General features: G+C 56.4%; 35 protein-coding genes and 2 pseudogenes. 14 read left to right on the top strand and 23 right to left on the bottom strand.

Translation table 11 applies throughout. The features are described from left to right. The 4 genes and pseudogenes from G7Y52_RS09125 to G7Y52_RS09140 form a co-directional block, all read left to right on the top strand. Positions 1-128: pseudogene (locus G7Y52_RS09125) on the top strand (IS481 family transposase); the annotation flags it as partial. Between the two features lie 35 nt (positions 129-163). Further along, positions 164-883, top strand: a pseudogene (locus G7Y52_RS09130) (integrase core domain-containing protein); the annotation flags it as partial. 99 nt (positions 884-982) lie between these two features. Continuing rightward, entirely contained in the window at positions 983-1,438 is a 456-nt protein-coding gene (locus G7Y52_RS09135; RefSeq protein ID WP_165070729.1) for a DUF3800 domain-containing protein, read from the top strand. After that, positions 1,407-2,153, top strand: coding sequence for a DUF3800 domain-containing protein (locus G7Y52_RS09140; RefSeq protein ID WP_165070732.1), 747 nt, complete (start codon positions 1,407-1,409; stop codon positions 2,151-2,153). Before G7Y52_RS09135 ends, G7Y52_RS09140 begins: the two co-directional genes overlap by 32 nt. Here the strand turns inward: G7Y52_RS09140 and G7Y52_RS09145 are convergent. The 18 genes from G7Y52_RS09145 to G7Y52_RS09230 form a co-directional block, all read right to left on the bottom strand. Continuing rightward, complete coding sequence (locus tag G7Y52_RS09145) at positions 2,135-2,623, bottom strand: hypothetical protein (RefSeq protein ID WP_206215250.1); 489 nt, start codon at positions 2,621-2,623, stop codon at positions 2,135-2,137. The genes G7Y52_RS09140 and G7Y52_RS09145 overlap by 19 nt on opposite strands. A 401-nt stretch (positions 2,624-3,024) precedes the next feature. Continuing rightward, on the bottom strand, positions 3,025-3,480 hold the full coding sequence (locus G7Y52_RS09150; RefSeq protein WP_241159684.1) for a helix-turn-helix transcriptional regulator: 456 nt from the start codon (positions 3,478-3,480) through the stop codon (positions 3,025-3,027). Positions 3,481-3,525: 45 nt separating this feature from the next. Continuing rightward, positions 3,526-3,717, bottom strand: coding sequence for a hypothetical protein (locus G7Y52_RS15305; RefSeq protein WP_241159685.1), 192 nt, complete (start codon positions 3,715-3,717; stop codon positions 3,526-3,528). A 427-nt stretch (positions 3,718-4,144) separates the two neighbouring features. Beyond that, the gene (locus G7Y52_RS09160; protein ID WP_165070747.1) at positions 4,145-5,572 is read right to left on the bottom strand and encodes a mannose-1-phosphate guanylyltransferase/mannose-6-phosphate isomerase; all 1,428 of its coding nucleotides are present in this window, start codon (positions 5,570-5,572) and stop codon (positions 4,145-4,147) included. 30 nt (positions 5,573-5,602) lie between these two features. Beyond that, positions 5,603-7,018, bottom strand: coding sequence for a sulfotransferase (locus G7Y52_RS09165; protein WP_206215251.1), 1,416 nt, complete (start codon positions 7,016-7,018; stop codon positions 5,603-5,605). Next, positions 7,015-8,106: a hypothetical protein gene (locus G7Y52_RS09170; RefSeq protein WP_165070749.1), complete on the bottom strand. Its 1,092-nt coding sequence runs from the start codon at positions 8,104-8,106 to the stop codon at positions 7,015-7,017. The genes G7Y52_RS09165 and G7Y52_RS09170 overlap by 4 nt, the downstream gene beginning before the upstream one ends. Positions 8,107-8,109: 3 nt before the next feature. Then, the gene (locus G7Y52_RS09175; RefSeq protein ID WP_165070750.1) at positions 8,110-9,441 is read right to left on the bottom strand and encodes a glycosyltransferase family 1 protein; all 1,332 of its coding nucleotides are present in this window, start codon (positions 9,439-9,441) and stop codon (positions 8,110-8,112) included. 20 nt (positions 9,442-9,461) lie between these two features. Further along, entirely contained in the window at positions 9,462-11,276 is a 1,815-nt protein-coding gene (locus G7Y52_RS09180; RefSeq protein WP_165070751.1) for an ABC transporter ATP-binding protein, read from the bottom strand. Next, on the bottom strand, positions 11,269-12,393 hold the full coding sequence (locus tag G7Y52_RS09185; RefSeq protein WP_165070752.1) for a glycosyltransferase: 1,125 nt from the start codon (positions 12,391-12,393) through the stop codon (positions 11,269-11,271). Before G7Y52_RS09185 ends, G7Y52_RS09180 begins: the two co-directional genes overlap by 8 nt. 329 nt (positions 12,394-12,722) lie before the next feature. Next, on the bottom strand, positions 12,723-13,745 hold the full coding sequence (locus G7Y52_RS09190) for a site-specific integrase (protein WP_165070753.1): 1,023 nt from the start codon (positions 13,743-13,745) through the stop codon (positions 12,723-12,725). A gap of 1,349 nt (positions 13,746-15,094) precedes the next feature. Beyond that, the gene (locus G7Y52_RS09195; RefSeq protein WP_165070754.1) at positions 15,095-15,385 is read right to left on the bottom strand and encodes a hypothetical protein; all 291 of its coding nucleotides are present in this window, start codon (positions 15,383-15,385) and stop codon (positions 15,095-15,097) included. Between the two features lie 214 nt (positions 15,386-15,599). After that, positions 15,600-16,601 (bottom strand): ketol-acid reductoisomerase, encoded by a 1,002-nt coding sequence (ilvC, locus tag G7Y52_RS09200; RefSeq protein ID WP_165070755.1) that lies wholly within the window; start codon positions 16,599-16,601, stop codon positions 15,600-15,602. Positions 16,602-16,684: 83 nt separating this feature from the next. Then, on the bottom strand, positions 16,685-17,176 hold the full coding sequence (ilvN, locus tag G7Y52_RS09205) for an acetolactate synthase small subunit (protein WP_165070758.1): 492 nt from the start codon (positions 17,174-17,176) through the stop codon (positions 16,685-16,687). 182 nt (positions 17,177-17,358) lie between these two features. Next, a complete protein-coding gene (ilvB, locus tag G7Y52_RS09210; RefSeq protein WP_165070771.1) occupies positions 17,359-19,050 on the bottom strand; it encodes a biosynthetic-type acetolactate synthase large subunit in 1,692 nt (563 codons plus the stop codon). A gap of 18 nt (positions 19,051-19,068) precedes the next feature. After that, the gene (locus tag G7Y52_RS09215) at positions 19,069-19,299 is read right to left on the bottom strand and encodes a DUF465 domain-containing protein (protein ID WP_165070774.1); all 231 of its coding nucleotides are present in this window, start codon (positions 19,297-19,299) and stop codon (positions 19,069-19,071) included. 590 nt (positions 19,300-19,889) lie between these two features. Further along, positions 19,890-20,192, bottom strand: a complete 303-nt coding sequence (locus G7Y52_RS09220) for a YggT family protein (protein ID WP_165070776.1) — start codon at positions 20,190-20,192, stop codon at positions 19,890-19,892. Between the two features lie 475 nt (positions 20,193-20,667). After that, positions 20,668-21,351, bottom strand: coding sequence for an HAD family hydrolase (locus G7Y52_RS09225; RefSeq protein ID WP_165070779.1), 684 nt, complete (start codon positions 21,349-21,351; stop codon positions 20,668-20,670). Then, positions 21,348-22,211: a hypothetical protein gene (locus tag G7Y52_RS09230; protein WP_165070781.1), complete on the bottom strand. Its 864-nt coding sequence runs from the start codon at positions 22,209-22,211 to the stop codon at positions 21,348-21,350. The genes G7Y52_RS09225 and G7Y52_RS09230 overlap by 4 nt, the downstream gene beginning before the upstream one ends. Before the next feature lie 286 nt (positions 22,212-22,497). On the opposite strand from G7Y52_RS09230, the gene pdxS reads away from it, so the two are divergent. Beyond that, complete coding sequence (gene pdxS / locus G7Y52_RS09235) at positions 22,498-23,379, top strand: pyridoxal 5'-phosphate synthase lyase subunit PdxS (RefSeq protein WP_165070784.1); 882 nt, start codon at positions 22,498-22,500, stop codon at positions 23,377-23,379. Between the two features lies 1 nt (position 23,380). Then, a complete protein-coding gene (gene pdxT, locus G7Y52_RS09240; protein WP_165070787.1) occupies positions 23,381-23,959 on the top strand; it encodes a pyridoxal 5'-phosphate synthase glutaminase subunit PdxT in 579 nt (192 codons plus the stop codon). Between the two features lie 178 nt (positions 23,960-24,137). Here pdxT and G7Y52_RS09245 read toward each other — a convergent pair whose 3' ends face one another. Continuing rightward, on the bottom strand, positions 24,138-25,787 hold the full coding sequence (locus G7Y52_RS09245; protein WP_241159686.1) for a bacteriohemerythrin: 1,650 nt from the start codon (positions 25,785-25,787) through the stop codon (positions 24,138-24,140). A 131-nt stretch (positions 25,788-25,918) separates the two neighbouring features. Here G7Y52_RS09245 and yedF point away from each other — a divergent pair, with 131 nt between their 5' ends. Next, entirely contained in the window at positions 25,919-26,524 is a 606-nt protein-coding gene (gene yedF / locus G7Y52_RS09250; protein WP_165070792.1) for a sulfurtransferase-like selenium metabolism protein YedF, read from the top strand. Between the two features lie 245 nt (positions 26,525-26,769). Here the strand turns inward: yedF and G7Y52_RS09255 are convergent, their stop codons facing one another. Continuing rightward, on the bottom strand, positions 26,770-27,969 hold the full coding sequence (locus tag G7Y52_RS09255) for an iron-containing alcohol dehydrogenase (RefSeq protein ID WP_165070795.1): 1,200 nt from the start codon (positions 27,967-27,969) through the stop codon (positions 26,770-26,772). 149 nt (positions 27,970-28,118) lie between these two features. On the opposite strand from G7Y52_RS09255, the gene G7Y52_RS09260 reads away from it, so the two are divergent. Continuing rightward, on the top strand, positions 28,119-28,358 hold the full coding sequence (locus tag G7Y52_RS09260) for a hypothetical protein (RefSeq protein WP_165070797.1): 240 nt from the start codon (positions 28,119-28,121) through the stop codon (positions 28,356-28,358). Here the strand turns inward: G7Y52_RS09260 and G7Y52_RS09265 are convergent. The 3 genes from G7Y52_RS09265 to hydG form a co-directional block, all read right to left on the bottom strand. After that, complete coding sequence (locus tag G7Y52_RS09265) at positions 28,342-28,482, bottom strand: hypothetical protein (protein WP_165070799.1); 141 nt, start codon at positions 28,480-28,482, stop codon at positions 28,342-28,344. The two genes, G7Y52_RS09260 and G7Y52_RS09265, sit on opposite strands and share 17 nt — an antisense overlap. Positions 28,483-28,494: 12 nt before the next feature. Continuing rightward, positions 28,495-31,500: a hypothetical protein gene (locus G7Y52_RS09270; RefSeq protein WP_165070801.1), complete on the bottom strand. Its 3,006-nt coding sequence runs from the start codon at positions 31,498-31,500 to the stop codon at positions 28,495-28,497. Positions 31,501-31,980: 480 nt separating this feature from the next. After that, positions 31,981-33,372, bottom strand: coding sequence for a [FeFe] hydrogenase H-cluster radical SAM maturase HydG (hydG, locus tag G7Y52_RS09275; protein ID WP_165070804.1), 1,392 nt, complete (start codon positions 33,370-33,372; stop codon positions 31,981-31,983). Positions 33,373-34,254: 882 nt separating this feature from the next. Between hydG and G7Y52_RS09280 the strand changes: the two genes are divergently transcribed. From G7Y52_RS09280 to G7Y52_RS15510, 6 genes are all read left to right on the top strand, one after another. Next, a complete protein-coding gene (locus tag G7Y52_RS09280) occupies positions 34,255-35,358 on the top strand; it encodes a BMP family ABC transporter substrate-binding protein (RefSeq protein WP_165070806.1) in 1,104 nt (367 codons plus the stop codon). 34 nt (positions 35,359-35,392) lie between these two features. Continuing rightward, complete coding sequence (locus G7Y52_RS09285; RefSeq protein WP_165070808.1) at positions 35,393-35,584, top strand: hypothetical protein; 192 nt, start codon at positions 35,393-35,395, stop codon at positions 35,582-35,584. A gap of 405 nt (positions 35,585-35,989) precedes the next feature. After that, complete coding sequence (locus tag G7Y52_RS09290) at positions 35,990-37,366, top strand: aminotransferase class III-fold pyridoxal phosphate-dependent enzyme (protein WP_165070810.1); 1,377 nt, start codon at positions 35,990-35,992, stop codon at positions 37,364-37,366. Positions 37,367-37,660: 294 nt separating this feature from the next. Then, positions 37,661-38,830 (top strand): NAD(P) transhydrogenase subunit alpha, encoded by a 1,170-nt coding sequence (locus G7Y52_RS09295; RefSeq protein WP_165070813.1) that lies wholly within the window; start codon positions 37,661-37,663, stop codon positions 38,828-38,830. A 92-nt stretch (positions 38,831-38,922) separates the two neighbouring features. Next, positions 38,923-39,204 (top strand): NAD(P) transhydrogenase subunit alpha, encoded by a 282-nt coding sequence (locus G7Y52_RS09300; RefSeq protein ID WP_165070815.1) that lies wholly within the window; start codon positions 38,923-38,925, stop codon positions 39,202-39,204. A gap of 58 nt (positions 39,205-39,262) precedes the next feature. Continuing rightward, the coding region (locus G7Y52_RS15510) for an NAD(P)(+) transhydrogenase (Re/Si-specific) subunit beta (protein ID WP_206215252.1) at positions 39,263-41,067 on the top strand (1,805 nt) is incomplete at its 3' end.

Consider the following 41,067-nt stretch of genomic DNA (forward strand, 5'->3'; position numbering starts at 1 on the left):
ATGCCTGGCTGAATGAGTACAACACGGAGCGAAGCCACCAGGGCAAGATGTGTTGCGGACGGACGCCCATGCAAACCCTGCTTGACGGCAAGGCCATCTGGAAGGAAAAGGTCGGGCAGCTCAACTAACCAGACAACGGACCCATCAAAACGGAGACTACTGTCAGATCAAGTCTGAACTACTACAGTTGAGGCGACTCCGCGAGATTTCTCTCTCCATTGCGTCCATTCACAAGGTTCTTTGTCGCCATCAGGCAAAGCCTTTGGTGAGCTATCATCGAAAAAAAGACTTTACACGTTACCAACGATCGATTCCCGGTGAGCGAGTACAAGTGGATACCTGCAAAATCGCTCCTGGCCTGTAGCAATACACCGCCGTGGACGACTGTACTCGTTATCGGGTGTTACGGGTATATGCCCGCCGAACTGCGAGCAATACGTTGGATTTCCTTGATTGCGTCCTTGAAGAAATGCCCTTTCCTATTCAACGAATGCAAACGGATCGAGGCCGTGAATTTTTTGCCGTCATCGTCCAGGAACGCTTAAAGCAATATGGAATCAAGTTTCGTCCGACGAACAAACCAGCCTCTCCGCACTTGAACGGGAAGGTTGAACGTTCACAAAAGACAGATAGAATCGAATTCTACAGTACTATCAACATTTCGCCATCCGACATTGATATGCTTCTTGCGGAGTGGCAACATTACTATAATTGGGAGCGTCCTCACAGTGCACACAAAGCAAAAACACCTATGGAGCGGTACTGTGAATTGATGGAGCGGACACCACTGTCTGAAGAAGTTGCAGGCAACTACCACCCTGAACGAGAGCACATCCAAGAACAAAATTACAGCCTGGAACTTCGGCTCAGAAAATTGAAATGATGTCTATGAATCACACATATAAAATGTCTGATATTGCTAATTTTCCTAATTCAACAAATTTTACTTCTTGCCAGTTTCATTTTGTTTGATGAGGTCAGCATGAGTATTTACTGTGATGAATCTGGATTCACTGGAAATAATATGTTAAATGAAGATCAGCCACATTTTTCCTATGTTGGTATCAATATTTCGGAAGAATATGCTGCTGAAAAAATTATAAATTTCACCAAAAAACATAATATACGCCAAGAAGAAATAAAAGGACAATCTTTACTATCTAAAAGTAATAGATATAAAGAGGCTATTGGTGAATTATTTATAGAACTTATTGAAAAAACAAAAATTACTGTATCATTAAAAAAATATTCCCTTGCATGTAGTTTCTTTGAATATATATTTGAACCATTGATTGCAAAGAAAAATTCTTTATTTTATGAATCAGGATTTCATCAGTATATTGCTAATACTATATACTTGAATTCATATGGAAATAATAAAACAGCAAATGATATGCTTTTAGAATTTGAAAAATTTATGCGCAATAAAAAAAAATAATCTGCTATCTTTGTTTGATAAAAAATCTCATTTATCATATGATATAAGTCATATTATAGAATTTGCATCAATACATAGAGACAAAATAATAGATGAATTCCAAGGGCTTGGAGCTTCTCAAAAGTGGATTCTAGATAATAGCATGACCCTATTGTATCATGTGCTCTGTGAATGGACTGTTGATATAGGTGAACTAACTGTTGTTTGTGATGAATCTAAACCATTGAAGGCCATTACTGATACTTTTGAAAATTTTGTGAATCGAAAAGATCAATTCTGGCGTGAAATGAATGGGAAAAAGTACCCTTCGATACCACACTTATCTAAAAATATATCATTTGAAAATTCAAAAAATAATCCAGGATTACAACTTGCTGACATTATGGCATCAACAACAACCTATATTTTAAACCATAGAAACACTTGTTCATATGCAAAAAATTGGATTGATTTATTACTACCACATATAAGCCTAGCGATTGTTCCTGATTTGGAATATTTTTCGATTTCGAATGCTGATCTATGGAGAAATGTTCTTATTTTAGAAGAACTTATTAGACGCTCAAGAGCGAATAAAGATTTACTATATGGAATTGAAAAAGAATTTCTATTGGCACAGATAAGCGCAAAAGGTATGGCTTTAGAGCTTGCCTCAAAGGATAACGAACAAAAATCTAGTATTCAACCGGCCGATATTCATTCCCCCGCAAGATAGGCTTGTATTTTCCCGATAATGTAGGCTTCAAGCCGCGAACTGAACGCCCGGTACACCGGGGCCACCAGCGGCCGCGGTTCCTGTTTCAGTTCCCGCGTGTCTTTCGCCAGGGGTACCCCGGCCGCCCAAAACGCCCGGCGCATGGCCGGGGTCACGGGTTGCGTGCCGGTAAACTCAAATGCGCCCCTGCTTCCGCGTTTGCCCGTCTGAACAGCCGCCAAATGCGCCGCGGCGGACGGGGTAACGGCTCCCACATCCACCCGAGCCTTGTTCACCATTTGATAGCGTATGGCGTTCCACAGGCGGCCGCCCATCGGGTTTGGTCCACGCGTGATGCCGCGCCCCTGCCATCGGTTGAAAGCGTTCGGAATGGACTGCCCGCGCAGGCGGCCGCTTCGCGTGTAGGACGTGCCCCGGCGCTTGCCCCGGAAAAAAGAAAAACTCCCGGCCGCTATCACTATTCCTGCCATGAGGAGTTGAAGAAGCATCTGCATGCCTTTCTTATGGCGTATAACTTTGCGGGAAGACTGAAAACACTGAAAGGGAAATCTCCCTATGAATTTGTGAGAGCGATATGGGCTGCTGAGCCCGAAAGATTTCATGTGAATCAAAACCACTTCACTGTGGGACTAAACACCAGCCGGACAGCAATGGGCCATAATCAGCGGCCACAGCGGCAACAGATTTTTCCCCCAGCCGCCGTACCATTTTTTCTCGACCTCTTGCCGTAAGTTTGGCATTCTTATGGCTGTTCACCCTTCTTCCCTTCCCGTTTGCTGTTGTTTTGTCACTTCCAGCTTACCGGATTGAAGGAGGGTGAACAACCTATTGAAACATTACAACTAGAGCATGGTACAGGGAAAGCTGGAGACTACGGCTGCCGCTGCCGCTCTCGCGGGCGGGCAATTTCTTCCAGCAGCAGGCACATCTTTTTCCACAAGTTTCTGTTTTCAGCGTAAAGATCCCGCCGTTCCTCCTCAAGGGCTGTCAGGCGTTTTTTCAGCTCCGCGCACTGCGGGCAGGAGCACTCCCGGCTCTCGCGCGGCGCGGCGGCCGCGATTTGTTCCGCCTGAGGGGCAGTGGTCAGGCACGGAGCGGGCTTGTGCGCCGCTTCGCGGGAGGCGGATTCCGCGCCGGTCAGCAGCCAGTCAGGCGAAGCGCCGGTGAGGGCGCAGATTTTGAGAATCACGTCGGATTTGGGCAGATTTTCGTCCCGCTCATAAAAGCCCAGAGCGCCCTTGCTGATCTCAAGCCTGGCGGCGAATTTTTCCTGTGATTCCTTGCCGCGAGCCATTTTGATGCGTGAGCCGAGAGTGGTCATGGTCATAATGTCGTGCCTGCGCAAAAAGGGCGAGTGGTAACGCTACCCGCTTCAGGCTTGCGGGCAGTCCGTGCCGAAGCGGGCGGCATGTTCCCTGAGCGTGCGATCCAGGGCCAGCGCGGCCTTGCGCGCCTGCCGCCAGGCATTGACCTCTTCCAGCAGGATCTTGTTGACCACGTTCTGGACGGCGGCCTCCTCGGCGGCCATCTGGCGGCTGAGGGTCAGCGCGCCGTCGCGCAACACGGCCTCGCGTTCCTTGGCCGGGGCTTTGGATCAGGCTTTTTGCAGATCGGCAAAGCCCTGTTACAGACGCTGGCGGGCCTGAGCCAGATGGGCGCGCCCGGCCTCGGCGGCGCTGGATCAGGTCATGATCTGCTCCAGATCCACGGTGGCGATCCGGGGGGCTGCGACCGCGGCGGACGCGGGCTTGTCGCCCTCCAGGCTGCCGCTCAGGAGGCAGGCGGCAAGCAGGCCGTAAGGGCAAGGAGGAATGTACTACGGCACATGGGGCTGATTTCCTGTTGTTATGCGTGTCGGATCAGTGAGATGATAGTGCTTTTACAACGCTCTGAGACGCTTTTTCTTCTCGCGGGCGCCAGCTAACGCTGTCGCCAGAGCGTTTTGCTCATGAGTTTGCAGCGATCCTCCGGAAATATTTGCTTCGTAATCCTCAATGAGTACGTCCATAGATGTCATCAAAGCGAACAATGTCATCTTCTCCAAGATAGGAACCAGATTGAATTTCTATAAGGACGAGGGGAATCACCCCAGGGTTTTTCAGGCGATGCATCGTGCCCAACGGAATATAGGTTGATTGGTTTTCTGTAATCATCTGGATGGATTTTCCATTGGTCACTTCAGCGGTTCCGCTGACAACGACCCAATGCTCCGCCCGGTGATGATGCATCTGGAGTGAGAGTTCCGCCCCTGGATTGACGACAATGCGTTTGACCTGAAAACGGCTGGCTATCGCCAGGGTTTCATAACTTCCCCACGGTCGATAAACCAAGGGATGATGCTTTGATTCAGAACGATGCGACTTATTGAGATGTCCAACGATTTCTTTTACATCCTGAACCCGTGAACGATGAACCACAAGGAGTGCATCCTGCGTCTCTATGACGGCGATATTGCTGAGTCCGACAGCTGTCACAAGGCGGTGCGTTCCGTGCAGATAGCAATCTGCGGAATCCTTGCAGATTACGTCGCCGATACAGACATTACGGTTTTCGTCTTTAGAGCCAACCTGATAGAGAGCTTCCCAAGAGCCAAGATCACTCCATTCCGTGGAAAGCGGCACAACAGCCGCAAGCTTTGTTTTTTCCATCACGGCATAATCAATGGATTCCGATGGCGAGGTAAGGAAATCCTTCGCACCAAGGCGAATGAATTTACCATTCTTTTCATTGTTCCGCCAAGCGGCTTCACAGGAGTCATATAATTCAGGCGCGAATTTTTTCAGTTCATTCAAATAGGTAGATGCCCTGAAAAGGAAGATGCCGCTATTCCAGGAAAAGCCTCCCTCTGCCAGCATATCCCTGGCGCTTTGCGCATCCGGTTTTTCTACAAAGCGGATTACACGGTAACCGTTTCCAACGGCTTCGCCTTGCTGGATATAGCCAAAGCCAGTTTCCGGGCCTGTAGGCGTAATGCCGAAGGTGACAATCAACCCCCGCTCGGCCAATTCCCCTGCCTTTAACACACCGTCCGCAAAAGCTTCTTTATCCTGCAGTAAATGATCCGACGGCAATACTAAAAGGATGGGATCCCCATTGCCGATTTCTCGCCCTCTTTCTCTGGCAAAAAAAGAAGCTGCCGCAATAGCGGGGGCTGTATTGCGCGGTTCAGGCTCCAGAATAATTCTGCCAGACATCTCGCATTCCAACAGTGCTGCGCTCACATAAAAGCGGTGGCTTTCAGTACAGAGGATCACTGATTCGGCATTATCACTCAAATAATTTATTCGCTCTAGCGTATTCCTGAAGAGAGTATGCCCGTCTCCCAGATCAACAAACTGTTTGGGATAAAGAGCGCGGGACAAAGGCCATAAGCGGGTACCGCTGCCACCGCATAGAATAACCGGGAAGAAGCTATGCATGAAAGATCATCCTCTTTATATCCAAATAGGCTAAAAATATTTTAACGTAAATTTATTAATGAAAACTAAAAATTTTCGGATAATTTTAGTAAAAAATTTTTGCTTATTAGATATCGTTGATATTTTAACCCCCTTGAAAATGACCGTCAAATCAATATTTGATTTTTCTCCATATGCTCTGAATTCAAATTTTGTATTTTTATCTACAGTTTCATCTACTCTTAAAATGAAGTGAGCGCCATTGAGCAGGAAAACAGGCAAAGTTTTTTTGAAATAGCAATTACCAGACGTATCGACACAATCCAATGTCCATTGCACATATGTAGGAACGTCAGCTATTTCAAAACTAAAACTCGCATCATACGATCCAGGGGGAATAGATATGTATGGCCCATGAAAAATATTATGACTTATTCTGTTCGTCTGGATAATGATATTTCCATCAGCATAAGTATGATCTGTACTGAATAAAGCTGCTGGAATATCCAATTTACCATTTTTAGTTGTTTTAAAATAATTTATATATCGATGAATGAGAGCGATCTCTTTATGGGTGAGAAGTTTTTGCATATCGTCCTGAATAGACCCAGTAGCGCGTGCATCAATAATTTTTCCCTGAAATGTTGCGCAGCACATATTTTTTGTAAAAGGTATAGAAAGCCAATTACAAATAGCCCGCATTGTTTTTTCAGTTTCAAGAATGAGTTCTTCAAATTTAACAATCAATATTTTATCAGGATGTGAAGCACAGAGTTTTTGTATGTTTGCTGTTCTTGAAACTAGTTCAAAGAAAAAATTTTTATCGCCTTCTAAAAATTCCTTCCTGCATTCTGTAGCAAAAGAACTCTTAAGCAGTTTTGCACGACGCAAAATAGCTGATCCTAGCGCGTCAGATATATCTCTGTCAATATAGATAATCCTGCCTTTAGGAAATGACACCAATAATTTTTCATAATCACAGAAGTCGTTATAAGGCATAGTCAATGCATAACGAGGTTTATTATTTGATTTTGTCTCAATAGCACTGTGCAAAGCATCAAATATTGCAGAAAATATATTTTCTTTGTTATAATTTTCCATATTCCAAATTGTTTTCGCAAGATTTTCATCCATACTATAAAAATCAAATGATATTGGTAATCTTATTTGTTCATTGTTTGATAAATGAAAAATATAAAATTGCTGTAAGGATACCGACTCAAGTCTACTCCATTCGGTGGATGTCAGCAGATCGCGAAAGTATTTTAACTGAAGATTATTCCCATAAATCCCTTCCGCCACACCTTTGGGAACACGCTCTTCTAAAGGCACAAAATTAGAGAGTGCGGCTGCAACATTGTCATGCCAAAGCGGGGTGCTGAAACAAAAAGGGTTGCCTTCCAGAAGGGCCAAGAGAACTGCCTTGCCTGCAGTCGGCGCTGCGCATACAGTGAGAGGACTTATCATATGGCCTTCTTTTTAATGATAACGCCAAAGCATGTGGCAGGAAATCCGTCTATTAATAATTTGATATGTGGAACACTGTAAGGCGGATATTTTATATTAATCCCCTCAATTTCCTGATGAAAATAAGGTGGATTATCGATATACAGATCAAATATCTTATTTCCATACGAAAAATCAGCGCCAATAACTTCTCCTCCAAGCTTCCCAATCTCCTCCACAAGATATTCAATATGCTCTTTCTTAAATAATACTGAACCACAATTATCAATGGTTTGAGGCGTATCCAGGAAATTGAATTCTGTTGTGTGAACCGAAATACCTCCAGGCTTAAGAAGGTTGAGCGAATTCTTGAGAAAATCCAATCCAGCCTGTATTGAGCCGATGTGCTCAATAACGCATACTGACCAACAAAAATCATAGAGCCCAAAAAGTTCCGGAGGAATCTGAGTAAGATCTACATAGCGCAATTCCAATTTTGATTTAAAGGTAGTAATATCAACAAGATGCTCATAAAATAAATCAGAGAGGGATTCTGTGTATTGTCCGCCTTTTACCCAATCGCCATTATTATCTTCACCGGGCTTATCGCCCGCGGTAATCTCGCAGCCTCTCTTAATTAAATAACTGGGAAGCGGCTCTCGCCCGCAGCCCAGACCAAGCCCTTTTTTTCCTTCTTGCAACATTCCATGCTCAAAGAGGACCTGTAACACATAGGATTGCTCCCAATTCTTTCTGTGAAAGTTGAAATCTTTTCCTAATTCCCTAATCCAGTACCGGGACCAATCCGATTCAATATCCTCTTGCGTTGAAACCTTACTATTTAAATGGTAAATTCCAGGTGATTCTGGAATTGGACGTTTGGCAATTTCTTTTTTCAATTCTTCTGCAATATAGTGAGCTAATGCTTTATTATTAAGGCTAAGGTATCTAATCATTATCTTATCAGCAGATCCCGTAGGTTGCTGGTTTTTATTAAGGAGCTGAGAGCGCGCAAAAAACGAATTTACAGCCGCATGTATAGAAGAGCTTACAGCCGCGTCTATACGAGATGAAAGAAAATTTTTCAGACGAGTTTTTAACTTCAGCATATTTTACTCCTTTCCTGCAACTTCTGTATAAATCTTGCTTAATTTTTTGGCATAGCGGTCAAGAGAAAACATTTTTGCCCGTATGCGTCCTTTTTCCTCCAATGCCAGACGGTATTCCTCATTTCCGCATACGGCATCAATCCCATTTGCTATTTCATCAACGCTATAAGGATCTACATAATGAACAGCGTCACCGCCGATTTCAGGCAATGAGCTTATATTACTTGTAATTACCGGACAGCCCAATTGCATCGATTCAATCACAGGCAAGCCGCATCCTTCATAAAGGGATGGAAAAACACATGCCGCGGCTCCTGATATAAGCATTGTAAGATGCTCAAACGGTAAAAAAGGAATGCGTAAAATTTTTTCTTTCCCGGATGGGGTTTTCCGTACCTGCTTCACAAGTTGGCTTACATCATCAAAGAGCCAGCCATTTTTCCCTACAATCACGAGAGGGTAGTCACTCTTGGACTTTAAGGCCGCCGATATAATGCGATGTACATTTTTTTTGGGTTCAATAGCGCCATAAAAAATGATATATTTTTTATAAGACATGCCATATACATTTCTAATAAAACTTTGAATATCTTTGATTTCTTTATTAATATATTTTTCATCAATACAAGATGATTGATATGCAACTGAAATTTTTTCTTCATCTTTCACATCAAAATATTCTATTATATCTTTTTTGCTCGATTCCGAGACTGTTATAATTTTATCAGATTTTTTTATTGTATACTTTGTAAGTTCATAGAATTTTTTTATATCTACAGTAGTTGAATATGGTATTTTTAATGGAATAATATCATGAATAGTGGTAATATTTTTTGCATATTTAAAATAACATGGAACTTGAAACGGCTTATGGTATATATCAATATAATTTTTAGTTTTTCTTATACTTAAAAATTTTTTACATATACTAAATAGTATTTCTGATTTTATATGCATATTGCTTTGATTATAAATTCCATTAACATATTCTATACGATCATCAAAAAGTTTTTTATCACTTTCATTTAGTAAGAAAAAAATATTTTCTCCAATGAAATCTATATCATTTATTATATTTAATAAGTTATTTATTTTTCTGCTTATACGAAAAGCTGTGCGAGATTTTTCTTTGTTCTCACCACATTCCAGAGATAATTTTTTGAAAACAATCGCTTTGGCTAGGAGTTCATTATGAACTTGAGGGAGAGGGACCCCAAACTGAAGAAAGACATTGTGATTCAAAAAATTAAGCGCACGGCACAATTCTCTGGTATATCGCGATATCCCAGTGCCACTTTTAGAATATAAATTATATGCGTCAACAAGTACTTGCATTTTTATTCCATTCTATATATTTATTTTTCTGTGCTGTTTGATGTTATATATTCTTCAAGAATATTCTTCACAGTATTATATCCTCGATATTCTCCGTTTTCCAACCACAACACCGTATCGCACACCTCCAGCGTACTCAGCCGATGCGCTGCAATAACGCAGATACGCTTTCCCTTATTGGCCAGCACGGTTTCCTGCACCGCAGCTTCGCTGGCCTGATCCAGGGCGCTGGTGGCTTCATCGAAAATCAGCAGGGCGGGGTTGGCATAGAGCGCCCGCGCTATGGAGACGCGCTGCATCTGCCCGCCGGAAAGGCCGGAGCCGCCCGCGCTGATGGGGCGGTCAATACCCGCGCAGTCCGGCCCCAGAAAGTCGATGGCCGCTTCACGGCAGGCCCGGCGAACCCGCTCGCTGTCCGGCGGCGCGCCCCAGTCGCTGAAGGCCACGTTCTGAGCCACGGTTCCCGCCAGCAAATAAGGGCTTTGCGGCACATAGCCCACCTGTTTGCGGTAGGCGGCCAGCTCCCCGGCGGACATGGGCCTGCCGTCCACCAGCAGGCGTCCTTCCGTGGGTTCCAGCAGCCCGCTCAAAATGTTGATGAACGTGCTCTTGCCCGCGCCCGAGCGCCCCACCAGCCCCAGGGTGGCTCCCAGGGGGATGTGGCAGCTGATATCCGTAAGGGCGTCGCGCTCCGCGCCGGGATAGCGGTAGGAGACATGCTCAAAGACAATTTCCTTGCGGATGCGGAAGTTTTCCGCCGGGGCAGGGACGGTTTCCGGCGTGGCGGCGCAGAGCTGTTCAAAATAGTCCAGACAGGGCAGGGCTGTGGACTGCAATCCCCGGATGCTCACGATGGAGCCCACCACCCGGTTCAACGAGGGCAACACGCGCCAGGCTGTCAGCGTCAGCAGGGCCACGGTGGCGGTAATGGCCGGCAGGGTGGCGTCCTGAATATGGATCAGCAGAAAAATCGCCAGCCAGATCAGCAGAAAGCCGGAGCTTTCCAGCACCCAACTGGGCACGCTGGGGCTGAGCCCCAGAAAGGAACGCGGCCTCATGCCCGCGCGCACGTTACGCGCAATGGTCGCCAGAAAGGCCGGTTGCTGCTGATAAATAATCAGCTCGCGCACCCCGCCGATGGCGGTCATGCTGGCGGCGTTTTCCTCCCGCTGGGCTTCGGCGGCTCTGGCCGCCGCGCGATCGATGCGCCTGCGCAGCAGGCTGTATGTGCCCCAGGAGGCCGCCAGCATAAAAGCCACGGCGCTAAGCGTGACACCCGGCGCATAGAGGGTCAGCCCCGCGAACAGCAGGGTGACGGTAATCAGATTGCTATAAGCCGTCAGAATGTTCAGAAGCACCTGCCCGAGATTGAAGCGCCACTGCATGCAGGTCAGAGCCTGACTGCTTTGGGCGGAAAGATGCCAGCTGTAGGGCATGTACAGAAAGCGTTCCATGATGCTCATACCCACATGAGCCGCGACCTGCTCGCCCAGCATGGCCGAGCGCCAGGCCACCAGGGCGGAGAAAACGTTTTTGCCCGCAATCAGACCGATGGGCAGCAGGCTGGCCCATAAAATCAGGCGGCGGTAATCCGCGAAAACAGGTTCCGCCGCCGGCACAAGCTGGAGAAATGCCTGGGCATACGGCGAGGCCGCGAACTGCGCGGGCGCGTTCAGGACGGTGAAAAATCCCGTCAGGGCCATGATGCTGGCCAGTTCAGTCATGCCCAGAAGAGTCATGATGGCGAACACTCCCCAGATGCGGCGTTGCAGCGCAAAAGGCAGCACAGCGTAAATGCGCTTCAGGTTGGCGAACAGCAGCCGGAGCTTATGCATGGCCCCCGCCGCACAGGTCGCGCCGCAGGCTCCGTAATATTTCCGCCGCCGCATCCACATCCGCCTCGGCCCAGCGGGCCTTGAGCCCCTTGTACACGCCGGAGGCCATGTTGACCGGCACAAGCGTGTAGGGAACGGGATGGGCCAGCGCGCCACGCATGAAATCCATATTGCCCGACCAGCCGGTGGCCACGACGTGCAGGCCGTGGAGCATGGCCTCCCGGATGGTCAGCCCGTAGCCTTCGGAACGGTGCAGGGAAAGATAGACGTCATGGCGCAGATACAGGTCTTCCAGCGCCTCCGCCGTCAGGGGGGCGGTGAGCAGGCCAACGCCGGGCACGCGTGCGCACGCTTGCCGGAATGTCTCAAAGGCCCGGCTGTCAGCTTGGGGAGCATTGATCTTGAAAGTCAGTTCAGCCTCGCCCGGCGCAAAGGCCCGTTCAAAAGAACGCAGGGCCGCGAGAGGATTTTTGCGTTCAAAGGAGGAAGCCGCGTCAAACACGAACAGACAGCGCAGCACGCCATCCTCGGCATAAGCTGTCTTGCGGCGCGCCGGTTGCGGCACGTTATGGGGAACGACGCTGATCTTTTTGTTTGTATGGCCTTGCAGGGCCCTCTGCACAAAAGTGCTGGGCGTTTGCACCTCGTCCACATATTGCAGGGCCTGCCGCCAGATGTCGGGCATGGTTTCCAGCTCCCAGGCCCAGTAGCCGATCAGGCGCTTGCCGCGCAGAAAGTCTTTGCCCAGCTTGCAGAGCGCCAACTGAAACTGCGGCGGATTGGCGTGAATGACCACCGTGCCGTGACCGCGCCTGTTCAGGATTTGCGCCGGGTCCAGCGGTTCTTCGGGGGGGATGAAGTCCCGTCGCTGGAGCATGGCGGCGGTGATGTCCACCATCAGCACATGCGCTCCCAGGCACTGGTGACGTTGCGCGTAAAGACGGGCGGACTGCGCCAGGCCACTGCTGCTGCGGAAAGCTCCGCAGACGAACAGGGGGGAGGCGTCGGCAGCCGTCACGCGTTTCTGCGCGCGCAACAGGCACAAGCCGGCGAGCAACAGGTAACGCAGGCTTTGCGGCGAGGCTTTCCAGCAGCGTTTGAGAAGATTTTTGCCCACCTTTTCCCCGTTCCTGTGACGTCTTGAGGTTCTCACCGCCCGTTGACAGAAACACTGTCGATTTTTTGCGGCGTAAAAAAAGGAAGAAAAAAGATAGGCAGGCGAATTTATGAGGATTTTTTCAAAGTAAATATCTTTGGCAAAAGTTTCCTCAAGGGAGGGTATTGCAAATTAGAGGTGTTAGAGGTATTGCTATCTCAAGATTCATCGACAGTGTTTCTGTCAATGAGCGTTTGATTTGTGACCGAAGAAAAGTGCTCCCGCCCGGGAACGACCAGCTTCCTCCAACGTCTTGTGTTTTTTGTTTTTTTGTCTTTTATCTCCAGCCATTATCGTGTTGCAGGGCTTGCCCGACACCCCTCGTAAGCGCCATACGGGCGCGGAATGAAATTTCCGCCCTTGTGCTCTCCGGTATTTTTCCTGCCGGATCGGGCAAGAAAAACACTCACTGTCTCAGCGACGGCCAGCAGCGACGCCTGCCCCAGATGGGCGTAACGCATGGTGGTCCGGGGATCGCTGTGTCCTAGAAGTCTTTGCACTTCATAGAGGGAGTGCCCCGCATTGACCAAAAACGAGGCAAAGGTGTGCCGCAAATCGTGGATGCGCACATCCGCAAGCCCCAGGCTGCGCCGCAGCCTGTTCCAGAAAAGATAGAGGTCACTGAGGGGCTTTCCCGGAGCATGGCCGGGGAACAGCCACGGGTTGCCAGACTGGCGCGGAATGGCGCGAATGACCGCCATGGCCTCGTCGGACAGCGGAATATGGCGCGGCTTGCCGGACTTGGACAGCGGCACGATGAGAAGCCGCAAATCCAGGCGGGCGTGCTCCCAGCGGGCCTTGAGGATTTCGCTCTTGCGCGCGCCGGTCAGCAAAAGCAGGCGGATGGCGAAGGCTTCCGGCCGGTCGCTTTTTTCCAGCGCCCGCATGAGGCGCTGCGCCTCCTCCCGCGAGAGATAGCGTTCCCGCAACGTGTGGATTTTGAAGCAAGACACGCCCGCGCACGGGGATTGTCCGGCGGGCAGAAGGCCACGCATTACGGCCAGAGAGCAGATCGTTTTGAAGACCGCCAGAATACGGTTGCAGGTGGCCGGGGCCAGACCTCTGGTGGACAGCCCGTGCAGCCAGTCTTCCACTTCGTGGCGTTGGATGTCGGCAAGTCGCCTGTCGCCGAATGCCGGGGAAAGATGCTGCCGCGCAATGCGCTCATCCACGCGCCAGCTCCGCTTGCGGATCGTGACGTGCGGCAGATAGACATTTGCGACAAAGGCATCAAGGGTGATAGGCGCATCACGTCGCCCTGCCTGGGCGGGCGGTTGCTGTGCCGAGGGGTCTGACGAGCGATGACGGGCCATGCGGTGTCCTCCTTGCGTTTGCCGTCTTGATCCAACAACTTTTTCTGTTGGGCAAGGCGGGTTCCGCACAGCGTATCATGGCTTTTTCAAGCGACTCCTTATTTGAAGATGAGGCTATGGCCAGGGCAATCCGCATACGTCCAACCGGAGAGCACAGCTATTTTTTGCTTGACATGATCTGGCAGAGGTGAATTTTTATCGGCTCTTTATACTGTCGATAGGCGCGTGGGTCATGGCGGGAGCGCCGCGTAGCACCTAGGGCGGGCTGTGTCTGCCTTGGATAATCCGGGCATAGGGCATAGGGCATACAAGATGGCGACTGGGCGTGTCACCGCTCTCCCTGCCTTTGGGCTTTTCGGGGATCGAAGGGGCAGCGCCCCTTGCCAGCCGTGAGGCTATACGCGGAGCGTATAGACGAAACGTAAGCTGGCCCTCGGAGACAATGCCGGACGAATGAACAGGCATCCGTGCGAAAAAGGAGACGCATGATGCGGATATCGGGATCGTTGCAGGTGCGTATCTGGCGGGAAACCGGATCGCATCCGGCGCGTCGCTGATAGGTATGGCGGCGGCATGAGGCAAGCATCCAGCTCGCGGGAAAGCGGTACGCGGCGAAAGTCTGGGCACCATGCGGCAGCCGTTCAATCTGTATTTGGCTCACAGAATGGTCGGCAGGGTGAGCGTGACAGCGGGGGCATCCGAATGCCAGGCTGGCGGTGACAGTGCCTGTATGGAGAGAACGCTACGGAGTATGAGTCGGGACGGGATTGTGTGTATCGCGCCCACTGCGTGTCGGTATGGAGACAATCCATGAGAAACGAGAAGCGCTTTGGGGTGTCACTGTCTTTGCGTCTCTGGGTTGCGAGCCTCCTGTGTGCATGGTGAGAAAGTGCAATCTTCGTGAAATATGTGAGATTGCCATTTCCCACATGGATGGATTACTCGTCGCACAGAGAGCGACGCCAGCATGTCCAGCGTGCCCGAATGCGTGTCCTGGCTTGAACTTCGGAGACCAGGCAAGGCGCTCTGCAAAAAATGAATCAGGCGCTGGAAGTCGATCCAGAAGGTATGGCAAATGTATGGGAAATGAAAATGCCGGGAGGCGCGCCCGGCATGGGAAGGTTGGCTGATGAAGGGCGATAGAGTCCTCTGAAAGCCAGAAAGAATGTTGGTAGTATAGTTGGTAGGAAAATATTTAAAATATTTTTCTACCAACTATTCCATAGTGTTATAGAAATAACGCAGCTTCTCTTTGAAAATGCTCTGCTGACGCGAAAGCGGCAGCCGCCGCAACGCGGCGTACATTCAGGCGAAAACCGCGTTTTTCGCCTGAATGCCACCTTTGACTTTCATAAAAAGTCAAAGGTAATCTGCTCTAGAGCGGCTTGCTGCTGAAAACGGCAACCCGCTCTAATACCTGGAAAAAACGTGGCTTCTATGGCTGGAATGGGCGGCACAAGCGTTTCGTCCGATGTCTTGTTTATGACATCGGAAAAATAGGAATAGAGCGGACGCATCCCTGGCGGCAGGCCATGCCCCGGCACAAAATTGAAGCAAGCTGAAGCCCGCGGCGGGAGCAGACTTCCACCGCGGGCTTCAGCTTGTGTGCGCTGGCTCTTGCCGCTGCCAAAGCAGGGCATGGCTTACCTCTGAAACTGTTCCCTGGCGCGGTTTACGCTCTCAAGGGCACTGGAGCATTTTGCTTTTGAAATTATTCAATTGCAAAAACGGCGCTGCCATCATTTCCCCGCAAGCGGGACAAGCGCCTGAAAAGCGTGGTTTTCAGGCTCATTCGGCTCGGGCGTCCGCTCCCGCGGACGCCCGAGCGGTTGCCGTTTTCAACAGCAAACCGCTCTAGTCTTTCTTGTCCTTTTTCAGCCAGGACATCATGCCCCGCAGATTTTTGCCCACTTTTTCAATCTGGTGTTCGGACTCATTGCGGCGCGTGGTCAGGAACATGGGGTAGCGGGCCTTGGCCTCCAGGATGAAATCGCGGGCGAATTTGCCGCTCTGGATGTCCTTGAGCACGCCCTTCATTTCCTTTTTCACGGCTTCATTGATCAGGCGCGGGCCGGAAACATAATCGCCGTATTCGGCCGTATTGCTGATCGAGTAGCGCATGCGCGAAAGGCCGCCCTCGTACATCAGATCCACGATCAGCTTCATTTCGTGCATGCATTCGAAATAGGCCATTTCAGGCTGATAGCCGGCTTCCACCAATGTCTCGAAACCGGCCTTGATCAAGGCTGAAACGCCGCCGCAAAGCACTGCCTGCTCGCCGAAAAGATCGGTTTCCGTCTCTTCCCGGAAGGTCGTCTCAATGACCCCGGAGCGCGTGCCGCCAATGCCCTTGGCATAGGCCAGAGCCGTTTTGAGCGCCTCGCCGGTGGCGTCCTGCTCAATGGCCACCAGGCAGGGCACGCCGCCGCCCTCGGTGAAGGTGCGGCGCACCAGATGCCCCGGCCCCTTGGGAGCGATCAAAAACACGTCCACATCCTTGGGCGGCAGGATCTGGCTGAAGTGAATGTTGAAGCCGTGCGCGAAAAGCAAGGCCTTGCCCTTGCTCAGATTGGGCTTGATATCGCTTTCATAGACCTGGGCCTGCACCTCGTCGGGCAGAAGAATCATGATCAGATCCGCCTGCCTGGCCGCCTCCGCCGCGGAAACAGGCGTGAAGCCGTGTTCCTTGGCCAGCTCATAATTGGCGCCGCCGGGACGCTGGCCGATAATCACCTTGACGCCCGAGTCACGCAGATTCTGGGCATGCGCATGGCCCTGGCTGCCGTAGCCGATGACAGCCACGGTCTTGTTTTTCAAAACATTGAGATCGGCATCCTGATCGTAATAGACTTTCATCTGAGCATCCTCTGTAATCACTCACGGTTAGACAAAAACTACACTCCTCTGCGCCCGTGCGCAGGGGAAAAATCAGGGCAAACTCATTCCGTCGACTTCTTGGAACGACGCATGGCCACAGAGCCTGTACGGGCCACTTCCTTGATGCCGAAGCGCTGCAAAAGACTGAGAATCGCCTCCAGCTTGCCGTGATCGCCCGTGGCCTCAATGGTCATCTCATTGGGGCTGACATCCACGACCTTGCAGCGGAAAATCTCCACCGTGCGCAGAATTTCGCCGCGCATGAGGCCTTCGGCCTGCACTTTCACAAACATCATTTCCCGTTCCACGGCGGCTGTTTCGGCGTAATCCATCACCTTGATCACCGAGACGATCTTGTGCAGCTGCTTCATGATCTGCTCCAAGATCAAGCTGTCCCCATAGGTGGTGATGGTCATGTGCGAGACGCCGTCCTCCAGGGCGGGCGCCACATTGAGCGAGTCGATATTAAAGCCGCGCCCGCTGAACAGACCCGCCACGCGGGAGAGCACGCCGGGCTCGTTTTCCACCAGAACGGAAAGCACATGTCGTTGCATAGCATCCCTCAATAGCATTTTCGCATCGGCTCGTCTGCCGATTCGGAGGCCGCGCTCAAGCCGCGCCGGGACTGCGATCCCGTCTTGCCTTCACGCGCGGGCGACCGCTTGCGCGCGTGCCGGCGCAGGCGTCTGCAAGACCTTAGCAAAACGCTCTGGCCTTTCCGCGCGCCAAAACCTGCCTATACCAGCAGCATTTCATCCAGGGCCGCTCCGGCGGGCACAATGGGATAGACGTTTTCCTCGCGCTCCACAAGCACGTCGATAAAGGCCGGATTGGGCGTGGACAAAGCCTTCTGCAGCACAGGCAGAAGATCTTCGGGCTTGGCAATGCGGTAGCCTTCGGCGCCGTAGGCCTCGGCCAACTTCACAAAATCCGGCTGGGCTTCCATATTGGTGGAGCTGTAGTTGCGGTTGTAAAAAAGCTCCTGCCACTGGCGAACCATGCCCAGATGGCGGTTGTTGAGTATGACCACCTTGACGGGCAGGTTGTTGGCCACTGCCGTGGCCAGTTCCTGGATGTTCATCTGCAGGGAGCCGTCGCCGGCCAGGGCGATCACGGTCTTGTCCGGAAAGGCGAACTGCGCGCCGATGGCCGCCGGAAAGCCATAGCCCATGGTGCCCAGACCGCCGCTGGTCAGGAGCGTGCGGGGCCTGGTAAAGGCAAAGAACTGAGCGGCCCACATCTGGTGCTGCCCCACTTCGGTGGCGACGATGGCATCGCCCCCGGTGAGCTCGAACAGCGCTTCCACCACCTGTTGCGGCTTGATGTTGCCGTTTTTCTGATAGCACAACGGCTTGCTTTCCTTCCATTCGCGCACCGCGGCGAGCCAGTCCGCGTGCTCGGCGGCCCAATCCTTGTCCGCCAGCCTGGCCTGGCAGATCTCCATAATCCCGGAAAGGGCCAGCCGGCAATCGCCCACAACCGGCACTTCCACCTCCACATTTTTGCGGATGGAGGTAGGGTCGATGTCGATATGCACAATGCGCGCCCTGGAGGCAAAGGCCGTAAGTTTGCCGGTGACCCGGTCGTCAAAGCGCGCGCCCGCGCAAACCAGCAGATCCGCATTGTTGATGGCCAGATTGGCGGCATACGTGCCGTGCATGCCGACCATGCCGAGCCAGAGCGGGTCCGTGGCAGGATATGCCCCCAGCCCCATGAGCGTGCAGGCCACCGGAATTTGCAGCTTGCGCGCGATCTCGGCCAGGGCCTCGGCTGCATTGGACATGATCACCCCGCCGCCTGCCAGCAGCACCGGGCGTTTTGCCTTGGCCAGCTCCTCCACCGTGCGGCGCAACTGGTTCAGATTGGGCTTGTAGGTGGGATTGTAGCTGCGCATATAAATGTCTTCGGGCCAGACAAACTCGGCTTTGGCCTGGATCACATCCTTGGGCAAATCCACAAGCACCGGGCCAGGGCGGCCCGAGCGGGCCAGATAAAAAGCCTGGCGGATGGTCAGGGCCAGCTTGCGCACGTCCTTGACCAAAAAGTTATGCTTGGTGCATGGCCGGGTGATGCCTACAATATCCACTTCCTGAAAAGCGTCGTTGCCGATCAGTTTGGTGGGCACCTGGCCCGTGATCACCACCAGCGGAATGGAATCGGAGTTAGCCGTGGCTATGCCCGTGACCGTATTGGTGGCGCCGGGCCCGGAGGTCACCAGGCAGGCCCCCACCTTGCCGGAGGCGCGGGCATAGCCGTCGGCCGCATGCACAGCCGCTTGCTCATGACGGACCAGCACATGGCGGATATCCGGATGCCGCGGTAATTCGTCGTAAATATCAAGAACCGCGCCGCCCGGATAGCCGAACAGCACGTCCACGCCCTCTTTTTTCAGGGACTCAAGGAGAATCTGTGCGCCTGTGCATTCCATGAATAGCTCCTCAGCCGGCTATTTTTCCTGTTTTTTCAAGCGATCCAGGATATCCATCAACTTGGTCTTGCCTTCCAGCTTCTGCTTTTTCAACTGCTTGAGGGTCTGCTCTTCCGTGGGGGTGCGAAAACCTTTGCTTTCCAGCTTTTCCACCTGTTTTTCATAGAGCACATGGTCTTCCCAAAGGGATTTCAGCTCCGGATCAGTGGGGGCATATTGTTCCAGCAGGTCAATTTCATGCTGATCCATAAGAAATCTCCAGTGTTAGATGTTCAAACGCGGGGCACGCGCAAAAAAACGTCAGCAGCCGCGAGCCTGAAACGCTCCGCTTGCCCGCGCCGGAAATAAATTCCGGCGCGTGTCGCGCGGGCGGCTGACCGCTTTCGCGGCAGCAAGGGCATTGCGCCGCTACGCGCGCATGCCCTTAAGAAATCTCCAGTGTTAGATGTTCAAACGCGGGGCACGCGCAAAAAAACGTCAGCAGCCGCGAGCCTGAAACGCTCCGCTTGCCCGCGCCGGAAATAAATTCCGGCGCGTGTCGCGCGGGCGGCTGACCGCTTTCGCGGCAGCAAGGGCATTGCGCCGCTACGCGCGCATGCCCTTAAGAAATCTCCAGTGTTAGATGTTCAAACGCGGGGCACGCGCAAAAAAACGTCAGCAGCCGCGAGCCTGAAACGCTCCGCTTGCCCGCGCCGGAAATAAATTCCGGCGCGTGTCGCGCGGGCGGCTGACCGCTTTCGCGGCAGCAAGGGCATTGCGCCGCTACGCGCGCATGCCTTTGAGAGCTTCCTGGCGGAAGAATCCGCGCGCGAAGCCCGAACCGCGCCAACGCGCGCGGCTCAATGCAGGGCAATGGCATACTGGGCCAGCGAGGCGATCACAATCCGGTTGACAAGTTCAATAGCCAGCAAAACCACGATCGGAGAAAAATCCAGGCCGCTCGTATAGGTAAAGGGCAGCCATTTGCGCACCCTGTAAAACACCGGCTCCGTAAGAAGCCGCAGCGTCCGCACAATGGGATTATACGGATCGGGTCTGACCCAGGTCAGCACGGCCGCAATAATGACGACCCAGAAATAAATATTCAAAAGCGAGCCCAGCACCAGAGCTATGGCGCTCAATGTATTGGCAAGAATGATCATGCACACTCCAGCGTGAGTCTTATACTATGTTACGCGTGCCCTGTTGCGTGCGGACACGACCGCCGCTTTGCAGCGACGCCGAGCCGCCGGGGTTTCGCGGACAGGCAGCCCGGCTTTGCATTCCCGGATTCGGCAAAAACTTTGGCTGCCGCGCCTGCCGCCTGAAAAAACAGCTCGCTGCGCGCCGAACACAGGCCATTGCCCAGGTCCCCCCGCGCACAGACAATAACGCCGAGCCGCCCTTCTGCCAAGGTGGCCATGCGGCAGGCCACAGGAACGCCGGGCCGGGACGCATTGCAAACAGGCGCGGCGCGCATGTCGGCAGCGCCCTGCCCGTTGTTTCAAATCCCTTTGAGCACGTTCCCCTTGCAACTGCTCTGCTGACGCGAAAGCAGCAGCCGCCGCCAGGCGGCGTGGATTCAGGAAAAACCGCGTTTTTCCCTGAATAATTCTGAGAAAAACTGGATCATTTCACTCAGAAAATGCTCCGGGCTTGCGCACCCGGAAGCGGCGGCAAGGCAGCGCCTACTGCCCGGCGCAATTGGTCGAAATCAGCCGCCGTAATCCGACCCCGCAGTTCGCCGCCGTTAAAGGCCGCAAATACCGTCCCGGCTCCTTGCGCCGCATCTTTGTCGTGCTTGCTGTCGCCCACAAAAAGCACGTCCGCGGGGGCAAAACCCCAGGCGGCGCAGATGCGCCGCGCGCCCTCCGGCGAAGGCTTGGGCGCGGCGTTGCTTGCCGTGATGACAGGATCAAAATAGGGGGGCAAGGCGAAAAAGTCCAGAACCGTTTGGATGCCCCTTGAGATGCGGTTGGTGGCAATAGCCATGCGCACGCCCCTGGCATGCAGATCATCGGCGAATTCGCGAAAACCGGGTTGCAGACGCAGCAGCGGCACAATGTCCCGCTGGTAGTTGACCTCATCCCTGGTCACACGCTCGATCTCACCGTGCAGACGCTCCGGCAGAATGTGCCGCAGAGCCTGCCCTGCCGTGGCCATGAAGGAATACGCCTCCTGCTCCGGCGTCATGGGCGGCAGGCCGAAATACGCCAGCACGCGGTTGAAGAAGACGTTATTGGCCGCCCGGGAATCAATCATCACGCCGTCGCAATCGAAAATCACGCCCCGCAGCCCATGCGGAAAAGGAGGCGCGCTCATGCGGATTCTCTCCAGGTGAGCCAAACGCGCTCCGCGGCCCACGGGCCGCCCTCCGAGGCGGAAGGCGCGCGTCCCAGCACGCGCCAGAGGGGCGCCCGGGCTTCAAGAATGGTCACGGCCTCTCCGGCCACATCCAGGGAGCAGCCCAGAAATTCAGCCCAGTGCGGAGCCGGAGTGAATTCAAGCATTTCCAGCAATGCGACGCGCATGGGGCCTTCCACGGCCAGGGCCACGTTGTCCGGCAAAAAATAGGCGGCATTGGCGGCAGCCACGCGCCAGGGCGGCACAAGCCCCTGGTCCAGGGGAACGCGCGCAGCGGACGCGGGCAAAGAGCGCAACGCGTCGTCCTCTTCCACGCCCAGGGCGGCGGTAAGATTTTCCGCTTTTTCAGCGCAACGGAGGGTCAGCTCGGCCAGATCGGCCAGATATTCTTCCTGCAGCCAGAACCAGAGCAGGGCCTTTTGCGCCTGCTCACGCTCAAGCCGCGCGCGGCGGGCCGCTTCCGCCTGTTTCGCCTTTTGTTCCTGGCTTGGGGAAAGTCCGTCCAGATTTTTGAGTAAAGCCATTTCAGCGGCCTGGCGCGCCGCGCGGGCATTCCCCGCCGCAGTCGCGCCCACGGGCAGGCCGGAAAGGGCCGTTTGGCTCAACTGCCGCAGATCCGAAAGACAGGCCGCCGCCTCACGCGGCGTAAAAGGGTAATTCTCAGGGCAATGCCAGCCCGTATCCGGGCAGTCCGGCAAGCCGGGCCAAAGGCGCAAGGCCCCCGGCCATGCGGGGCCATTCGTATTTTCCGGGCCGGACGGCAGGTCGGGCAATGGCCCCCGCAGCAGCGGCAGCCGGATACAAAGCGTTTCATTCATGCCTACATTCCTTCCAAAGTTGTATAGCATAGCCAGAGGCGCCGCGGAGCGCAAGCCGGAGCCATGCCTGAAGGATCAGCTTTCAGGGTGAAATTCCTTTCTCACCATGGAAAAATAAAATGAATTTTTTACGGAAATCATCGCAAAGGCGAATCCCTCGTCTCCACCTTCGGGCATATTGTCAGGCGCATGATTATCGCATATAAACACGCCAGCATCGCCGCCACAAAGCGGCTACCCGCAAATCACCCGTCGGGCCGCACCCGGCAGAGAAGGAGTAGAGATTATGGAACAGGGCACCATCCGCCTGAAGACCGGACTGGCTGAAATGCTCAAGGGCGGCGTGATCATGGACGTCACCACTCCCGAGCAGGCGAAAATCGCCGAGCAGGCCGGCGCGTGCGCCGTCATGGCTCTGGAGCGCGTCCCGGCCGACATCCGCGCTGCCGGCGGCGTGGCCCGCATGGCCGATCCCACCATCGTCAAAAAGATCATGGAGGTGGTCAGCATTCCGGTAATGGCCAAGGCGCGCATCGGGCATTTCGTGGAGGCGCGCATTCTGGAAGCCCTGGGCGTGGATTATATTGACGAGAGCGAAGTGCTCACCCCGGCCGACGACCGCTACCACATCGACAAGCGCAACTTTACCGTGCCCTTTGTCTGCGGCTGCCGCAACCTGGGCGAAGCCCTGCGCCGCATTGCCGAGGGCGCGGCCATGATCCGCACCAAGGGCGAACCCGGCACCGGCAACGTGGTGGAAGCCGTGCGCCACTGCCGTCAGGTCATGGATGAAATCCGCATGCTCTGCGCCCTGCCCGACGCCGAAGTGCCCAATTTCGCCAAGGAGTGCGGCGCGCCTCTGGAAGTGGCCATGCGCGTGCGCAAAGAAGGCCGCCTGCCTGTGGTCAACTTTGCGGCCGGCGGCATCGCCACGCCGGCTGATGCCGCCCTGATGATGCACCTGGGCTGTGACGGCGTGTTCGTGGGCTCGGGCATCTTCAAGTCCGGCGATCCGGCCAAGCGGGCCAAAGCCATTGTGCAGGCCGTGACCAATTATAATGATTACGCTATGTTGGCAGAAATATCCAAAGATCTGGGCGAGCCGATGGTGGGCATTGAAATTTCCTCCATCCCGGATGCCGAACGCATGCAGGAACGGGGCTGGTAAGATGGCCCGAACGCTTGTGGGCGTTCTGGCCCTGCAAGGCGCTTTCCGCGAGCACGCGGCCGCCGTGGCCCGCCTGGGAGCCGAAGCGCGCGAAGTGCGCCAGCTCAAGGACATGCGCGGCATTGACGCCATGATCATCCCGGGCGGCGAGAGCACCACCATAGGCAAGCTGCTTGTGGAATGGGGCATGCTTGATCCCTTGCGGGAGCGCATTGAAAAGGGCATGCCGGTCTATGGCAGTTGCGCGGGCCTGATCCTGCTCTGCCGGGAAATCGAGAACTCGAACCAGCCCCGGCTGGGCGTGCTCGACGCCACGGTGCGGCGCAATGCCTTCGGCCGCCAGGTGGACAGCTTTGAAACGGATCTGGAGATGCCGGAACTCGGCCCCCCGCCTTTTCCGGCGGTCTTCATTCGCGCGCCCGTGCTGACCGGCGTGGGGCCCAGGGTGCGGGTCCTGGCCAACGTCAAGGGGCAGGCTGTGGCCGTGCGCCAGGACAATGTGCTGGCAACCTCTTTTCATCCCGAGCTGACTTCGGACGTGCGCCTGCACCGCTACTTCCTTGAAATGTGCACAAAATAGCCGCCGCTCCCTCATAGAGTGCACAGTCCCGCGCCGTCAGGTGGTCTGCCCCTGTCAAGCAGGCAGGGGGACAGACCACCTGACGCGGAATTTTCGCACATGAAAAAAGCGCCCCGTTCGGGGCGCTTGGCCGTCATGTCCATGTCCGGAAAGATCCGGACCCCATGAGCAAAACGCTCTACTTTTCGCGCGCCGTCTTCGACAGATACGGCACATAGCCGGGATCAGTGCCCGCAATATGGTTGATCAGCCAATCCTTGAGGAAGCTCAGCAGATCCATGCTCACCGTGGCCGTGCCGTTCTTGAGCTGTTCTTCAAATTCATCCAGCCTGGCCACGAACTTTCTGTGGATTTCCTTATGCTCTGCCGTGCCGGGATAGCCTGAAGGCGCAAAAAGTTTTTCTTCTTCGCTGAAATGCGAGGCCGTATAATCACGCAGCTTCTTCACAATGGCCCGCAGCTCCTCGCCGGTGCGGTTGTTGCGCATGGCCGTGTACAACTCGTTGATATAGCCGCAGAGCATTCTGTGCTGCCTGTCGATGACCGGGACATGCAAATCCAGCTTGGACGTCCACTGCACGAACTTGTCCGAGGAAGCCTGGCCGTAGTCCCCCGTCACCAGGGCATTGACGATCATGTCCAAATCTTCCATGCCGGTCTTGAACGAGAGCAGAGCCGCTGTGAATGTCTCCATATTGGAGGCCGTGCGCTCGGCCACATCCCGGATTTCCTCCAGAGCGCCGTTGGTCCGCGCGCTGCTCTCCGACTGTTCGGCCGCGCCCTGGGCAATGATTTTCAGATGCTCCGCCGTCCCTTCCATGTCCCGCACAATATCGACCATAAAGGAGCCGGCGCTGGAGGCGCGCTGCGCTCCTTCCACAATCAGCAGGGCGGCTTTCTCCACTGTCTGCACATTGACGCGGGTTTCTTCCTGAATGGCCAGGACAGCTTCCTCAACCTCCCTGGTGGCCCCCATCGTCTTTTCGGCCAGCTTGCGCACTTCGTCTGCCACAACCGCGAAGCCGCGCCCGGCATCGCCCGCGCGGGCCGCCTCAATGGCGGCATTCAGGGCCAGCAGATTGGTCTGATCCGCCACTTCGTTAATCACGCTCATGACCTGCCCGATGTTGCTGGCTTTTTCTCCCAGCCCGGCCATAGCTTCCTTGAGGTGCATGACCGTGCTTTTGACCTCTTCAATGGAAGACACGGCCTCATGCACTTCTTTTTCCCCGGTGACGGCTTTGCCGCGCGAGGCTTCCGCATTGTCCGTAACGCCGCGCACCCGATCCGAAGAAACCCGCGCGGCTTCGGCCACGCGTTCCATGACCGCGCTGGTTTCGCCGAGGCGGTCACGCTGCACCTCCACGCCTTTCTCCACATCGCCCACCAGCTCGGAAAGGCGGCGCACCTCCGTGGAAAGCCTGTTGCAGACATTATGGGCTTTTTCCAACACCGGCGCGCTTTGCGAGATCTTGTCAGCCAGGGTCTTCTCACGATCGCTCGCGGCAAGCGACTCGGCCCGCAGAGCCTGCGCCTCAGCGCGCAACGTCTCGGCTGCGGCCGCGGCCTGTTCCTGCGCTTTTCGGCGCTCGTTCTGCAATGCCTCCAGACAGTGACGCAAACGCTGCGCGGGCTCCTCGGAAGAGCTCGGGGCATCGGGGCCGAGCAATGTTTGGGCAAAGGAAAGCAGGTCGGCCCTTTTTTGCCCCTCCCTCAGCCAAAGCCAGGCGTCGGCCCCCGCGCAGACGGCGGCCGCCGCCGTTATCATCCAGGCCCAGACGCCTTCCGGCTGCAGGGCGGCCAGCGCCCCCAGCAGCGCAATAATCACGATTTGCAACAAAATCCCCATCGTTCAACCTCTGCAACGTTTGCCTTGCTTATCGGACGTCTTGAAAATACGCTATAAGCATGCCTGATGTAAATAAAAATAATTCTCAATATACAAGGAGATGCCTGGCTATGAAAAGCCTTGATTGCCGCAATATCCCCTGCCCCCAGCCGGTGCTCCGCTGCCGCGCGGCCGCGGACGCCGGAGAACGCCGCCTGGAAGTCCTGGTGGACAATGAGCCTGCCGTGGAGAATGTCCGCCGCTTTCTGGCGGGCCGGGGGTATGCCGTGGCTTGTGAACAGGCGGGAGAAAGCTGCTGGCGGCTCACGGCGCGCGCCGGAACAGAAGGCATGAGCGAGACCGCGATCGGGCGCTGCGCTGTGCCGGACAGCGCCGGAGAAGGGAAAACGCTGGTGCTGATTACAACGGAAACCATCGGCCGGGGCGACGACAGCCTGGGCAGCAGGCTGATGGATAACTTTCTGGCTACCCTGCCGGAACTGGGGCCGCGCCTGTGGCGGCTGATTCTGGTCAATGGCGGCGTCAGGCTGGCCACCAGGCCGGGGCCGGCCCTGGAAGCCTTGCAGGCTCTGGCGCAAAACGGCGTCAGCGTGCTGGTCTGCGGCACATGCCTCGCGCATTACGGGCTGCTGGCCGCCAAAGCCGTGGGGGAGACCTCCAATATGCTGGATATTGTCACCAGCCTGGATCTGGCCGACAAGATCATCCGCCCCTGAACCGCAGACAAAGTGCGGGCGCTTACACAGTAAAAACGGCATGCCGCTGCGCATGCCGTTTTTACTGTTCGGCCGCGCCGCGCCCGGGAGTTCTTCCCGGCAGCGGCAACGGCACGCTTGCCCGCACCGGCCCGGGAGGACCACGACCGGTGCGGGCCTTCGTCTTAGAGCGGTTTGCTGTTGAAAACGGCAACCGCTCTAACGCTGTCGCCAGAGCGTTTCGCTCATTTCATGAGCAAAACGCTCTACAGGGCCGCCTTGTAAATGGCGGCCACGGCCTCGTCGGTCATGATCCGCGGATTGGTCAGGGCGCAGGCGTCCTTCTGGGCGTTGGCCGTCATGATCGGAATATCTTCCTCGCGCACGTTTTTACCGTACTTTTTGCCCAGAGCCACCAGGCCGTCGGGGATGCCCACATCCCTGGAGAGAATATTGATGGCGGTAATGGCTTTCTGCGAGGCTTCATTGGCGCTGATGCCGTCCGTGCGCTCGCCCAGCAGGCGCGCGATGCGCGCGAAACGGCGGCGGCTGGAGATCAGATTGTACTGGCTCACATGCGGCAGGAGGATGGCGTTGCATTCCCCGTGCGGCAGATCGTAAAAGCCGCCGAGCTGGTGCGCCATGGCGTGCACATGGCCGAGACTGGCGTTATTGAAGGCCATGCCTGCCAGATACTGCGCGTAGCACATGCCCTCGCGGGCTTCTTTATCCCTGCCGTTGGCCACGGCGCGGCGCAGGTAGCGGTTGATGTATTCAATGGCTTTTTCCGCGCAGGCGTCGGTCATGGGCGTGGCCGCGGTGGACACATAGGCTTCCACGGCATGCGTCAGGGCGTCCATGCCCGTGGAGGCCGTCAGGGCCGGAGGCATGCCCATCATCAGGAGCGGATCGTCGATGGCCACGCTGGGGGTGCAGCGCCAGTCGACAATGCACATTTTTACCTTGCGCGAAGTGTCGGTGATAATGCAGAAGCGGGTCATTTCCGAGGCCGTGCCCGCGGTAGTGTTCACCGCCACATACGGCGGGAAGGGTTTGGCGGATTTGTCCACGCCCTCGTAATCATGGATTTTGCCGCCGTTGCCGGCCAGAAAGCCCACGCCCTTGCCGCAGTCATGGGAGCTGCCGCCGCCGAGCGTGATCAGGCTGTCGCACTTTTCGTTCTGGTACACGGCATAGGCCGCTTCCACATTTTTGTCCGTGGGATTGGGAACGGTCTGATCGAAAATGGCGTACTGCATGCCGGCCTTGTCCAGAATATCCGTAATCTGCTTCAGAATGCCGGCCTTGACGATGCCCTGATCAGTGACGATCAGCGGCTTGGCGCCGCCGATGCTTTTCAGGCGCGCGGGAATCTCTTTGGAACAGCTTTCGCCCACAAGAGTGACATTGGGAATGAAAAATGAGGTAATCTGCCCCATGTGCATGCTCTTGACATCCGTGCTCATCAGCGACTCCTTGCTGTTGCGCGGCCTCCCCGCATGGAGAAACCCCATGGTGATAAGAAATACATCTTACCACTAACGTATCACATGCCCAACAGTGTTGCAAGGCGTCTCTGGAAAAAAGAACGCGTTCTTTTTTGAACAAGGCTGGAATGATCACACAAACAATAAAATACTTAAACAAAGCTGCTACGTTGGAGTTACAGGACGGAAAAAACTTTTTTGCGGAAAAGACACAGATGGAAGCGAATCCTCTTCTGCGGCCCTGGAGTTTTCCACGCGAGCCGCTGTGCCGGCGAGAAAGCGCCGACCGCCGCAGCATTGCCGGCGATAGCGCCTCTCTCCGCGCCTGTTTAGAGCGTTTTGCCAATGAAATCAGCAAAATGCTCTAGAGCAGATTACCTTTGACTTTTTATGAAAGTCAAAGCTGGCATTGAGGCGAAAAAACGCTGTTTTCGCCTGAATGTACGCCGCGTTGCGGCGGCTGCCGCTTTCGCGTCGGCAGAGCATTTTCAAAGAGAAAATGCCCTAATGCAAACAGCCGGGCTCGCGCAGCCTGCCCGGACGGCAGAGCCTGGCCAGACTGCGCAAATATTCCTTGCGTTTGTTCAGAAAAAAAGCCAGGGGCCGCGAGAAATTGCGCCCCAAAAGGCCGTCCACCAGCATTTGGCTGATCTCGCGCTCGCGCGTGAGCACCAGTTGCGAGCGGGCCAGCACGTTTTTGTCGGCCTCGGGCATGGCGCGCGCGATCTGCCGGAAGGCATCCTGCGCCAGAGGCTGATAATACCAGAAGTACATGAGATCCAGGGCATTGATGATGAAGGCCCGCTCCAGTTCCCGGCCCTCGGCTCCGCCCCGCCCATGCAGGCCGCCGGGCCGGGCCAGTTTGACCAGCGCGTCTTCCTGGGGAAAGAGCAGCTCCAGCCGGGTATAGCAGGCAAAGACTTCGGCCAGTTTGCTTTGGTAGTCCCAGCGGCGCATGCGCAGATTGACCTGGCTGTCGGCATAGCCTTCGATCAGGGCCGCCACGGTATCCGAGGCCATCTTGGAAACCACGGCCGCGCTGGGCACAAGGTATATTTCCGGGTCGTTCACACCCAGCAGCAGGATGCCCTCGAAAAGCAGGAGGTTGTACAGCGAGGAAACCGGAATGGCCAAAGCGCTGCGGAACAGATTGCCGATGGCCGCCTCTTTGGGAAAGCCCCTGTAAATGTTGTGGGCGAAAATATAAAAACCGTTGACGATATTCAGCACCGTGAAGACCAGGACCGGATCTTCGGCCACGTTCACGCCCAAACCGTCCTGCAACAGCCAGACCCGCACCATGACTTCCAGCAGCAGGACCGAAATGCCGGTATACATCAGCGAGTCGCACAAGCGGCTGACGCTGATCTGATCTTTCCAGTGAATCAGCGTGTCGCGCGTGGCCCCCTTGGCGGCCAGCACCATTTGCACCACATTGCGCGCGCCGGTGATCCCGAACCAGATGAATGTGCCGAACCAGGCCAGAAACCACCAGTCCTGGGTATATAAAAAGGAAAAGAACGCCGGGATGAAGCCCAAAAGCACCTTGAGCCAGTTGCTCACCGCGCTGTTCAAATAGGAGAGCCCAAGGCTGGCCGCGCGCTCGGCCCGTTTTTGTTTGAGCAGGCGGTTGCCTGCGGCACTGTTCAGTCCGCCCAGATTGACCACATTGCCGTGCGCGCAGATGCGGCAGTCCTCGCTGGCGGTCTTCCATTGCCGCCGCCGTTCCATGCCCAGATGGCGGCAGCCGGGCAGCCAGCGCAGCTTTGCCAGCAGCCGCTGCCAGGTGGAAGGGTTGCGCGGCGCACGAAAGCTCAGGCACTCTTCCACCGGCGAGCAAATGGGAATGGGCCGCGTATGCTGCTGCTTGCGCCGCAGTTCCGCGAGGCTGCGGCGGGGCACGGTTTCCTTGAGTACCAGCCCCATGCCGAAAGAGAGGCGGCTGGCCGAACTGGTGCCTAAACGGGATTTAAGCGGATTGTGCCGGTAGTGTTCCCACAAGTTGGGCACATCGCGCAAAATATCCTGAAATTTTGCCGCCCGCTCGTCCTCGCCCCTGCTTTCCATATGCCGGATCATCCGGCGTACCAGTTGCTTGACGCGCGGCCCCAGCCCCAGGTTGAGCGCGCGCTGCAGTTCGCCGATGGCGGCAAGGCCGGTCAACTTCCCTTCCATCCAGCCTTTCATGTTGAAGATTTCCAGATGGCTGATCGCGCCCCCGCAATCCCAAAGCAATTCCGTCACATCTTCCACACTCAGCCCCGCCGTGCCGAGCACCAGGCGATAGCCGGGATTGAGCCCCTGCAACTCGCGCGTCAGTTCCTGCGGCGAGAGGCGCAGAAACGCGGGCATTTCCGACAGCGGCGCGGGTCGGCTCAAATCCGGCATCTCGGGATGTTTTTCAGGCGAAAGCCAGTCGTCAATAATCACATCAGGCCCCAGATTTTCCAGGGCCTCCAGCTCGGCGCGGGCCGCCTGATCCCCCTTGTCGGCCAGGATGGCCGCGCGGGCCTGGAGGGCGGGTTGCACATGCCGGTGCAGACATTCGGCCAGATGCAGCGTCGAAGCCTGCCCCCGCCCCACAAACTGCAAAAAGGCTTCGACCGTAAGCTCCGGCAGCGGCACATCCCAGGCGGCCGCAAGCCTCGGGCGCTGTGCGACGTTCCAGGCAGCCAGAACCTGCAAGAGTCTTTCCTGCCGCCAGCGCAGCACTTCCCTGCCGCGCCCCATCATGGCCTGCACCCCGGGGGTTTGCAGAAATTCCAGAAAATCGCGGTTGGAGCTGAAACCGCGTGGAATCCACAACAGGCTGACAAAACGGTCGTAAAATGGCAGTTGGAATTCCAGGCCGATGCGCACAACAATGCCGGTGATATCCGCGGCTCGCAGCAGTTCCGCGGCCGCTTCCTGATCCACGCAATACTCATAGGCCACGGTAAGCCTGCGCAGCCCCTTGATCCAGGCGTCCATGATCAGATGCGTGGGACTTTTGCGCCCCTTGGTATTGGCATCGTAGACATGATCGTCAAAGGCCAGTTGATCCCAGGCCTCGGGCATTTCCGGCAGATGATACCGCGCGAGCATGCGCCGCACCACTCTGGGCGTGCCCTGCACCGTGCGGCGGAAATCGTGGGCCAGTTTGAGCTGCGCAAGCCGCCGGCCGTGGGCGCGCACCATGCTTTTCATGATCTGCATGAGCACGCGGGCCGTATTGCGGCGCAGCAGAGAATGCGCGCTGGTCAGCACCTCGTCGTACAGAGTCTGCAGGGCCAGCAGGCGATCTCCGGCCTGCGTTCCGCCGTTTTCCAGGCTGTGCAGCAGATTGATCACCGCGTAGGCCATGCGCGAAACCGGCGACGTGGCCAGTTCCTTGATGCCGTGGGGGTGCAATGCGGGATCAAAGAGGCAATCCTCGGAAGGGCCGCAATGGGATTCCAGAATGCGGTTGACCAAAGCCAGGATATCCTTGTCCTGTTGATCAAAATAAAGGCTTGCCCTTCTTTTCGCCATGGCCTGCTCCTTAGAGCATTTTTTGATTGAAAATATCTATTTTCAATCACTTCGCTGCCATCATTTCGCGCCCAGGCTTCAGCCGTTGCGACGAAGGAAGCTACGGATGAAGACCGCAACTGGTTACTGCGGCAGCCAGCCAACGCTGCTCCAGAGCTCTCCCCGCCCCCGCATGCGCGCAGGATCATCCTTGTGCTGGTTTTACCGCCGGGCGGCACAAACAACGCAGCCCGCCGGAAGGTGCGCGTTCCCGGCGGGCGAAAAAGTCATTTTCCCGGCATGCTTTCCAGGGCGTTTTGCTAATGAAATTAGCTAAACGCCCTAAACATGGCAGACCATGTTGCCGCAGACGCCGAAAAATGAAAATGCGTTGTCATCGCGCCCCTGCTTTCCAGGGCCGCTTTGCCGTGCGGCCTGTCCCGACCGGGCCGGCGGCGGGCAAATCCCGCCCGATGCATGTTCGGGGAGCTTTGCCTGCCGTCAGATAAACTCGTCCATGCGGCCGGACCTGACCTTCTGCAAGAGCCGCTCCGCCGCGCCGCGCTCCTGTTCGGGCAGACCGTCCAGTTTTTCGGCAATCAGCTTTTCTCCCAACTGGCGGGTGTACGGCGTGGCGTAATTGAGCAGAAACTCCATGAAAGAGGCTATGGAGTTGGGCCCGCATTGGCTCTTCATGCCGCATTCCTGCACCATGGAAAGAAACTCCGAGCCGCTGCGGCCCAGGCGCGGGCAGGCCGTGCAGAAGGACGGCAGATGGCGGGCTTCTTCCAGCAAAAAGCGCACCACTTCGTCCACGTGGCAATCTTCGCCGATGGGAAAAGGCACCTTTTCGCCCGGCGCCTCGGTCCAGCTTTCATAGGGATTGGCCACGCTGCCGGTCAGCAACTGCGAGCAGCCCGCGTTGCAGCCGTCGCGCCAGAGCCCGGCGGGCTCCTTGGTGGTCAGGACGATGCCGGTATAGGGCACGGCCAGCCGCATGATCGCCACGCAGCGCAGATATTCCCCGTCGCTCACCGGATAGGGCGCGGCAAAGCTGCTGCCGGGCGCGGGGCGCAGGCGATGCATGCTCACGGTACGGCTGCCCGCGTCATAGACCCGCGTCAAATGCGCCGCATGCAGCATGACGGCAAGCAGATCATACTGCCAGGGCCCCAGCCCCAGCAGCAAGCCCAGGCCCGTATCGGTCACCCCGGATTGCAGGGCCGTGTCCGCGGCCTTCAGCCTGGCCTGATAATCGCTCTTGGGCCCGCTCAGATGCGCTGCGCGATAACTCTGCTCGTGATAGGTGTCCTGATAGATCAGCACCGTGCCCACGTCCACGCTCTGCAGGACCGCGTACTCCTCGGGTTGCAGCGGCCCCACGCTCACATTGATCCGGCGGATTTCGCCCAGGCCGTCAAAGACCGTGTACAGCACGCTGACGGCCTCGGCCAGATACTCCACATCCGCGTTGGGCAATTGGCCGCTGACCAGAATCACGCGCTTGTGGCCCTGGCGGATCAGCTTGCGCCCTGCCTCGCGCATTTCCGGCGGCGTCATGTACTTGCGCGCCACCGTCGTATTGCCGCGGCGGTTGGCGCAGTACACGCACTCGCTGCCGCAGTGATTGGAAATGTGCAGGGGCGCGGAAAGCACGATGCGATCGCCGTAAACCTTCTGCTTGACCTGATCGGCCGCTGCCAGCAGCCGCGCCAGATCTTCGCTTTCGCAGACCCGCATCAACGCCGCAGCCTCCTGAATGCTCAACGGCTCCAGAGCCAGCGACTTATCGAGAATATCGGTCAATTCGGCGCTGTCCGGAGCTTTTTCGCGGCTCAGGGCATTGTCTATGGCGCGCGCATCCAGCCAGGGGGGCAAGGTATCCGTAGGCATGCTGACCATCCTTCAGACAGAATAAATGATGTATAGTGCGGCCTCTGCCGCATTGCGCCCGGGGCGCTGTTTCCAAAGCAAGGAGTTTTGTCTCTCCGGCAATGCCCGGAGGCTGGAGCGGGGAACCCGGTTCAGCGCGCGACGCACTGGGGAAAACCGGCTTTTTGCACAGGCAACGCCTCCCGCGCGTCAGCCCTGGCCTCGCCCCCTGGCGGCAGTGACCGCTCACGGATCAGGGCAGCAGCTCCGCAAATGCCGTCAGCATTGCCGACACAGCCGAAAGACAGAGGAAGCCATTTGACCCTTGGAAATAAAATATCTCCTTGTTCGCGTGGCGGTATTGTAGCACAGCCGGCAGCAAATGGCTAGTTATGTATTTCACATACCCCCGCTCCCCCCGCCTCAAGAGGGATTCGCCTTTGCGATGATTTCCGTAAAAAATTCATTTTACTTTCCTATGGTTGCGAAAGGAATTTCACTCTAGAGCAGATTACCTTTGACTTTTTATGAAAGTCAAAGGTGGCATTGAGGCGAAAAACGCGGTTTTCGCCTGAATGTACGCCGCGTTGCGGCGGCTGCCGCTTTCGCGTCAGCAGAGCATTTTCAAAGAGAAAATGCTCTAAAAACGAATCCTTCCGCCTCAGGCCGGGCTTGTGGCGGACGCGCCGTCGACGTATCCTTTAAGGGAGCCAGGCAGGCGCAGTCCTCCAGACCTTTTTGCCGCGCCTCGTTTACGCGTGCCGGACGGTCCTGCCCTGCCTCGGCGCGCAAAGACGGCCGGGCCGCGGGCCCCTCGCGCCGCGCCACGTCCTGCCTGGGCCGGAAGGCTGAGCTTGAAGTTGCGAAGATTTTACAGCGAATCATCAAGAGAAGGAGAAGAACATGCCATCCATCCCCTGCCGGAGCTTTCTCCTGATTCCGGCCTGTCTGATCTGGGCCGTTCTGACATTGGCAATGCCGCTTGCGGTTGCCGCCGCTACGTCGGGCGCGCCTTCAAACGCGGCCGGCAATCCGGCGCGCCCTTTGCGCGTGGCCCTGCTGTTGGAACACGGGGGCCCGGCAGGCGCGGGCAACAGTTGGACAACGCTGCTCAACGCGGGTCTGGACAGGGCGGCCCGGGACTTTTCCCTGCATGCCGAAACTCTGGCCGCAGCGCCGGGTGCGGATCAGGAGGCTGTTTTCCGCCGGGCCGCGCGCGATTTTGACCTCGTGCTGGTGGCCTCGGACGGCTTTCATACAATTTTACGCGAAAATGCCGCCAACTTCCGCAATACCTTATTCGGCTGCATTGATGCCGGCATACGCGCGCCCAATATCATGTGCGTGACCTTTGCGGACGAGCAGGCCGCCTTTCTGGCAGGAGCGGCGGCAGCCATGCTGACCGGGCAGACCGGTCTGCCCGGCATTAATCGGGAAAAAATCATCGGCTGGCTGTCCGGCGAGGATGTGCCTGCCATGCGTTCCCTGCTCAACGGCTTCAGCGAGGGCGCGCGCCTGATCGATCCGCAAGTGCGGGTGATCAACACGGTGACCGGCTCCTTCGGCGACGCCGCGGCGGGGCGCGAAAAGGCACGCGGGCTTTTGGAACAGGGCGCGGACGTGCTGGTCCTGGCTGCCGGCCGGGGCAATGCCGGCGCGCTTGAGGAGGTACGGGAGCGCAACGCCTATGCCGTGGGCCTGGATGCCGATCAGCGCGCGCTGCTGCCCGGCCGCATGCTGACCTCCATTCTGAAGGGGGCGGACAGAGCGGTGTATGAAATTGTGGCCGCAGCCGCAGCCAATGGTTTCAGGGGCAAGGAGATCATCGTGTATGACCTGAAGAACGGCGGCGTGGGGATCGCGGATATGGCTCCCTTCAAGGCGGTTGCAGGCGAAAATGCGCCCCCGGATCTGGAACGCCGCCTGAAAGAACTGCGCGGAGAAATTTTTAACGGCTCCATCCGCCTTAAATCCTTGCGCGCCAGGACGCTCTGCGATTGTCGCTGAAGCGCCGTTGCTTTTTTCAGCAAGAGCCTCCGCAATGGAAAAAGAAAAAATTTTGAAGCCACTGGCCGCTCTTCCTGAAAAATTATATTTGAAAAGCAATGAAATACGCCTCCAGGCATTGCTGTTTGAAGTGAAAGCAGGTAAGGCTTTGCCTGACAAGGCGGAAACCGGCGGCAATAATTGTTTTGCGCGCATCGCAAGGCAAATTTTTTGCCATGTTTTATAAGTCGAATTTGCATTGTGAGTCTAATTCGACTTGACATTGAACAGCCTCTCCGTGACAAGCCAAGTCGAATTTGACTTATGAAACTTGAAAAGCCTTGAGCCATACGCCATGCGACTGAAATAACCATTTGCTATTGCATGGCATCTCCGGCACGTTCGATTTGGCACAAGGATTGCGTAGGCTAAAGCGTTCGGAACAGCGTAAAGACGCAGGCGGCAATACTGCCGAGATGCAAACCAAAGTCCGCAGGCGCGGCGGGGCATGCTTTCCGCCCGCTTTGCTCTTCAGCCGCCCTTTGTGACGCGGCACTATAACGACGATCCCCGTGCTCCTGCCGCATACTCGACCGGAGCCTGAAAATGAGGCGCATTTTTTCCGAAATCTTCTCACCCTTTGGAGGCTCACATGGCTCAGTCTTTTAATGCGGCTGAATTGATTGCCGATGATAAAAAATACGTCTGGCATCACCTCACCCAGCACAAAGTCTTTGAAAAAGCCGATCCCACCATCTTTGTGGAAGGCAAGGGCATGCGGATCAAAGACATCCACGGCAAAGAATATCTGGATGCCGTTTCCGGCGGCGTCTGGACGGTCAACCTCGGCTACGGCAACGAAACCCTGGTCAAAGCCGTGAACGATCAGCTCATGCAGCTCTGCTATTTCGCCAACGGCTACGGCAACATCCCCACCATTCAGTTCTCCAAAAAACTGATTGAAAAAATGCCCGGCATGAGCCGCGTGTATCTTTCCAACTCCGGTTCGGAAGCCAACGAAAAGGCCTTCAAGATCGTCCGCCAGATCTCCCAGCTCAAGCACGGCGGCAAAAAGTACAAAATCGTCTACCGCAACCGCGACTATCACGGCACCACCATCACCACGCTGAGCGCCTGCGGCCAGGAAGAGCGCAAAAACCAGTATGGCCCCTTCACTCCCGGCTTTGTGGAATTTCCGGCATGCTCGGCATACCGCTCGCCCTACCCCGAAGGCACGGCCAATCTGGGCGAAAAGTTCGCGCGCGAGCTTGAGACCGTGGTGCAGAAAGAAGATCCGGACACCGTGGGCGCGGTGATCGTGGAGCCGATCACTGCCGGCGGCGGGGTGATCGTGCCGCCTGACGGCTATTACGAAACCCTCACCGAAATCTGCAAAAAGTACGGCCTGCTGCTGATCATCGACGAAGTGGTCTGCGGTCTGGGCAGAACCGGCAAATGGTTCGGCTACCAGCACTTCAACGTCAAGCCCGACATCGTGACCATGGCCAAGGGCGTGGCCGCGGGCTACGCGCCCATTTCCTGCACGGTCACCACCGAGGAAGTCTTCCAGGACTTCATCGCCGATCCCTCGGATCGCGACAGCTACTTCCGCGACATCAGCACCTTCGGCGGCTGCACCGCGGGCCCTGCCGCCGGTTACGCCAACATCAACTATATGGAAGAGCACAAGGTCCTCGATAATGTGGTCAAAATGGGCGACTACCTGATGGACGGCCTGAAGGCTCTGGAAAAGAAGTACGAAATCATCGGCGACGTGCGCGGCAAGGGCCTGTTCTGCGGGCTGGAGCTGGTCAAGAATCGCGCCACCAAGGAGCCCGTGTCCGAAGCCGTGGCCGGTCAGGTTGTGGGCGAATGCATGAAGCAGGGCGTGATCATCGGCAAGACCAGCCGCTGCTTCCGCGAACTGAACAACACCCTCTGCCTGGCCCCGGCGCTGATCGCCACCACGGCCGAGCTTGACGAAGTCCTGAAGGCTCTGGACAAGGCTTTTCAGGTCGTAAAGGCGTAATCGGCGGGCAATTGCCTGTTCCTCACGTCCTTTAGAGCGAATCTGAACCCGAAGTTTTCCCGCGCCGCGCGCGGCGCGGGAAAACACGGAAAAAAAACGGGGACAAGCCGAAAGAATGCCGCCGCATCCGGCTTACCCCTGTGCAGCAACGGCAAAGCCCGGCATTTTGCCCGGTTGTTTTGTGGTTGCCCTTGCAAGGCCCAGTCGCACGGGCAGTGATCGCCGTGCCCTGCCAGGGGCAGCCGGAAGAACGCTCCAAAACAATAAGCGGTTCCAACGAAAAGGAGTGCATCCATGAAATTTTCAGGTATGACCATCGGCGTTCCCAAAGAAATCATGCCCGGCGAGGGCCGCGTCTCCTCCACCCCCGAGACCGTGAAAAAGATGGTCGCCGAGGGCGCCACCGTGCTTGTGCAGAAAACAGCCGGCGAAGGCTCCTTTTTCTCCGATCAGCAATATGTGGACGCGGGCGCGACCCTTGTGGACGGCGCGGAAGAAATCTTTGCCAAAGCCGACGTGATCCTCAAGGTGAAAGAGCCCCTGTTCAACAAGGACGTCAACAAGCATGAGAGCGACATGCTCCGCGACGGGCAGTACCTGATCACCTTCCTGCATCCAGCCGCGCCGGTGAACCGCGAGCCCATGAAAAAACTCCGCGACACCGGTTGCATCAGCCTGACCCTGGACGGCATTCCGCGTATTTCCCGCGCGCAGAGCATGGACGCCCTGACCTCCATGAGCACCGTGGCCGGCTACAAGAGTGTGCTCATGGCCGCCAACTACCTGGGTAAATTCCTGCCCATGGTCGGCACCGCGGTGGGCGTGATCAAGCCTGCCAACGTGGTGGTTATCGGCACGGGCGTGGCCGGCTTGCAGGCCGTGGCCACCGCCAAACGCCTGGGCGCCGTGGTCACAGCCATCGACATCCGCCCCGACGCCGCCGAGCAGGCCAAGTCTCTGGGCGCCAAGGCCTTTGACACCGGCGTGCCCGCCAGCGTGGCCATCGGCGAGGGCGGCTACGCCCAGCGTCTGCCCGAAGAATGGCTGGCCAAGGAAATCGAGGCCATCAAGCCTGTGATCAAGGACGCCGACGTGCTGATCCTCTCCGCGCTGATTCCCGGCAAGCTGGCGCCTGTGCTGATTACCGAGGAAATGGTCAAATCCATGGCTCACGGCTCGGTCATCGTGGATATCGCCATTGACCAGGGCGGGAACTGCGCGCTGACCGAAGCCGGCGAGGAAGTGGTGCGCCACGGCGTGACCATCAGCGGCATCAAGAACATCCCCGGCATGCTGCCCACCAGCTCCACCTGGATGTTCGCCAACAACATTTACAACCTGCTGGCCTACCTGGCCAAGGACGGCAAGATCGTGCTGGATCGCAACGATCCCATCGTTGCTTCCACCCTGACCACCATCAATAAGGAAATCGTGCACGCCGGCGCCAAAGAAGCCGGGCTGTAGGCAATTGCGGAGCATGAGAAGCTTCTTCTCATGCCCCCGGCTCCTGCGCCGTTGCGGCGCAGGAGCCGCATCAACCATACGGAGGCGTCCCCTTGAGCACATTCATTCTTTTACTGGTCTTCATTGCTTCGCTGGTCATCGGCTACAAGGTACTCAGCCATATTCCAAGCCTGCTGCACACGCCGCTGATGTCCAGCATGAACGCGCTCGACGGGGTCATCATTCTCGGCGCCCTGACGGCCACCCATCTGGCCGGCTCCACCGTGGGCGTGTTTCTGGGCGCTTTCGGCATTGCACTGGCCGTGACCAACGTCTTCGGCGGTTTTGACATCACGCACAAGATGCTGAAAATGATCGCGGGCAAAAAGCGCTAGCAGGCTCTTTTCGCTGACGTCCCGAATGACCCCTAAAGAATAGAGAGTTGTTTGCGAAATGAGCACATTATACTACAATATCATTGCCGCGGTCCTCGCCCTTGCCATTCTTTACGGCCTGCACCTGATGAGCAACGTCCAGACGGCCGTGCGCGGCAACAAGCTGTGCGCCATATCCATGGCCCTTGCCATCCTCATCACCATGTACAGGGACAATTCGCTCAGCTCTCCGGCCCTTTGGGTGGCCATAGCTTTGGGCACGGCATTCGGACTGTTTTTGTCCAACAAGGTGAAGATGATCCAGATGCCGCAGCTGGTGGCCTTTCTGCACGGCTTCGGCGGCGGCGCGGCGGCCATCGTGGGCCTGATCATGCTTCTGGACGTGGGCACTGCCTCCGCATTCCACCGCATCGACGCCTGCCTGGCGCTCTGCTCGGGCATGACGACCATCGCGGGTTCCTTTGTGGCCGCGGGCAAACTGCATCAGCTCCTGCCGCAAAAACCCATTGTGCTGACCAATCACAGCAGGATCATCAACGTCATTCTGGGCGTGATGCTCGTCTCCCTGTGCATTTACAACATTGCACCGAATTTTCTCCCCTCGTTTTTCATTTTCCTGATGTTCGCCACGGGCATTCTCTTCGGCATCGTCTTCACCATTCGCGTGGGCGGCGCGGACATGCCCATCACCATTTCGCTGCTCAACTCCATGGGCGGCATCTCCTGCGCCATTGCGGGCTTTGCCGTGGCCGACCCGCTGCTTATCGCCGTGGGCGGCATCATCGGCTCCGCCGGCCTGATGCTCACGCGCGTCATGTGCAAAGCCATGAACCGCACGCTGATGCCCATTCTGCTGGGTCAATCCTCCGTAACCGGCAAGCCCGCCGCTCCGGTCGCGGTCGCGCCCAGGGCATCCGCGCCCAAAGCCGAAGCGGCCGCGCAATCCGCCGGGCAGAAAGACGCTGCCATCGCCAAACTGCTGACCACGGCCAAAAACGTGATCATTGTGCCCGGCTACGGCATGGCTCTGGCCCAGGCCCAGCACAAGGTCAAGCAACTGGCCGACGCCCTGGAAGCCAGGGGCGCAAAGGTCGAATACGCCATTCATCCGGTGGCGGGCCGCATGCCCGGCCACATGAACGTGCTTCTGGCCGAAGCCAACGTGGACTACGAGCATCTGCTGGAAATGGACACCGTCAACCCCATGTTCCCGGACGCGGATCTGGTGATCGTGGTGGGCGCCAACGACGTGGTCAATCCGGCGGCCAACACCGCCGAAGGCACGCCCATTTACGGCATGCCCATTCTGGAAGCGGACAAGGCCAAGGCCGTGATCATCTGCAATTATGACGAAAAGCCGGGTTACGCGGGCGTTCCCAATCCGCTGTACACCAAACCCGGCGTCTTCATGCTGCTGGGCGACGCGGCCAAGACCGTGGCGACGCTGGCAGGTTATGCCGCCGGGCAGGCTCCGGCCGCCGGGGCGCAAACGGATGTCGCGCCCACTGCCGATGCCCGGGCCGCCCAACTGCTGACCACGGCCAAAAACGTGATCATCGTGCCCGGCTACGGCATGGCTCTGGCCCAGGCCCAGCACAAGGTCAAGCAACTGGCCGACGCCCTGGAAGCCAGGGGCGCAAAGGTCGAATACGCCATTCATCCGGTGGCGGGCCGCATGCCCGGCCACATGAACGTGCTTCTGGCCGAAGCCAACGTGGACTACGAGCATCTGCTGGAAATGGACACCGTCAACCCCATGTTCCCGGACGCGGATCTGGTGATCGTGGTGGGCGCCAACGACGTGGTCAATCCGGCGGCCAACACCGCCGAAGGCACGCCCATTTACGGCATGCCCATTCTGGA

The organism is Desulfovibrio sp. ZJ200 (assembly GCF_011039095.1).
In the GTDB taxonomy this organism is placed as follows: domain Bacteria; phylum Desulfobacterota; class Desulfovibrionia; order Desulfovibrionales; family Desulfovibrionaceae; genus Desulfovibrio.

Bases quoted from the DNA above. Each gene is read 5' to 3' on its own strand.
- G7Y52_RS09165 (WP_206215251.1), bottom strand. From the start codon at position 7,018: ATGATAAGTCCTCTCACTGTATGCGCAGCGCCGACTGCAGGCAAGGCA.
- G7Y52_RS09225 (WP_165070779.1), bottom strand. From the start codon at position 21,351: ATGAGCGCGCCTCCTTTTCCGCATGGGCTGCGGGGCGTGATTTTCGAT.
- G7Y52_RS09220 (WP_165070776.1), bottom strand. From the start codon at position 20,192: ATGATCATTCTTGCCAATACATTGAGCGCCATAGCTCTGGTGCTGGGC.
- G7Y52_RS09195 (WP_165070754.1), bottom strand. From the start codon at position 15,385: ATGCCCTGCTTTGGCAGCGGCAAGAGCCAGCGCACACAAGCTGAAGCC.
- G7Y52_RS09170 (WP_165070749.1), bottom strand. From the start codon at position 8,106: ATGCTGAAGTTAAAAACTCGTCTGAAAAATTTTCTTTCATCTCGTATA.
- yedF (WP_165070792.1), top strand. From the start codon at position 25,919: ATGAAAAGCCTTGATTGCCGCAATATCCCCTGCCCCCAGCCGGTGCTC.
- G7Y52_RS09290 (WP_165070810.1), top strand. From the start codon at position 35,990: ATGGCTCAGTCTTTTAATGCGGCTGAATTGATTGCCGATGATAAAAAA.
- pdxT (WP_165070787.1), top strand. From the start codon at position 23,381: ATGGCCCGAACGCTTGTGGGCGTTCTGGCCCTGCAAGGCGCTTTCCGC.
- G7Y52_RS09215 (WP_165070774.1), bottom strand. From the start codon at position 19,299: ATGGATCAGCATGAAATTGACCTGCTGGAACAATATGCCCCCACTGAT.
- ilvN (WP_165070758.1), bottom strand. From the start codon at position 17,176: ATGCAACGACATGTGCTTTCCGTTCTGGTGGAAAACGAGCCCGGCGTG.
- G7Y52_RS09190 (WP_165070753.1), bottom strand. From the start codon at position 13,745: ATGGCCCGTCATCGCTCGTCAGACCCCTCGGCACAGCAACCGCCCGCC.
- G7Y52_RS09145 (WP_206215250.1), bottom strand. From the start codon at position 2,623: ATGGCAGGAATAGTGATAGCGGCCGGGAGTTTTTCTTTTTTCCGGGGC.
- G7Y52_RS09160 (WP_165070747.1), bottom strand. From the start codon at position 5,572: ATGCATAGCTTCTTCCCGGTTATTCTATGCGGTGGCAGCGGTACCCGC.
- G7Y52_RS09285 (WP_165070808.1), top strand. From the start codon at position 35,393: ATGGAAAAAGAAAAAATTTTGAAGCCACTGGCCGCTCTTCCTGAAAAA.
- G7Y52_RS09180 (WP_165070751.1), bottom strand. From the start codon at position 11,276: ATGCATAAGCTCCGGCTGCTGTTCGCCAACCTGAAGCGCATTTACGCT.
- ilvC (WP_165070755.1), bottom strand. From the start codon at position 16,601: ATGAAAGTCTATTACGATCAGGATGCCGATCTCAATGTTTTGAAAAAC.
- G7Y52_RS09175 (WP_165070750.1), bottom strand. From the start codon at position 9,441: ATGCAAGTACTTGTTGACGCATATAATTTATATTCTAAAAGTGGCACT.
- G7Y52_RS09270 (WP_165070801.1), bottom strand. From the start codon at position 31,500: ATGGCGAAAAGAAGGGCAAGCCTTTATTTTGATCAACAGGACAAGGAT.
- G7Y52_RS09295 (WP_165070813.1), top strand. From the start codon at position 37,661: ATGAAATTTTCAGGTATGACCATCGGCGTTCCCAAAGAAATCATGCCC.
- G7Y52_RS09150 (WP_241159684.1), bottom strand. From the start codon at position 3,480: ATGACCATGACCACTCTCGGCTCACGCATCAAAATGGCTCGCGGCAAG.
- hydG (WP_165070804.1), bottom strand. From the start codon at position 33,372: ATGCCTACGGATACCTTGCCCCCCTGGCTGGATGCGCGCGCCATAGAC.
- G7Y52_RS09260 (WP_165070797.1), top strand. From the start codon at position 28,119: ATGATCACACAAACAATAAAATACTTAAACAAAGCTGCTACGTTGGAG.
- G7Y52_RS09230 (WP_165070781.1), bottom strand. From the start codon at position 22,211: ATGAATGAAACGCTTTGTATCCGGCTGCCGCTGCTGCGGGGGCCATTG.
- ilvB (WP_165070771.1), bottom strand. From the start codon at position 19,050: ATGGAATGCACAGGCGCACAGATTCTCCTTGAGTCCCTGAAAAAAGAG.
- G7Y52_RS09280 (WP_165070806.1), top strand. From the start codon at position 34,255: ATGCCATCCATCCCCTGCCGGAGCTTTCTCCTGATTCCGGCCTGTCTG.
- G7Y52_RS09255 (WP_165070795.1), bottom strand. From the start codon at position 27,969: ATGAGCACGGATGTCAAGAGCATGCACATGGGGCAGATTACCTCATTT.
- pdxS (WP_165070784.1), top strand. From the start codon at position 22,498: ATGGAACAGGGCACCATCCGCCTGAAGACCGGACTGGCTGAAATGCTC.
- G7Y52_RS09135 (WP_165070729.1), top strand. From the start codon at position 983: ATGAGTATTTACTGTGATGAATCTGGATTCACTGGAAATAATATGTTA.